This window comes from Clostridium lundense DSM 17049 (assembly GCF_000619945.1).
Lineage (GTDB): Bacteria > Bacillota > Clostridia > Clostridiales > Clostridiaceae > Clostridium_AO > Clostridium_AO lundense.
In genome coordinates this window covers 57,672-115,342 of sequence record NZ_JHVC01000001.1, presented here as the reverse complement: position 1 = coordinate 115,342, position 57,671 = coordinate 57,672, and the positions used below count along the sequence as shown (strand labels likewise).

52 protein-coding genes and 2 tRNA genes (2 of these 54 cut by a window edge) are annotated in these 57,671 nt (G+C 27.9%); 11 read left to right on the top strand and 43 right to left on the bottom strand.

Going from position 1 to position 57,671, the window contains the following annotated elements; all coding sequences use genetic code 11:
- The 8 genes from T514_RS0100600 to T514_RS0100565 form a co-directional block, all read right to left on the bottom strand.
- Window positions 1–433, bottom strand: partial view of an ABC transporter permease gene (locus tag T514_RS0100600; RefSeq protein ID WP_027622998.1) — the beginning only. It extends 740 nt beyond the left edge of the window; 433 of the gene's 1,173 nt are visible here — the first part of the coding sequence; it begins with the start codon at window positions 431–433; its stop codon lies off the left edge, out of view.
- Complete coding sequence (locus T514_RS0100595; RefSeq protein ID WP_027622997.1) at window positions 430–1,146, bottom strand: ABC transporter ATP-binding protein; 717 nt, start codon at window positions 1,144–1,146, stop codon at window positions 430–432. The genes T514_RS0100600 and T514_RS0100595 overlap by 4 nt, the downstream gene beginning before the upstream one ends.
- 335 nt (window positions 1,147–1,481) lie before the next feature.
- Window positions 1,482–2,783, bottom strand: coding sequence for an efflux RND transporter periplasmic adaptor subunit (locus T514_RS0100590; protein ID WP_027622996.1), 1,302 nt, complete (start codon window positions 2,781–2,783; stop codon window positions 1,482–1,484).
- A gap of 255 nt (window positions 2,784–3,038) precedes the next feature.
- Entirely contained in the window at window positions 3,039–3,779 is a 741-nt protein-coding gene (locus T514_RS0100585) for an FMN-binding protein (RefSeq protein WP_027622995.1), read from the bottom strand.
- A 174-nt stretch (window positions 3,780–3,953) separates the two neighbouring features.
- Window positions 3,954–4,826 carry a cysteine ABC transporter substrate-binding protein gene (locus tag T514_RS0100580; protein WP_027622994.1) on the bottom strand — a complete coding sequence of 291 codons (873 nt, stop codon included), beginning with the start codon at window positions 4,824–4,826 and terminating at the stop codon, window positions 3,954–3,956.
- 27 nt (window positions 4,827–4,853) lie between these two features.
- Window positions 4,854–5,603: an amino acid ABC transporter ATP-binding protein gene (locus T514_RS0100575; protein ID WP_027622993.1), complete on the bottom strand. Its 750-nt coding sequence runs from the start codon at window positions 5,601–5,603 to the stop codon at window positions 4,854–4,856.
- 11 nt (window positions 5,604–5,614) lie between these two features.
- Window positions 5,615–6,292, bottom strand: coding sequence for an amino acid ABC transporter permease (locus T514_RS0100570; RefSeq protein WP_027622992.1), 678 nt, complete (start codon window positions 6,290–6,292; stop codon window positions 5,615–5,617).
- The gene (locus T514_RS0100565; RefSeq protein ID WP_027622991.1) at window positions 6,273–6,938 is read right to left on the bottom strand and encodes an amino acid ABC transporter permease; all 666 of its coding nucleotides are present in this window, start codon (window positions 6,936–6,938) and stop codon (window positions 6,273–6,275) included. Before T514_RS0100565 ends, T514_RS0100570 begins: the two co-directional genes overlap by 20 nt.
- A gap of 369 nt (window positions 6,939–7,307) precedes the next feature.
- Between T514_RS0100565 and T514_RS25480 the strand changes: the two genes are divergently transcribed.
- Window positions 7,308–9,404: a sensor histidine kinase gene (locus T514_RS25480; RefSeq protein ID WP_027622990.1), complete on the top strand. Its 2,097-nt coding sequence runs from the start codon at window positions 7,308–7,310 to the stop codon at window positions 9,402–9,404.
- A 74-nt stretch (window positions 9,405–9,478) separates the two neighbouring features.
- Here the strand turns inward: T514_RS25480 and T514_RS0100555 are convergent, their stop codons facing one another.
- From T514_RS0100555 to T514_RS0100490, 14 genes are all read right to left on the bottom strand, one after another.
- The gene (locus T514_RS0100555; protein ID WP_027622989.1) at window positions 9,479–11,194 is read right to left on the bottom strand and encodes a methyl-accepting chemotaxis protein; all 1,716 of its coding nucleotides are present in this window, start codon (window positions 11,192–11,194) and stop codon (window positions 9,479–9,481) included.
- Window positions 11,195–11,248: 54 nt separating this feature from the next.
- Entirely contained in the window at window positions 11,249–12,568 is a 1,320-nt protein-coding gene (locus T514_RS0100550; RefSeq protein WP_027622988.1) for a putative bifunctional diguanylate cyclase/phosphodiesterase, read from the bottom strand.
- A gap of 366 nt (window positions 12,569–12,934) precedes the next feature.
- The gene (locus T514_RS0100545; protein ID WP_027622987.1) at window positions 12,935–14,650 is read right to left on the bottom strand and encodes a methyl-accepting chemotaxis protein; all 1,716 of its coding nucleotides are present in this window, start codon (window positions 14,648–14,650) and stop codon (window positions 12,935–12,937) included.
- A gap of 416 nt (window positions 14,651–15,066) precedes the next feature.
- Window positions 15,067–16,227, bottom strand: a complete 1,161-nt coding sequence (locus tag T514_RS0100540) for a glycosyltransferase family 4 protein (protein WP_027622986.1) — start codon at window positions 16,225–16,227, stop codon at window positions 15,067–15,069.
- A 131-nt stretch (window positions 16,228–16,358) separates the two neighbouring features.
- Complete coding sequence (locus tag T514_RS0100535) at window positions 16,359–16,760, bottom strand: hypothetical protein (protein ID WP_027622985.1); 402 nt, start codon at window positions 16,758–16,760, stop codon at window positions 16,359–16,361.
- An 89-nt stretch (window positions 16,761–16,849) separates the two neighbouring features.
- Entirely contained in the window at window positions 16,850–17,560 is a 711-nt protein-coding gene (locus T514_RS0100530) for an endonuclease V (protein ID WP_027622984.1), read from the bottom strand.
- Window positions 17,561–17,761: 201 nt separating this feature from the next.
- On the bottom strand, window positions 17,762–17,968 hold the full coding sequence (locus T514_RS0100525; protein WP_027622983.1) for a hypothetical protein: 207 nt from the start codon (window positions 17,966–17,968) through the stop codon (window positions 17,762–17,764).
- A gap of 180 nt (window positions 17,969–18,148) precedes the next feature.
- Complete coding sequence (locus T514_RS0100520; RefSeq protein WP_027622982.1) at window positions 18,149–20,053, bottom strand: endonuclease MutS2; 1,905 nt, start codon at window positions 20,051–20,053, stop codon at window positions 18,149–18,151.
- Between the two features lie 372 nt (window positions 20,054–20,425).
- Window positions 20,426–21,199, bottom strand: coding sequence for an MBL fold metallo-hydrolase (locus tag T514_RS0100515; protein ID WP_027622981.1), 774 nt, complete (start codon window positions 21,197–21,199; stop codon window positions 20,426–20,428).
- A 78-nt stretch (window positions 21,200–21,277) separates the two neighbouring features.
- On the bottom strand, window positions 21,278–22,093 hold the full coding sequence (locus T514_RS0100510) for an alpha/beta fold hydrolase (RefSeq protein WP_027622980.1): 816 nt from the start codon (window positions 22,091–22,093) through the stop codon (window positions 21,278–21,280).
- A 32-nt stretch (window positions 22,094–22,125) separates the two neighbouring features.
- The gene (locus tag T514_RS0100505) at window positions 22,126–23,922 is read right to left on the bottom strand and encodes a methyl-accepting chemotaxis protein (protein ID WP_027622979.1); all 1,797 of its coding nucleotides are present in this window, start codon (window positions 23,920–23,922) and stop codon (window positions 22,126–22,128) included.
- Between the two features lie 196 nt (window positions 23,923–24,118).
- Window positions 24,119–25,021, bottom strand: coding sequence for a radical SAM protein (locus tag T514_RS0100500; protein ID WP_027622978.1), 903 nt, complete (start codon window positions 25,019–25,021; stop codon window positions 24,119–24,121).
- Between the two features lie 182 nt (window positions 25,022–25,203).
- Complete coding sequence (locus tag T514_RS0100495) at window positions 25,204–26,511, bottom strand: coproporphyrinogen-III oxidase family protein (RefSeq protein WP_027622977.1); 1,308 nt, start codon at window positions 26,509–26,511, stop codon at window positions 25,204–25,206.
- Window positions 26,512–26,514: 3 nt separating this feature from the next.
- Window positions 26,515–26,976, bottom strand: a complete 462-nt coding sequence (locus T514_RS0100490; RefSeq protein ID WP_027622976.1) for a helix-turn-helix transcriptional regulator — start codon at window positions 26,974–26,976, stop codon at window positions 26,515–26,517.
- 175 nt (window positions 26,977–27,151) lie between these two features.
- Here T514_RS0100490 and T514_RS0100485 point away from each other — a divergent pair, with 175 nt between their 5' ends.
- A complete protein-coding gene (locus T514_RS0100485; protein ID WP_156939765.1) occupies window positions 27,152–28,039 on the top strand; it encodes an AraC family transcriptional regulator in 888 nt (295 codons plus the stop codon).
- A 99-nt stretch (window positions 28,040–28,138) separates the two neighbouring features.
- Entirely contained in the window at window positions 28,139–28,867 is a 729-nt protein-coding gene (locus tag T514_RS0100480; RefSeq protein ID WP_027622974.1) for a class I SAM-dependent DNA methyltransferase, read from the top strand.
- A gap of 320 nt (window positions 28,868–29,187) precedes the next feature.
- On the opposite strand, the gene T514_RS0100475 is transcribed toward T514_RS0100480, so the two are convergent.
- The 8 genes from T514_RS0100475 to T514_RS0100440 form a co-directional block, all read right to left on the bottom strand.
- Window positions 29,188–29,379, bottom strand: coding sequence for a DUF4177 domain-containing protein (locus tag T514_RS0100475; RefSeq protein WP_027622973.1), 192 nt, complete (start codon window positions 29,377–29,379; stop codon window positions 29,188–29,190).
- 224 nt (window positions 29,380–29,603) lie between these two features.
- Window positions 29,604–29,679 (bottom strand) — tRNA-Lys (locus T514_RS0100470).
- Window positions 29,680–29,682: 3 nt separating this feature from the next.
- Window positions 29,683–29,757 (bottom strand) — tRNA-Gln (locus T514_RS0100465).
- A 275-nt stretch (window positions 29,758–30,032) separates the two neighbouring features.
- On the bottom strand, window positions 30,033–30,698 hold the full coding sequence (locus T514_RS0100460; RefSeq protein WP_027622972.1) for a FlxA-like family protein: 666 nt from the start codon (window positions 30,696–30,698) through the stop codon (window positions 30,033–30,035).
- A 258-nt stretch (window positions 30,699–30,956) separates the two neighbouring features.
- Window positions 30,957–32,957, bottom strand: a complete 2,001-nt coding sequence (locus T514_RS0100455; protein ID WP_027622971.1) for a methyl-accepting chemotaxis protein — start codon at window positions 32,955–32,957, stop codon at window positions 30,957–30,959.
- Window positions 32,958–33,151: 194 nt separating this feature from the next.
- Complete coding sequence (locus T514_RS0100450) at window positions 33,152–34,540, bottom strand: DUF4179 domain-containing protein (protein WP_027622970.1); 1,389 nt, start codon at window positions 34,538–34,540, stop codon at window positions 33,152–33,154.
- A 12-nt stretch (window positions 34,541–34,552) separates the two neighbouring features.
- Complete coding sequence (locus T514_RS0100445; RefSeq protein WP_051541660.1) at window positions 34,553–35,092, bottom strand: sigma-70 family RNA polymerase sigma factor; 540 nt, start codon at window positions 35,090–35,092, stop codon at window positions 34,553–34,555.
- A 314-nt stretch (window positions 35,093–35,406) separates the two neighbouring features.
- The gene (locus T514_RS0100440; protein ID WP_027622968.1) at window positions 35,407–36,321 is read right to left on the bottom strand and encodes a transposase; all 915 of its coding nucleotides are present in this window, start codon (window positions 36,319–36,321) and stop codon (window positions 35,407–35,409) included.
- Between the two features lie 281 nt (window positions 36,322–36,602).
- Between T514_RS0100440 and T514_RS0100435 the strand changes: the two genes are divergently transcribed.
- The 7 genes from T514_RS0100435 to T514_RS0100405 all read left to right on the top strand — a co-directional run bounded on the left by T514_RS0100435 (window position 36,603) and on the right by T514_RS0100405 (window position 42,837).
- Window positions 36,603–38,513 carry an FtsX-like permease family protein gene (locus T514_RS0100435; protein WP_027622967.1) on the top strand — a complete coding sequence of 637 codons (1,911 nt, stop codon included), beginning with the start codon at window positions 36,603–36,605 and terminating at the stop codon, window positions 38,511–38,513.
- Between the two features lie 20 nt (window positions 38,514–38,533).
- Window positions 38,534–39,283, top strand: a complete 750-nt coding sequence (locus T514_RS0100430; protein ID WP_027622966.1) for an ABC transporter ATP-binding protein — start codon at window positions 38,534–38,536, stop codon at window positions 39,281–39,283.
- A gap of 45 nt (window positions 39,284–39,328) precedes the next feature.
- The gene (locus tag T514_RS0100425; protein WP_027622965.1) at window positions 39,329–39,898 is read left to right on the top strand and encodes a TlpA family protein disulfide reductase; all 570 of its coding nucleotides are present in this window, start codon (window positions 39,329–39,331) and stop codon (window positions 39,896–39,898) included.
- A 10-nt stretch (window positions 39,899–39,908) separates the two neighbouring features.
- Window positions 39,909–40,043 (top strand): CD1871A family CXXC motif-containing protein, encoded by a 135-nt coding sequence (locus tag T514_RS27480; RefSeq protein WP_278246501.1) that lies wholly within the window; start codon window positions 39,909–39,911, stop codon window positions 40,041–40,043.
- A complete protein-coding gene (locus tag T514_RS0100415; protein ID WP_027622964.1) occupies window positions 40,036–40,869 on the top strand; it encodes a 4Fe-4S binding protein in 834 nt (277 codons plus the stop codon). The genes T514_RS27480 and T514_RS0100415 overlap by 8 nt, the downstream gene beginning before the upstream one ends.
- A 262-nt stretch (window positions 40,870–41,131) precedes the next feature.
- Complete coding sequence (locus T514_RS0100410; RefSeq protein WP_027622963.1) at window positions 41,132–41,806, top strand: response regulator transcription factor; 675 nt, start codon at window positions 41,132–41,134, stop codon at window positions 41,804–41,806.
- A complete protein-coding gene (locus T514_RS0100405) occupies window positions 41,803–42,837 on the top strand; it encodes a sensor histidine kinase (protein ID WP_027622962.1) in 1,035 nt (344 codons plus the stop codon). The genes T514_RS0100410 and T514_RS0100405 overlap by 4 nt, the downstream gene beginning before the upstream one ends.
- Window positions 42,838–43,139: 302 nt before the next feature.
- Here T514_RS0100405 and T514_RS0100400 read toward each other — a convergent pair whose 3' ends face one another.
- The gene (locus T514_RS0100400; protein WP_341350161.1) at window positions 43,140–43,916 is read right to left on the bottom strand and encodes an arginase family protein; all 777 of its coding nucleotides are present in this window, start codon (window positions 43,914–43,916) and stop codon (window positions 43,140–43,142) included.
- Between the two features lie 303 nt (window positions 43,917–44,219).
- A complete protein-coding gene (locus T514_RS0100395; RefSeq protein WP_027622960.1) occupies window positions 44,220–45,200 on the bottom strand; it encodes a diaminopimelate dehydrogenase in 981 nt (326 codons plus the stop codon).
- A gap of 149 nt (window positions 45,201–45,349) precedes the next feature.
- Here T514_RS0100395 and T514_RS25475 point away from each other — a divergent pair, with 149 nt between their 5' ends.
- Window positions 45,350–47,023 carry a tetratricopeptide repeat-containing diguanylate cyclase gene (locus T514_RS25475; RefSeq protein WP_027622959.1) on the top strand — a complete coding sequence of 558 codons (1,674 nt, stop codon included), beginning with the start codon at window positions 45,350–45,352 and terminating at the stop codon, window positions 47,021–47,023.
- Between the two features lie 124 nt (window positions 47,024–47,147).
- Here T514_RS25475 and T514_RS0100385 read toward each other — a convergent pair whose 3' ends face one another.
- The 11 genes from T514_RS0100385 to T514_RS0100335 form a co-directional block, all read right to left on the bottom strand.
- Window positions 47,148–47,747, bottom strand: coding sequence for a hypothetical protein (locus tag T514_RS0100385; RefSeq protein ID WP_027622958.1), 600 nt, complete (start codon window positions 47,745–47,747; stop codon window positions 47,148–47,150).
- Between the two features lie 60 nt (window positions 47,748–47,807).
- Entirely contained in the window at window positions 47,808–48,770 is a 963-nt protein-coding gene (locus tag T514_RS0100380) for an aromatic acid exporter family protein (protein WP_027622957.1), read from the bottom strand.
- 232 nt (window positions 48,771–49,002) lie between these two features.
- The gene (locus T514_RS0100375) at window positions 49,003–50,712 is read right to left on the bottom strand and encodes a methyl-accepting chemotaxis protein (protein ID WP_027622956.1); all 1,710 of its coding nucleotides are present in this window, start codon (window positions 50,710–50,712) and stop codon (window positions 49,003–49,005) included.
- Window positions 50,713–51,155: 443 nt separating this feature from the next.
- On the bottom strand, window positions 51,156–51,824 hold the full coding sequence (locus tag T514_RS27125; RefSeq protein WP_207640903.1) for an NHL repeat-containing protein: 669 nt from the start codon (window positions 51,822–51,824) through the stop codon (window positions 51,156–51,158).
- Between the two features lie 19 nt (window positions 51,825–51,843).
- Window positions 51,844–52,143, bottom strand: coding sequence for a Dabb family protein (locus T514_RS0100365; RefSeq protein WP_027622955.1), 300 nt, complete (start codon window positions 52,141–52,143; stop codon window positions 51,844–51,846).
- Between the two features lie 44 nt (window positions 52,144–52,187).
- Entirely contained in the window at window positions 52,188–52,724 is a 537-nt protein-coding gene (locus T514_RS0100360) for an HD domain-containing protein (protein WP_027622954.1), read from the bottom strand.
- A gap of 173 nt (window positions 52,725–52,897) precedes the next feature.
- A complete protein-coding gene (locus T514_RS23540; RefSeq protein WP_278246508.1) occupies window positions 52,898–53,527 on the bottom strand; it encodes a TraX family protein in 630 nt (209 codons plus the stop codon).
- 159 nt (window positions 53,528–53,686) lie between these two features.
- Window positions 53,687–55,576, bottom strand: coding sequence for an ABC transporter permease (locus tag T514_RS0100350; RefSeq protein WP_027622953.1), 1,890 nt, complete (start codon window positions 55,574–55,576; stop codon window positions 53,687–53,689).
- Entirely contained in the window at window positions 55,563–56,321 is a 759-nt protein-coding gene (locus T514_RS0100345) for an ABC transporter ATP-binding protein (protein WP_027622952.1), read from the bottom strand. The genes T514_RS0100350 and T514_RS0100345 overlap by 14 nt, the downstream gene beginning before the upstream one ends.
- A 187-nt stretch (window positions 56,322–56,508) precedes the next feature.
- The gene (locus T514_RS23535) at window positions 56,509–57,483 is read right to left on the bottom strand and encodes a sensor histidine kinase (protein ID WP_034867793.1); all 975 of its coding nucleotides are present in this window, start codon (window positions 57,481–57,483) and stop codon (window positions 56,509–56,511) included.
- 3 nt (window positions 57,484–57,486) lie between these two features.
- Window positions 57,487–57,671: the 3' end of a response regulator transcription factor gene (locus tag T514_RS0100335; protein ID WP_027622951.1), read on the bottom strand. The gene runs 502 nt beyond the window's last position; only the last 185 of its 687 coding nucleotides appear in the window; the start codon falls outside the window, past its right edge; it ends in the stop codon at window positions 57,487–57,489.

The following is a 57,671-nucleotide window of genomic DNA, read 5'->3' as shown; positions in this document are numbered from 1 at the left end:
CAACTTTAAATCTGTTTTCTATATCCCTATTATTTATAAATCTTCCGGAACTTATGCTCATTTTCCTAATTTCTAAATAGTTTGGAGTAGTTCCTTCCAAAGTTGTTGTGGATGACTTATCTCCTGCTTTAACATTTACATTTCCTCCAGATAATGAAGGTGAAATTTCCTTAATACCAGGTTTAGTTTTTAATTCATTTAACTCCTCATCTGAAATTGACTTAGTTTTATTTCCTGTAATACTTACGGTTATAAGATTTGTACCTAATTTTTCTATTTGAGCTGTTACTTGTGCTTTGGTACCCTCTCCTATTCCAACCAATACAATTACCGAGGATATACCTATAATTATACCTAACATAGTTAAAAAAGATCTCATCTTATTATTCCAAACAGAAGAAAGTGCCATTTTAAAGAGTTTCCTTAGCTTCATACCATCACCCCTTTATCCATAGAGCTGTCCGATAGAATTCTTCCATCCTTTATAGTAATGATACGATCCGCTTCAGCTGCTATATCCTTATCATGAGTAATCATAACTATTGTATTTCCTTCTTTGTTTAAATCCTTTAGCATATTCAAAACTTCTCTTCCTGTTTTACTGTCCAATGCACCAGTTGGTTCATCAGCTAAAATCATTTGTGGTTCTGTAGCCAAAGCCCTAGCTATAGCTACTCTCTGCTTTTGTCCTCCTGATAATTCAGTAGGTTTATGTTTTATATGAGTATCTAGTCCTACTTTTTTAAGAGACTCTAAAGCCTTTTCTCTAATTTTATCATTAGGAAGTCCCAAATAACATAGTGGTAATTCAACATTTTCTAATATATTTAACTTTGGAAGAAGATTATAATTTTGAAATATAAATCCTATCTTACTGTTTCTTATTTCTGCCAACTTAGCATCACTACACTTTGTGTTAACTCCATCTAATATATATTCTCCATTAGTAGCAGTATCAAGGCATCCAATAATATTCATAAGAGTAGACTTACCTGCCCCTGAGGGTCCAACAATAGCCACATATTCTCCACTTTTAATAGTTAAATTTACATCTTCCAAAGCTTTGTAATCACTATTTCCCATTTTATAAATTTTGCTTATATTTTTCATACTAATTACTTCTTTTCTATCTAAACAACGCTCCATATAATTTTCCTCCATGTAATTTTTAAAAGTTGTGAATAAAAAGTTATGTCAGGTTATTGTTATTTACTTTTCATTCTAACCCTTTGTCCGATGGCTACCATCCATAACACTCCCATCACACTTAAGCGAAAGCCATTCACACAAAATCAAAGATTTTGGTTTTCTGCTTTTCTTTAGGTAGGAGATATTAGAACTCTTGAGCTTCATTCTTATGCTATGCATAACGGCTGATACGCCCCTGGATAAGTTCTTCTAAAACTCAGATGGAGAGAGGTATTCCTCATAAGCAAACTCCACCTGAGTCTAAGAATCACTTGATAAAAAACCACAGTCCTTTATTTTTCGCTATTATTGGATCTTTGAGTTCTGCCTGATCCCATTCCTGCTCCAGCTCCATTCAATCCTCCGCCGAAGCTTCCTCCAAGGCCTCCACCAAAGTTACTTCTATTATTCATAGTATTTGTTGAACTAGCTTGTGGCAGCTGAACTAAAAGCTGTTCTCCTTCTGTAACTCCTTCTAATACTTCGATATAATTTTCATTTTCTAATCCAGTTTTAATTTGCACTAGTTTGCCACCACCTGATGTCATAAATCTAGAGGAGTTTCTACCGCTTCCTGATGCTTGTCCGTACGCTCCCTGTGCCCCTGATCCAGATTGTCTTCTATTTGTTCCTGCTTCTCCATTAGACTGTGAATTTTGGAATCCTACATTGCTTGAATTACTGTCACTAGCTTTAGAATTATCAGTGCCATTGCTTCCACTTGCTACCATTACATATTTATTTCCGTTTTTTTCGATTAACGCTTCTGCAGGTATTACCAATGCATTTGCTTTACTTTGAACTAAAATATTTACATTTGCATTCATACCAATTTTTATATTAGTAGGATCTTTTATGCCTACAGTTACATCATAGGTAGTTACATTGTTACTGCTATTACCTACCTGTGAAATATACTCTACTGTTCCTTCAAATACCTTATCTTTTATAGCATCAAACTTAATTTCAGCTTTTTGTCCTAGCTTTACCTTATCAATATCAAGCTCATCTACTGCTACCTTTATTTTCATTGAGGTAGTATCTGCTACTGTTAAGATAGCTTTGCCAGATTGAGCGGTATCACCATTAACATTATTTTTAGCTACTACAACTCCATCTATAGGAGAAGTTACTGTCATTTTATTTATTGCATCCATTGCATAATTCACTTCATTTTGAGCATCATCTATGGCTAAGTTTTGCATTGCAATATCGTCACTAGTTTTAGCTTTAGATAATTGAAGTTTTTGTTTTTCTAAGTTGCTTTCTGCCTTACTAAGATTTTGTGTAAGCTGATCACTATCTACAAAAAACAGTTTATCCCCTTTTTTAACTTTATCTCCTACATTTACATTTAAATCTTTTATAGTTCCATTATTATTTGTGATTATGTCTTTAGACACTGTTGCAAAAGCACTTCCTGTTCCTTGAACATTTACTTTCATATCCATATTCTTTGCGCTAACTTTCATATATGAAACAGCTGATGCAGTAACTTTGCTGCTTGCATATTTTCTATATCCATAGTATCCGCCCACTCCAATGCCAACAACCACTAAACATATAATTATTCCTTTGATTAGCTTACTTTTCATATTTTTACCTCCAATTAATATTATGAATAAAACTGTTTTTTCTTATTTCTTTTAAGATTAATCATATATTACATATTTTCCGTGACAGGACAGTTACAGGATTATGAACAAACTATTAATCCATTTTATCCGATGTTTACCACTTACCACAATTTCTAAATTACAAGTGTAAACTATATGCTAATGTATTTGTTAATAAGCACTTAAAAGCTTCAGTTGGACGTTTATTTCATCCATCTGAAGCTTTTAATTATCCTATTTTATACAAGCCTTTAAAAGTGCATCATTAACTGCTTCTTTAATACCATTTGAGCTTCTTGTAGCCCCTGAAACCCCATCTATATTTGTTGATTGATTTTGTATAATTTCTTCTGGTAATATTGATTCTACCCTATTAAAAAATCTAGGAGTTTCATTATTACTAATTATGCTTATATCTGTAATTTTATTGTCCTTAATTGTCACATTTACTTTTATGCCAGGTCTATATCCATTCCCATCTCCTTCATAAACCCCATCTTTATATTTACCTGTACTCTGAGTGTTATTATAATCAGATGTATATGCTCCCGAATTATTTTCTCTTACTATATTTTTATTTTCTCCTTGTATTTTTACAGTTAAAATATGAACTGCTAGTACAGCTACAAATAAAACTGTTAAAATTCTGTGATAATATATCCAACTCTTTTTCTTAAAATATTTTCTAAACATAAAATTCAGACCAAGAATTATACTTAGTGCCCAACTTATAGTTCCTAAATTAATAGTTCGTACAGATTCTGATGAAAAAACGCCATGAATAAGTCCTGTAAATATCAAAGTTATTCCTAATGTTTTATGGTAACCCCTCAACACCCAATTAGTAAGCTTTAACATTTCATTTTTGTTTGAAAAAACTTTTTGGTTTATCACTCTTAAAAAATATATAAGTAAAAGTATTACAACTATATAAGTGCTAATTCTTGCAAATCCAATATTTAAAAATTCCTCCATATGCTTATCTCCTCTTTTTATGCATTTAATATATGTCATGGCTACCAAAGATACACCTATGTTACCCTTTTTAGTTGTTCATAAGGTGACGATGTTGTAAACAAATTATTAATATCTCTATAACTTCATAGTAAAAAAGCCCTGCTATTTTGCTAGCAAGACTTAATTTAAAAATTATTTCAATTTTCCTCCTTCAACTACAAGATCATTTTCAAAGTTTTCTCCATACACATTTTTTAATGTTTCTTCATATGCTTTATGCATAAAATTTTCTTTTCCAAGAGTTTCAATTTCACTATTAATCCAGTTAAGTAACTCTTTATTACCCTTTGCTACAGCTGGTGCTATTGTATCTTGTCCTCCAACTGTAGGCATACCCACAACAAATTCAGGATTTGATTTTGCCCATGCAATTAACTCTGTATTATCATTAGCTATAGCTGCACCACGTTTATCTTTTAATGCCCCAAATATTTCTGTATATTGATCAAACTTTAATAATTCTATATCAGGATAATTTTTTGTAAAATAAGTTTCTGCTGTTGTTCCTTTTGCAACAATAACTTTTTTACCTTTTAATTGATCTATGGATGTAATTTTTTCATTTTTTGGTGATACTATTCCTAAAGAAAGCTTCATATAAGGATTTGCAAAGTCTACCTTTTCTTTTCTTTCATCTGTAACTGTAAAGTTTGCCATTATTATATCAACCTTTTTTGATTCTAAATATGCCACTCTACTTGCGGCATCAACTAATACAAATTGAACCTTTGATTCATCTCCCAAAAGATCCTTTGCAAATCTTTTAGCAATATAAACATCATACCCCTGATTCTTACCATTTGAATCTACATACCCAAAAGGAGGCTTGTCCGCAAATACACCTATTTTAATAACTCCTCTTTTTTTAATTTCTTCAATGGAATTACCTGTAGTAGATTTAGATACATTATTTTTACTTTCTCCTGAATTGCCACATCCTACTAACCCCACTAATAATAAACTTCCAACTACTAAAGTAGCCAATATCTTTTTTACACTCTTCATTATTTACCACCCTTTCTTATTAAAAACTCAATATTGAAATATATCTAGAAAGTGCTGAGCACGTTCTGTTTTTGGTTTTGTAAAAAACTCGTCTGGTTTGGATATCTCCTGTATGCTTCCTCCATCCATAAAAACTATTTTATCTCCAACAGCTTTTGCAAAAGCCATTTCATGAGTTACTATTACCATTGTCATACCTTGTTTTGCAAGCCCTAACATAACATCTAAAACCTCTCTTACCATTTCAGGATCAAGTGATGCTGTAACTTCATCAAATAAAATTATCTCTGGGTTCATACATAAGGCTCTTACAATAGCTATTCTCTGTTTCTGTCCTCCTGAAAGCTGCCTAGGGTAATCATCTTTACGGTTAAGCAATCCAACTCTATCTAATAACTGTTCAGCCTGCTTTAGCACTTCCTCTCTATCCCTTTTTTGTACTTTTATAGGCCCTAATAATATATTTTCAATAACCGTCATATGAGGAAAAAGTTCATAGTTCTGAAATACCATACCTATATGTTGACGTATTTCTTGCCAATTCACACTATTTCCCATAAGACTTTTATTGCGATATTTTATATCTCCCCCTTGAATTTTCTCAAGTCCATTAATGCATCTTAATAAAGTGCTTTTCCCACAGCCAGATGGTCCTAATATAACAACAACTTCTCCTTTGTTTATACTTAAATTAATGTTGTGTAATACTTGTTTTCCTTCATATTCTTTATATAAATCATTTATTTCAAGTACTGTAGATTTGTTTTCCTTATTTATAATAATCACTCCTAACTATTCCATTTAGTCTCTAATCTTTTAGAAATCATTGATAGTGGATAGCATACTATAAAATATAGTATAAATATAAAACCATATACCCAAAATGGTGCAGTTGACACTTTAAAAAGTGAAAGTTCTATAATCTGCTGTCCCACTTTTATCACATCTATAACTCCTATTAAAACTACAAGAGAAGTTGTTTTTACCATTCTTGTGGCTAAATTAATGGCACCAGGTAACATTCTCCTTATAGCTTGTGGTATAAGAATATATATATATAGCTGCCAAAAACTAAGCCCAATTGCCTTTCCAGATTCTATTTGATGCTTTGGCAATGATTCCAGAGCACCTCTTACAATATCACCAATCTCTGCAGCTCCCCAAAGACTAAATACTATAATAGAAACCAGTTCCCCACTAATTTCTCTATTTAACAAAGGTGTAACTCCAAAATATACAATGTAAAGCCATACTAAAATTGGTATTATTCTAAAAGCTTCTAAATATAAACGAAAAATAAGTCCTATAAATTTTGATTTCAATGTTCTTAAAAGACCTACTATTACTCCTAGTAAAGATCCTATAGCAATAGAAACAAATGCAATCTCTGATGTTACCATTAAACCTTTAAATAATCTTTGCATATTTGTTCCTTCAAAGAGTACATTAATTCCCAAACTCTGCATATCGTACCCTCCTCTCTAACCAGGACAAAAATATTGATATCGGCAAAAGTATAATTAGGTAAGCAACTACTAACATAGACAATGATTCAAATGTTTTATAATACATACCTATTAAATCTTTTGCTACATTCATAAGATCTATTAATGCTATAGCTCCAACTATAGAAGTCTCCTTTAGCAAGAATATACAATTTGCTCCTAAGGATGGTAAACTTACTGAAAAAGCTTGTGGTATTATTACATATCTGGCGAGTTGAACTTTTGAAAGCCCAATGCTAAGACCAGATTCTATTTGTGATTTGTTTACAGCTTCTATTCCACTCCTAAATGCTTCAGCCATATAACTACCACCTAAAAAAGATAATCCAATTATAGCACAAGTGCTTTCACTCATTTTTATACCTAATTTAGTAAAACCATAATATAAAAAATATAGTTGTATTAATAAAGGTGTGTTACGTGAAAGTTCTATATACCCTTGTGTAATAGTTTTAATGATTTTTATCTTAAAATACATCACTACACTACATAATAGCCCAATTAATAGTGAAAGTAATATACTTATGAAAGCAAGTTTTAATGTCAGCCATGTTGCCTTTTCATACAATGGTAGGCTTTTTATTATAAACTGCCAATCCATATTCATGTACTATCCCTCCCATTCTTTATGTAATCAATATCCTTAATTTTATATATAAATGTCCATTTAACAGTTACTTAACTATTCATATAGGATTAGTATGTTTTAATATAATAATTATACCTATATGTTTACTAGGCTTTATGTATCATGTCATAAATTATATACACTGTATCTGCTAATGTCAATACTTTTAAAAACTTTTTTATGCAATCCTATATGATTAGTAGGAATTTATTAATATAGTATTTATCTATATTTTTATATGTTTCTATAAAAGATTACTTTATTTTACCATAGGTTTGCAGGATTTTTTTGTAATTTTGTAGAATATATTACAAAACCACATTACTACATTTGCGAGGTGTTTTTAAAGTGTATTATAATATAAAAATCAAAAACATATTTGAAGAAAGTAATTTAAGAAGTATGCTAAATAGATGTAATATTGCTCATTCTATTATTTTTATACTTGCTTTAATGTTATTAATTTATATATCAGGAGCAAATTATGTACTTTTTCATGTAATTGTGGAAAACCTTAGTACAGTTGTTTGCTTAAGTTTAGTCCTTATTATCATAAATACACATAAAATGTCTAATAACAACTACTTTATTTATTTAGGTATTGGATATAGTTTTATATCCCTTTTTAATTTTCTTCACGGTATTGCTTATACGGGTATTTTAAATATTTTAAAAAATCCTATAAATTTGTCATCACAATTAAATATCTGCTATAGACTTATGGAGGGTTTCTCCTTTATTGTATCTTTTATTTTTTTATGCAAGGATGTTAAGCATAGTGTAGTATTTCATTGCTATGCATTTATTTCTTCATTATTATTGTATTTAATTTTTTTCACATCCTATTTTCCAACATGCTTTATATATAATTTAGGATTAACTAAATTTGCCATAAGTTGTGAGTATATAATACTTTTACTTATGCTCACTGCTATTTTAACTTTTATTAAAAATATAAAATATTTTAGTAAATCAATAGTATTTTATATGGGTTCATATTTAATATTAACAATCCTACTAAGATGTATTTCTATTGCAGATTCTAATACTTTTAACGATTTTAGTGTTATGTCACATATTTTAAAACTTATATCATACTTCTTTTTATATAAAGCTTTAGTAGAAAATGTGTTACAAAACCCCTTAAAAATTTTATATAATGATTTATCCAATAAAAATAAAGAACTTAATGAAAAAACCTCTGAATTAGAAAAAACTGTTGCTAAGTTAAATGAATACAATATAAATCTAGAAAAAACAAAAGAAGAACTGGAAATAAGTAAAAATACTTATAAAAAACTTGTGGAATTTTTACCAGATGCCATATTTGTTAGTCGTAATTCTAAATTCACATATGTAAATACTGCTGCAATTAAATTACTTAAAGCAAAAAATGAAAAAGACTTACTAGGTAAATGTCCTTTTGACTTTACACATGAAGATTATTTACATATAGTAAGAACAGAGTTAGAAAACAAAAAAGACGATATTAATTCACAATATAACCTTACAGAATATAAACTGATTACCCTTGATGGAGAAATTATTGATGTGGAATTAAAAAGTACCCCTATAGGATTAAAAGAAGAAGACACTGAAATAACAGTAATATATGATATTCGGGAAAGAAAAAAAGCTGAAAAAACTGCTAAATTATTAAATGAAGCTCAGGAAAATGAAAGACTTAAAACAGAATTTTTTGCCAATTTATCTCATGAACTTAGAACTCCAATAAACGTAATTTATAGTGCACTTCAGGTAATAGAAATAAATAATGGACAAAATTTCGCGAAAAAATACAATGGAATAATAAAGCAGAACTGTTACAGACTTTTAAGATTAATTAATAATATAATTGACTCTACTAAAATAGATGCAGGATTTTTGAAGCTAAATTTAACCTATAAAAATATAGTTCCTGTAGTTGAAGATATAACTTTATCCATTTCTTCTTATGTTGAATCAAAAGGAATGAATTTAATATTTGATACAGATGTAGAAGAACTATATTTAGATTTTGATCCAGATGTTATTGAACGAATACTTCTAAATCTTCTATCTAATGCCGTTAAATTTACTCGAGAAAATGGTACCATAACCGTTAACATTTATCATAACAATAAAAATATAATTCTTTGTGTAAAAGATGATGGAATAGGAATTCCAAAGGATCAACAACTATTTATTTTTGATAGATTTAAGCAAGTTGATAAATCCTTTTCAAGAAATAAAGAAGGTAGTGGAATAGGGTTGTCTTTAGTAAAATCTTTAGTAGAACTTCATAAAGGGACTATAACTTTAAACAGTATGGAAGGTGCTGGAAGTGAATTCATTATACAATTACCTATTTTTCAAACATTAAAATATTCTAATCAAACTAAACAAACTATAGATAGTAACATAGTTCAAAAAATAAATATTGAATTTTCAGATATATATTCTTAATTTTGAGACATAATAAAAGTTCAGGAAGAATCTTAGATTCACCTGAACTTTTTTATTTAATATAATTTATATTTTTAAGATACTTTAAATTTCTGAACTAACCCGTTAAGTTTTTGTGAAAGTTCTGCCTGATTTTGTACCGTAATTGCAACACTTTCCATAGCTTCAGTTGACTCATTAATACTTTCTTTTACTCCACTTAAACTTTCTGATGACCTTTGAGCCATTTCTGCCATACCTTGCACAGCTTCACTAACTTCATTTATTGTTGCTGTAATTTCTTCTGTCATAGAGGCTAATTCTTCAGACATATCATTGAAGAAATTTCCGTCTTCTCCATATTGTTCTGCTACCTTAACAAAAGTTTCAAACTGGTTAGATACTTTATCATTCATAAATTTTAATAATTCATTACTATTTCCACATATATTATTAAATGCTTCTTGAACTTCATCTATAGTTGTTTTAACATTTTCAGCTGCTAGGGAAGATTGTTCTGCAAGTTTTCTTACTTCTTCTGCAACTACTGCAAAGCCTTTTCCTTGTTCCCCTGCTCTTGCTGCCTCTATGGCTGCATTAAGAGCCAACAGATTTGTTTGTTCTGCTATATTAGATATTATATTTGCCATATCCTTGATTTCATGTACAACTTTACCCTTTTCAATGTCCCTTAGTAAATTGTTTTCTATATGATTATAAACTTCCTTTGTATTTTCAATTGTTTCCTTAGCATTTTTTTGCATATCGTCTGCTCTTCTTCTTATTTCTACGGCATTGCTGCTTCCATCAACTGCCTTACCTGCTAATACTGAAATACTTGAATCTATTTCTTGTACTGAAGCAGATACTTCTTCAGCGGTTGCACTTGTTTCTTGGGCCCCTGAATTAATTTCTGTTGTAGAATTATTTATATTTTCAAACTTTGATGTTATTTCTTCCACAGTTGCTGATAATTCCTCGCTTGCAGCACTCATATCCTGTGAATTATCCATAACATCTTTTATAAGAGAGCTTACATTATCTTGTGCCCTATTCAAAGCTTTGGCTGTTTGTCCAAATTCATCATTTGAGTTCATTACTAAAGGTTCTGAAAAATTATATTCTGATAATCTATCTGATAGATCCTTTATCTTCTTTAATGGTACTGTTATAGATCTTATTATTAAAATTGAACATACTATTAATAATATAAATGAAAAAATAATTATACCATTAGTTACTCTAAGTGAATTATTAAAGGTAACCTTATTAGTATCTACAGCTTCCTTCGCCCAGCTTTTGTTTAGTTCCACCAATTTCTCTAATGTAGCTCTAGTATTATCTCGTAAATTTGCAAGTGAGATAAATTTTCCTTTAGCTTCAACAGTTTTATTCTGTAGTATTAAATTTATATATTCTTTCCTAGCCTCTTCATATTGTTTTAGCTTTACTTTAAACTCATCCAAAAGTTTTTTATCTTCTTCCTTGGTCATACATTTTTCATATAGTTCAATATTCTTATTATACTCTGCTGTTAAATTATCAATTTCACTTTTTAATTCATTTATCTTTTCCTTATTGTCATCATTCATCATTAACTGTATATCTAAATAAGTTTTAAACATTCCTTTATCTATTTCATTTATTGTACTTATTCCTAATATATTGTCATAATATAATTCCTCAGCAGCTTTATTAATTTTACTTATGTTTACTATACCCATTATGCCAATGGTAATCATTAAACATCCAACTGTTAAAAAACTTAATATCAATTTCAAAGATATCTTTAAATTATTGAAAAATTTCATACTCATTCTCCCACTATTTTTTATTTTTAAATATTAATATTATCTATTATTTACTTAATTTAATGGAAGTGGAACAAAAATCCCACCTAAATCAAACTTCTCTTTATATAATTCTTCACATGGAAATGGCTTTGAAAAGATAAATCCTTGAATTTTATTACAATTAACGCTTTGTAAAAATTCTAATTGCTCTACCCTTTCTACCCCTTCAGCAACCACATCAATTCCAAGTTCTTTTGCTAATTGAATGATATTTTTTAGTACAATTGCTTCTTTATATGAGTTAGGGATTTTTTCTATAAAAAATTTATCTATCTTAAAACCACTTATAGGAAAATTACATAGATAGTTTAATGCTGAGTACTTTGTACCAAAATCATCAATTATTACACCAAATCCCCTACTTTTTAGTTCCTTAAGAACATTTAAAGTTTTTTCTGTTGATTCTAGCATAGATCTTTCTATTATCTCAAGGTTAATGTTTTTGGCCTCAACTTCTGTTTTATCTAAAGTTTCGTCTATAAATTCTAAAAATGTGTCGTCTAACAATTGACATTCAGATACATTTATAGATACACTTATATCTCTTTTAGCTAATTTTTTTATATTCTTTATTTCATTACATACTTCTTTAAAAATAAATTTTCCAACATCTATAATTATTCCACTAGATTCTAGTATATCTATAAAATCTAATGGCATTATAATTCCATCCTTTGGATGGTTCCATCTTAAAAGTGCTTCAAAACTACATATACTTTTATTAGATATGTCCACTATTGATTGATAATATATTTTAAATTCACCATTATTTATAGCATTTAATATCTCTTTTTCGTATTGACATTTTTTAATATGCTTTTGAACCATTTTATGGTTCAAAAATCTGTATGTATTTTTATATTTTTTCTTAACTCCATCTAAAACAATTTCTATATATTTAAAAATAGTATGTACTTCTTTAGAATCTTCTGGATAATGGACTATTCCTATATTTAAAAAAACTTTCAATTCTTTATCTTTAATTTTGATTGGCTCATTAAAATCTTTTATTATTGTTTCCACTATACCTATTATTTTTTGTTTACAGCTTTCATTTAATATAACTAATAAGGTACTCCCTCCAAATCTATACATATTGCCATTCTCTTCAATTCTATACTTTATCTTTTCAATAACTTTTTTTAATATCCTATCGCCATATTCATATCCTAACAAATAATTATAGTGTTTTAAAATGGAAATATGTATAGGAATTATAGAACATTCATTGTGTTCACATAAGTTTTTACAGAATACATCTTTAAATTTCTCTAAAGAGTAGTCTATATTATAAAGATCAGACGACATTTCATTATCATGTATAATTTCCATTAAACTCCTCCTAATCATTTTAGAAATTTAAAAATTATATTTTTACAGTTAACTTATGTTATTCAATTTTTTCCCTTTATTAACAGGCCAAATATTTTATTTAATAATTATACCTTAATATAGAAAAAAGTCAATTTTTGTGATTTTATTGGGTTTTATTGCATTGCATTTACATTTTTTTCATTCTTTTTACATATATTTATACTAAATATTAAAATATTAATTAATATTTAGCAGTATTTGTAATCTAAAATATATAAATTATTTTCTTTTATTAGGATTTATATTATTCAATAATAAAAACCCTCGCTTATAAAAAACAAGAGTTTTATTATTGAATAAATTCCATATTATAAATTTAAATCATTAAGATACTTTAAATCTTTGAACTAGTTCATTAAGCTTTTGTGCAAGATCTGCTTGGTTTTGTGCTGTAGTTGCAACACTTTCCATAGCTTCAGTTGATTCATTAATACTTTCCTTTATCTCGCTTAAATTGCCTGATGAACCTTGAGCCATTTCTGCCATGTTTTGTACCGCTTCACTAACCTGATTTATTGTTGCTGTAATTTGTTGTGTCATAGAAGCTAATTCTTCAGACATATTATTAAAGAAATTTCCATCCTCCCCATATTGCTGTGCTACCTTAGAGAAAACTTCAAACTGAGTAGATACTTTATCATTCATAAATTTTAATAGTTCATTACTATTTCCACATATATTATTAAATGCTTCTTGGACTTCATCTATAGTAGTTTTAACATTTTCTGCTGCTAGGGAAGATTGTTCCGCAAGTGTCCTCACTTCTTCTGCAACTACTGCAAAACCTTTTCCGTGTTCACCTGCTCTTGCCGCTTCTATTGCCGCATTAAGGGCTAACAAGTTTGTTTGTTCTGCTATACTAGATATTATATTTGCCATATCCTTAATTTCATGCACAACTTTACCTTTTTCAATATCTCTTAGTATATTCTCTTCTATATGATTATAAATTCCTTTTGTATTTTCAATTGTTTCCTTAGCATCCTTTTGTATATCATCTGCTCTTTCTCTTATTTTTACAGCATTACTACTTCCATTAACAGCTTTATTTGCTAATACTGAAATACTTGAATCTATTTCTTGTACTGAAGCTGAGACTTCTTCAGCTGTTGCACTTGTTTCTTGCATTCCTGAATTAATTTCTATTGTAGAATTATTTATATTTTCAAATTTTGATGTCATTTCTTCCACAGTAGCAGATAATTCTTCACTTGATGCACTCATGTCCTGAGAACTATCCATAACATCTTTTATAAGAGAACTTACGTTATCTTGTGCCCTATTTAAAGCCATAGCTGTTTGTCCAAATTCATCATTTGACTTTACAACTAGTGGTTCTGAAAAATCGTATTCCGATAGTCTATCTGAAAAATCCTGTATTTTCTTTAATGGTATTGTTATAGATCTTATTATTAAAATTGAACATAATATCAATAATATAAACGAGAAGATAATTATACCAATAATAATTGCAAGTGACTTATTAAAAGTATTTTTATTATCCGCTACAGCATCCTTTGCCCAGCTTTTATTTAATTCTACCATCTTCTCTAATGTAGCTCTCATATTATTTCGTGAATTTGTAAATTCAATAAGTTTTGTCTTAGCTTCAAAAGTTTTATTTTCTGCTACCAAATTTATATATTGTTCCCTAATTTCTTCACATTGTGTTAATCTTACCTCAAGCTCATCTAAAAGCTCCTTATCCTCTTTTTTTGTAATAGATCCTTTGTATACTTCAATGTTCTTTTTATATTCTGATGATAGTTTACCAATTTCATTTTTTAATTCATTTATCTTGCTACTATTATCATTATTTATCATCAACTGTATATCTAAATAGATTTTAAATAGATCTTTATCTATGTCATTTATTTCAGTTATTCCTACTATATTGTCATAATATAAATCCTCAGCTTTTTCATTAATTTTGTTCATATTTAATACTCCCATTATTCCTATGGCAATCATTAAACATCCAACTATTAAAAAGCTTAATATTAACTTTGAAGATATCTTCAAATTATTAAAAAATTTCATTTCTCTTCCCCCATCTTTTTATTTTTTCTTTCACTTTTAAGTTTTCATAGTATAAAAAAAGTACTAATTATTATGTATTGTAATTAATACTCCTGAAAAATTTAAAGCTGTTTTTAATAATTAATTAATTCTTTTAATTTTATCTAATATTATAAAAAAAACAACATTTTACATATAATTATTATACCAAATGATAGAAAAAAGTCAAATTTATGAGATATTTGTATTTTATATTGCATTTTTGTATGATATTATACAAAACATTAAAACTATATGCTGATATATTGTCATTTTCCCTTCAAAATGTATGCAAAATATCAATATAGTGTAGTATAATTGTTGGAAATCCTTTAAATAAGCACACACATAAAAATAACTCTCGTTTATAAAAAACGAGAGTTTTAATTATTTTATATTTAAGATATAACTCTAGCAAAATACATTTCAGTCTGTTTTACTGAAGAATAATATAATCTGTTAACTCTTTCTGCATATATATCCTTTGAATAGTTGAAAATACTCTTAACTGCATTTTGTTTAAACTTTTTATTTTCTTTTAATACATTATCTAAAGCATCTAAATAGTCTTCCCTATTATCATACCTAAACCCATTAAAATTATTTTTAATTAATTCTTCATTTGAATCGTCTTTTCTACATATAACAGGAATGCCACTTGCTAAAGCTTCTAAATATGTGAGTCCTTGAGTTTCACTAACAGATGCAGTCAAAAACACATCACTTATTTTATAATATTTTACAACCTGTTCTGGTGGAATCATTCCAGTAAATATAACTTTTTTCTCCAATGAACAATTTTGAACTTGTTTCTTTAAATTATCTAAATATGGTCCTCCACCAACTATTAGTAGTTTCTTTCCTTCATTATTCAAACTAAAGTTTTCTATAATTTCTTGTATATTTTTCTCCTTGCCTATTCTACCTAAATACAATAGTACTTGTTCATCTTCCTTAATTCCTAACTCTTCTCTTAATGTCTTTATTTCATTTCTTGTAAGTTTTAAATCGAATCTTTGTAAATCTATCCCTGTTGGTATTACACTTATAGGTTGTTTTACTCCATAACTTTTTAAAGCATTTTCTACTTTTATTGTAGGTGCTATTATTTTATCCACATGTCTAACCACTAACTTTGACGCTAATCCCGCTGCCTTTTTACTTATGACAGTTTCCTTTATAACATATCCAACATAATCTTCATACATAGTGTGATAGGTATGAAAATGAGGTATTTTTAATAATTTACTAATTTTATTTGCATAATGCATAGTTATAAATTCTGTATGAGAATGTATAACATCTGGTTCCCAAGAGATCAATTCTTGTAAAAATCTGCTTTTAAATGATAAACTTCCTCTAACCCCTGGATACAACCTCAAATCAAAAGATTTCAAATAATAAATATCTTCATTAACATATTCCTCACCACTTGGTGATAAGGTTAATATCTTAACATCATTTCCTCTTTTTTTAAGTTCTCTATATAAAATCCTTATTGATGTAACTACACCATTTACTGATGGTAGATAGGTATCACTTGTTAATAAAATTTTCATATCGCTTTCCATCCCCTAAACTTAATTGATTGATCTTATTATCTATCATAAAAATTATGAAAAGCTTATTAATATATTAAAATTTTATTAAGTTCACTTAAATTAAACCTTAATTTTTAAATCATTGTAACTTATTTTAAATCTGGTTTTAGTTCTATATGAAGCAATTTTGGAATACCTGGCAGGTAAAATCCAATCTTCTCATCATATTTTATCATTTCATTATCTAAACTTACTGTCCAATTTGCATCCTTTAAAATCCGTTTTATTTCAGTTAAGCAATAACACCATCTTAATACTTCTTCTATTTCTCTTTCATAATCATCTTCATAATATCCTATTTTTGTTGCACCTTGAAATACAGTAGGAAATTCTAAACTTTCGTACTCATAAATACAAAAATCTTCACCTTTCCAATCCATTTCCTCATTGCTATTAATAGAGTATTTATTTATAACTTCATCTACCATTTCTTTCTCTTTTTCTGATAAACAATAGTCTCTCTCTGCTGAATAATAAATACTTATAGACATTTTTTAACGCCTCCATATAACTATATGTTATAAAATTAAATCTACCATCTGCTACTTTCTATTTCTACCGTAATACCCATTCTTACAATTTATTTCCACCTTAATTTTTCTCTTACAATATGGGTTTCTAAATCTGCTAATCTTGTTGGTATTGGGATTCTGCTTTCCTTATTTATTAAATTTAATACTATTTTTGTAGTTGTTTCTAAGTCTATATAATTTCCACATGAAATAAATATTGGTTTTGCATTTTCTCTACTTCTTAATGCTCTTCCATAAACTTCATCATCTATTATTATATCTGTATATGCTCCTACCTGATCTTTAGGCATTTGAAAATCTGCTCCTTTAATTTTAAGGTAGCTTTTTGCCACACCTATTGTTGGTTTATTTAAGAAAAATGAAGCATGTGTTGCACTTCCCATATGATTATAGTGTAAATAACCATTGCCATCAAATATAAAAATATCTGGCTCTATCGCTAGCTTTTCCACAGCTTTAATGATTAAAGGTAATTCTCTAAAAGCCAAGTATCCAGGTATATATGGCTCATTTATTTTTCCATAACTATATACCTTTTCTAATACTTCTTTAGTTTTATAATCAATAACTACTATGCAGCATGTAGCATATTCCTCTTTATCTTTTATCCAATAAGCAAGATCAACACCTGCGCAAGTTTGTATATTATCTACATTAAAATTATTCTGCAGTATAATTCTTTTTGTTAAATCCTTTTGAATTTTTAAAAATTCATCTTCTGTGTTTACATTAAAATCATGAACTAATTGTACTTTCATTATTACTTCTTCCCATCCTTCATTTTTTTGTTAAGCCATTATTACGTACTTTAAATTATAATCATTCTAAACGTATTTCTTAATTTTTCCCATATGTGCTAATACATTTCCAAGGTCTACTATTTTCATATTCGTCTATTATAGTTCTACCTTTATCTATTCATTCCATTATATTGCTTTTACGAAACATTAAATTATAACCTAATCATTTGCTATCTGTCCATTATTTATCATTTCAAATGCCACTTCAATTTGAGGATATATGCTAAATGGTTCCAAATGTGTTATATCTCTACTTCTGAAATGATTTATGTTATTTTCTTCACCTGACATACACCTAACATATTCAATCACCCTTTTATCTTTTGTTACAATTACTCCATATTCATTTTCTTTATCATCTTCCATGAAAGCAACTAATGCAGTTTCCTGTAAATTATATTCCTTTTCTAATAATATTTTTCTTAAATCACTCCAACATTCATCATTTCTAAGACAGTTTGTTAATTCTAAAATTTCTTATTTATATAACTCATTCATTATGAAATCCCCCTGGTCATTTAATACTGCAATTATATATTTATTCTTTTATTGCCTATTTCTAATTTCTTTTTGAATTTTTTTCAAGGCTTTTTTAGACCCTCTTTTTATATCCCTTTCCAATTTTCTCTCACTAAAACTTACAAATAAACTGTTTAAATCATATCCCTCAGGATACAGGTCTTCTGCCTTAATTTCTAATTTAATTCTTTTTTCATTAACTTCTATAAATTCTCCTTTATATAGTACTATTATATTATTAAAATTGTCTTTTTCCTTATAAACAATTCCTGATTCTTTATAATCCATAAGAAGCACTTTGTCTCCTACTTTAAATTCATAACATTTTTCATCTCTTGCATTCTCATCCTCAACTTTCTTAACTTTAATCTTACTTTCTCTTACCAAGTTAAAATTATAGTCTTTGTTTTCTATATAATTCTTAGCTTTTTCCAAAATAGAATCTTTAATGCCCATTTTCTTAGATATCCAAAGTGCATTACTTTCTCCTGACTTTCCTATAATCAACTTATATAATGGCTCTAATGTTTCACTTTTAAACTGCATTGCTGCATTTTGAAAGTCTTTATGTGCTTCAGAAAAATTCTTTATTTCTCCATAATGAGTAGTAGCTACAGTTATACATCCCTTATGATAAAACTCCTCTAATATGGCTATGGCAAGTCCTGCCCCTTCATTAGGCTCTGTTCCACTTCCTATTTCATCACATAATATTAGTGTAGATTTGTTACTACTGTTAATTATATCTGCTAAATTTTTTACATGAGAGGAAAAAGTACTTAAAGAATTTTCTATGCTTTGATTGTCACCAATATCAACAAATATATTCTCAAATACTGATATTTCAGTTTCTTCTTTTGCTGGAATGTGTAATCCTGATTGTACTGCCAAAGTTAAAATACCAACAGTTTTTAATACTACAGTTTTTCCTCCTGCATTAGGCCCTGTTATTATTAAAGTTCTATAATCTCTTCCTATATTAAAATCTAGAGGAATTACCTCTCCCTTTAATAATGGATGCTTTCCTTTTACAATATTTATATATCCATAATCATTAATTTTAGGTTTTATTCCATCTATAGCTTCACTATATTTTGCTTTAGCAAAAATCATATCATATTCCCCTATTACCTCTATATCCATTTTAATTTTTCTTAAATTATCAAATATAAAACTTGTTAAATAGGATAATATTTTATATTCTTCTACAGCTTCTTCTGATTTTAATTCTATCAATTCTGTAGTGTACCTAGATATAGTGCTTGGTTCAATAAATACTGTGGAGCCTTTAGATGAAACTTCTACAATTGTTCCTGAAACAAGATTCTTGTATGCTGCTTTTATAGGTATAGTCCATCTATCATTTCTTTTGCTTATAAAAAACTCTTGAATATAGGTTTTATTGCTATTATTTTTTAGAAATTTATCTAGCTTTTCTTTTATTTTACCTTCTGTACTTTCTATAAGTCTTCTTATCTTTTTTAATTCTTTGCTGGCATTTGAATCTACCAAGCTCCCTCTTATAGACAATTCAATTTCTTCTTCTATAAACTTAAACTCTGTAATTGAATTTGCATATGCACTTAAAGTAGGAGCATAAAATTCTTTTCCATTCATAAATTCTTTAATTTTTCTACATCCTCTTAAAAAATTGCATATAATAGTTAAATCTTCTGGATCCAATACTATTCCTTTTTCAACATTTTCCATAATATGATCTACATTAAATACTCCTTCTAGTGGAATATGACCAGAAAGTTCTAATAAAGTTTTTCCTTCACTAGTTTCACTAAGCCTTTTTTCCACAACATCTAAATTCTCACTTGGTTTTAGTTTATCTATTAATTTCTTTCCAAGTCCACTTACGCAATAGGATTTTACTATTTCTTTTAAATCATCATATTGTAATTTATCAAAAGTATTTATATTCATTTCCTTCTCTCCCTACATAGAATTTTTTCTTCTATGAAGATCAAAGTTCACTTTAATACAACAAAAAAAGCTGCGGATACATCCACAGCTTAAAATACGTACCTTAATAAAAGATAGTAAAACTATCCTCTTTACAACATATACAAGTACTTTGTGGCTTTGTATCTTCATAGATTCTTAAATAAATCCACAACAAATAAAGGTACATATTTACCCCTTTTAAAAGATTTATTTAAGTATAAAATTTAACCTATTTTGAAAATACCCCGCTCATAAAGCACTCCTTTTTTTAAAATTTAATATATTCATTTTTTAACATTATATTACACATACCTATATATTGTCAACTGTATACCATCATATACCGCTATTTTACAAATGAATATTAAAATCTTCAAATTTAAAAACCCCACTGCCCTGTCTTAATAAGTTATTTTTTTCTATAGAATTAAACGCCTCTTTTACTTTCTGAACCATATTAATTGATACATTTAAATCATTATGTGCTGGTAATATGTTTTTTATATTGTTTAACTGGCTAATTTTATCCACAGAATGTTTAAATTGTATAGGATCAGTACTTGGGTAAAATGCATAAAGAGTTCCTATGTATATTAAATCTCCTGTATACAAATAGCCTTTTTCTTCTTCCCAAAGACATATATGCCCTGGTGAATGCCCAGGCGTATGTATTACTCTTATTTCCCTTGACCCTATATCAATAATATCATTATCAATTAGTTCTTTCGTTGGATTACCAGTATAAATATTATATTTATTAATATCAAATTCTTTAGGAGCTTCTTTAATAAATGGCTGACAAATCACATTTTTTCTTATAACATCTATTGGCATAGGAATTCCATTTCTAAGCCATTTTGCATCTTCCTGGTGAACAGAAATATCGCTAAATAAATTATGTCCTCCAATATGATCCCAGTGTACATGGGTAGTAACAACTTTTATGGGTAAGTCTGTTAATAAATCCACTTCTTTTTTTATATTTCCTATTCCCAATCCTGTATCTATTAATAAGGCGCATTCTTTCCCTATTAGCAAATATGAATGAACTTTTTCCCAGTGTCCATATTCACTTATTGCATAAGTAACATCATCAATTTTCTCAATTGTAAACCAATCACTCAATTGTCTCCCCTCCTATAATTATTATTGTGAAACTTAAATAAAGCAGAAACCATTTCAGGTCCCTGCTCTATTTTACATCTAATCTATAAATTCCATTAAATCTTTGTTGAATACTTCTGGTTCTTCCATAAATAAAATATGTCCGCATTTAGGGTAATCTATTGCTTTTCCTTTAGGGATTACTGCTTCCATATATTTAGTTGCTTCTGAAGTACAGAAAACACTTTCTTCTCCTCGAGCTATTAAACATGGTACCGTTATTTTTTTCAATTCTTCCCTGTAGTCTTGATTTGACATAGAAACCCAACAATCCACTACTATATGAGGAGTATTTTTTCTAACTTGTTCAAACACCCAATCCATATCTTCTTTTATTCTACAACCAGAACTAGCAAATAGTGATGGTACAAAACTTTCAATAACCTTTGGCCAATCTCCTGCTACATTGGCAATATGATTTAAATTATTTGCATGAGTAAAGTTACCAAACAACCCCTTATTTTCCCACTGAGAATCAGCTATTACTTTTGGTGTCATATCTATAAAACATATATTACTTAAATTTTTACACCCAAACTGCCTTACATATTCTAAAATTATAGTAGTTCCCATGGACCAGCCTGCTACAGTTACATCTTTTAGTTCTAAATGATCAATTAAGTTTTTTAAATCTTTAGCAAGTCTTTCCATGGTTAATCCATTTTCAGGACGTTCTGAATCACCATGACCTCTTAAGTCATAAGTAATTACTTTATACCTTTTGGATAACTCTGGAACTTGTTTTTTAAAAAATCCACGATTGCATGTCCACCCATGAGTAAAAACTATAGGCTTTCCTTCCCCTTGAACTTCATAATAAATTTTTGTATTGTCATCTGTTAAAAAATAAGCCATAAAGAAACACCCTTTCTAGTTATATAATTAATTTAATTATTAATATTAAATTGATTTACCTGTTCTTTTAAAGTTTTAGCTACCTTTTCTAAATTGTTAGACATAGATGAAAGTTCCTGCATAGTTGACGCTTGTTCTTCTACGCTTGCACTTGCTTCTTCAGAAGCTCTAGAAGCCTCCTCAGATACTTTTGATATATTTTCCATAGAAACAAAAACCAAATTCTTTTCTTTGTCTATTTGTAGTATACTTTCACCTAATTTATTAACTAATTTAATCATTTTTTCTACTGAATTATTTATAGTTTCAAAAGAACTATTTGCTATATCAGAGGCTTCTTTTGTTTGATTCACTATTACTTCTGCCTTCTTTACATTCATTTCAGTTTTTTCTATTTCTAATTGCATTTCTTCAATGATTTTTTTAACATTTTGAGTAGCACTATCTGTCTGTTCAGCTAATTTCTTTATTTGATCTGCTACAACAGAAAATCCTTTTCCTGCTTCTCCAGCTCTAGCAGCTTCTATACTTGCATTTAATGCTAATAAATTGGTTTCATTTGCTATACTATTTATTGTGGCAACTATATCACCTATAAATGTTGATTTATTTGATAATTCATTTACATTTTTAGCAATTTCATTAGATACTTGTATATTACCTTTGAACTTATCTGTTAAATTATTTAATGCATGAATTCCATTTTTGCTAGCTTCTCCAGTTTCTTTCACATGTGTTTTTACTATATTAGAATTTTCAGTAGTGCTATTAATCTCATCTCCTAATCTAGATAGTTCGTCTACAGCATTTTGTGATTCTGATGCTTGTACTGATGCACCTTGTGCTAACTGGACAACTGTTGAAGAAACTTGTTCTATTGAGCTAGCTGTTTCTTCAGCAGAAGTAGCTAGTGTATTAGAATAATTAAAGGTTTCTTCAGCTTTATCAGATATATTTTGTATAAAGGATTTAAAATTTTCTTTCATAGTATATATATCTCTACCTATATTTCCAATTTCATCAGATGTAATTCTTGCTATATCCACATTTAAATTTTTTTCTGAAATATAATTTATTGCAACTTCTATTTGTTTAATATTCTTTTTTATATTAGACACAAATATGTAAGTAAATACGCTTAATACATATGTCATAATAAATACAGCTGCAAAATAATAAGTAAAAGCATTTGCCTTATTAAGTAGCCCTGTAGATATGGAATAAGATACATAAAAATAAGTAAAGCTCATCAATATTAAGATAGCATAAATTGTTCCAAATATTTTATTTCCTAAAGAAAATTTAATATAATTAGATTCGTCAATTACATAATCATTTAATTTTTTCTCTATAAATATATCTACAAGAAGTTTTTCAGAATTTAAATAGTTAGTTAAAAAACCTGTAAAAGATAAACATAATCCTATTACAGCTGCAGTAAAATATTGATGCATAGTTATTGGCATAAATATTTGAGCAACAAGCATTATACTAGGGACACCTAAGAACCATCTAAAAAACATAGTTATTCCTTCTCTTAAAGGAAATTTTAATAAGTTCTTTTTAATACTACATACCTCATCATAACTTAAGTCATTATCTCCATATAATAACTTCAAATTATCATATAGAGTTGTTTTCCTTACCAGTACTCCAACAAAAATATTGAATATAATTGCTAATATAAGTGCTAAGCTACCATAAACAAATCTTTCTCTCCAAAAATCACCAATCAAGAATGTTCCTATGATTGCTAATGGCATAACTACCGCATAAGTTACTAATTCTAAATTAAGTGTTAATTGCCAAAATAATTTTTTTCCCTTCATAATAACACTCACCTTTCCTAATTAGTGCTATATTTTAATATTAAAGTAATATAATGTAATATATTCTATAAATATATCGTGTATATTTTTGTAAACTTTATATATTAATTATACAAACATAAACAAAAATAGCATTACTAGAAATAAAATCCACATAATGCTATAAAATATACTCTCCAAATTATAAATAAATTTCTTATACATATTTTAAATAGGTTTTAAGCATTTGAAATATAGCCTTTACATTTCCATCAAACAGCATGGAAAACTCTACAGCGAAAAGATATCCACATTCATTACATAACCCTTCTATTTCTACACACCTTCCACATATATATCTTTTATTATTTTCTGAGACTATACATTGACAACAAGGTCTTTCCCAGTTATTTTTAAGATATTCATCTAAAGCGCAGGGTAGATTAAAAATAGGCGTATCTTCTTTCATCATGTTTTTTATAGTATGTATAGTTTCTCTTTTTTCATCAGAAGTTAGTGAAAGGTATTCTGTTCCTTCATAAGGCGTGTGAAAATTAAAAGATATAGAATTTATATTAGGATTTTCCTTTGCTAAGCTGCAAACTTCGGGGATGGTCTTATAATTAAGCTTGTTTATAGCCATGTATATACATATGTTAGAGTTATTGGCTTTAGAGACATTATTCATTATAGTGTCAAAAGTATCTCCTCTTATAGAGTTATGTGCTTGTCTATCTCCATCAATACTTAAAAATATAACATCTGCCTCTTTTATGTCTAAATCTATAGTCCCATTGGTAACAATGTTAACTATATAAAATCCTATTTCTCTGGCCTTTTTAATTAAGTCCCTTATATTTTTGCCACTATGTTCCCAAAGCAAAGTTTCTCCTCCACAGAAAAATAAGATTCTTATACCTTTATTATAAAAATTATTCATTTCTTCCACTATGTTCTCATAAGGATTCATGACTTTACTTATGTTATTTACTGCACAATGTTTGCAATGAAGATTACAATAATCTGTTAAAATTATGGTTCCTAATATAGGCTTCTTTTCCTTAAATATAATTGTTTTTATTCCAAATAAAGCAAGCTTTAAAAAATCTCTCTTTTTCATGATCAATCCCCCAATTTGAATTTTTTATCCGATGACTACCCGCTCTAATACTTCTCTCTTGAAAGATGGAGTAAAGAACAGCTACATCCCTGGATAACGAGTTCTAAGGAGTAAAACTCCTTAGAATTCTGTTAATAAGCTTCAGTAAAAGTAAAAACTTCTTCTGAATCCAAGAACTCTGTTTATAATTCTAACCTTTTTATCCATGGATTTTTCATAGACTCTCCCCATAAATAATTCAAGTAATATATAGAATACTGTTTTTCCACATAATGATATGCAAATCTTCCTAGCTCTGTTAGGATTATTTCATTTTCCCTTTTCTCACACATTCTAAGTATTTTAAGCATGTTAAATAAAAGTTTAAATTCCTTTTCCATATCCTTATTAAACAGCTGATAAAATTTATCTTTGTCTATTATCCCATCATAGCATCTCCAGAATATCCAAAATATCATCTTTTCCCTGTCAGTCATGATATTTACAATATTTATTGGAAGTTTTTTTGAATCTATTTCATAACCGTCCCCGTGTAAATCTCTGGTTAAAACCTTTATATACTCATCTACATCAAAAGTATTTAGATAAAAATATTTAGAAAAAAGAGAACTAGCTCCCGCTCCTATTCCTATAAAACTTTCCCTAGTAACAGAAGTATATCTGTTATTTTCCTTCTTGCCATAAGTCCATACAGAACTTCTTTTATACCCATATTCCTTAGATACATCATCAATTAATTTAAGTATTTTTCTCTCTTTGAATTCACTAAATCTACTTAGCTTTTTTTCCTTTATAATTTTATTCATAGGTGTCATAGGAAATATTATAAGTGGATATATAGAAAGCTGATGGATATTGTACGAGTAAACCTTTCTTAAATCATGCTCAATTTGCTGAATAGTTTGTTCTGGTATATTAGTCATAATGTCCACATCTACACATTTAAAATTAAATTTTATTATTTTCTCTAAAGCTTCTTGTGCATCTTTAGCTGCGTATCTCCTGCCTAAAAATTTTAATTTTTCATCATTAAAGGTTTGTACACCTAAACTTATAAGGTTTACACCTGCAAGCTTTATCTTATTCAAAAGTTCTTCTGTTACCTCTGTAGGATATACTTCTATTCCAACATCTCCGTCAAAGCAAAACTCTTCTCTTATAAAATCTAGTATTTCCTTTATTTCATCTATTAAAAGAGTAGGTGTTCCTCCTCCTATGTACACAGATGAAATATTTTTATTCTTTAGATATTCTTTATATATATTTATTTCTTCTAAAAGAGCATTTTTATATTTTTCAGCCTTATCCTTTTCATAAACAACTTTATTATATGGGCAATAGGGGCAAATACTTCTACAAAATGGTATATGTATATATAGACCTGTGTCCTTATCTATTTTGTTAAAATCTATCATATTATTTTCATAGGAAGTAAATATAAATTTATTCTTCTTTTTAAGTATATATTGCCTAAATATATCTGTAATCATACTTTATTTACCCCCTTGTTCATATAATTCTTCTAGTCTTTTCTCTATATAATTTATGTCGAAAGAAGAACTTATTCTTCTATCTTTATCATCTAAAATTCTATAGTGGTTTGTTATTATATTTTGCTGTATAGTGTAAATCCCTTTACTCTTAATCTTTCTCCACCACACCTTTCCCCCTAAAGTATTTTTATAGTTATCCTCATAGTTATTAAAAGCAATAGAAAGTATTATATCTTCAGTGTCCCCTCCAAAAGTCATTTGAAGTATTTCTGAATCTTTAAAAATAGTACTTACCGTCACTGCACCAGTCCATCCAAGGCTTGATCTTCCTTTTTCTATTTGAACTAATGTCTTTTTGGATATGCCTATTATCTCTGCCATTCTATCTTGGGTAAAATCTTTTTCATTCCTTATGAGCTTTAATTTTTCATCTATTTTTTCTATAAACTGTTTCTTATCCAAAACAATCCTCTCCCCATTACACTTATAGTGTAATTTTACACCATAAGTGTAATGAGGTAAATACTTAAAATATAATTTTACACTAAATTTTCTTCTAAACTTATAATTTTTAAATAATAGCAAAATAAATGAAAAATCCATTCTTTTAATTTGATAAAATAGATTTGGAGGTGAAATGATGCACAATAATGCTGACAAAATATTGTCTATCATTAATTACATAGAGGAACACCTAACTGAAAAAATTGATTTAGATGAAATAGCTAATGTAGTACATTATTCAAAATATCATCTACACCGTATGTTTACAAACATAGTTGGATTTACAGTTCATAATTATATACAAAGACGTAAGTTAACAGAAGCAGCTAAATTACTTGTGCTTTCTAATCGCTCAATAATTGATATTGCTTTGCTTTCAGGATATAAGAGCCAGCGTTCCTTTACAACTGCTTTTAAAATGCTATATAAAAAATCACCCAACGCTTTTAGAGAATGTGGGGAATTTTATCCTTTACAATTAAAATTTGTGTTACAAAATTTTGAGACAACCCTCTTCCCTGCTCGAATGATGGAAATTAAAATTGTCAGTCATGATGAAATTTATTTAGTAGGTTACATGACAGATACCAAAAAAGGCTTTGGAAAGATTGATGAGTGTTGGACTAAATTACATAAAATAAAAAATTCTATTCCAAATAAAATTAATGGAGATTTTCTTATTGGAATTAATGATTATTCTGATGACTTTTCTTATGAATCTGAGAGGCCAAGACCTGTGCATTATGCTGCAGCAGAAATAAGTAATTTTAATAATATATCTAAAGATATGATAACTAAAGTTATTCCCATGAATAAATATGTTGTATTTACTTATAGAGGGAAAATTCAGGATCATATATATCCAGTTATGAAATATATTTATAAGGTTTGGTTTTCTCAATCTACAAGTCAATTAAACGACTATGCTAGATATGATTTAGTCAGATATGGAGAAATAGCAGATGATAATGGACTAAGTATTATAGAAGTTTGGATACCTATTTTATCAAGTAATTCCTAGTTCTTTTTTAAACCTTCATATTCTAAACTTGTTATTAAATTTCGCCATTGAACATAAATATTTGCAAATCACAAAAATTTAAGGAGGAAACAAATTAATATGTATAAGGATTTTGATACAATTTCACAATATTATGATTTAATGTATGTAAAAAGCGATGACTATTCAAATGAGGTAAATAAAATCATAAAGATTTTTAATACTTATAAAAAAACAAGTGGTAATAAATTATTAGATATTGCTTGTGGAACAGGGGGACATATAGAATATTTGCAAAATTTTTTCCATATAACCGGTATAGATTTAAGCAAATCAATGCTGAAAATTGCCAAAGAAAAGTTCCCAAATATACCTTTAATAGAAGGAGATATGTTCAATTTTAATTTATCTGAGCAATTTGATATTATTTTAAATCTTTATGGTTCTATTGGCTTTGCCCATGACTATAATCAATTATTAGATGGTCTTTTGTGTGTTAATAAACATTTAAAAAATGGTGGAGTTTTTATTCTTACCCCTTGGTCAACAACAGAAACCTTTCAGGAAGGATTATTTTGTGAAAACAAAACAAAAGGATCTATACAATTTTCTAGAATGGAATCAATAAGCCTTTCCGGAGATGGAAAAATCACTGTAGATATGCATCATTTAATTGGTGAAAACAATAAAATTAAATATAATCATAATACTATGCATCTATCACTATTTAGTGAAAAACAATATAGGCAAGCTATTGAAACAGCTGGGCTAACCTTATTAAAAAGACTAGACGAAACAGAATTTTGCATGGGAGCATTTGTATGTACAAAGCTACAAAACAACTCCTAATCCATTATTTATATTAAACACGGACTTCTTAAAAAATACAATATAGAAATATATTATCATATTCTATTTTTAAAATTGTTTCCACCAGGTATCTTACACTCTTTAATAAATAAAAGTATTACTAAATAATAACCTTAGTAATACTTTTATTATTAACTATTAGATTTTATCACTTCTCAAAGTGCATTATTTAGTATAGCTTTTGTCAGAATTTTCACACTTAAATAGTTGTCTTTACTAATTCAACAATCATGTTGAATTCTGTTTATCCGATGTCTCCACTATCTAATACTCCCTCTGAAGACAAGAATTCTGTTTATCTATAGTTGTCTTTTAAATATCATTAAATTGGTATCTAATTTTTCTGGTGTTACATAGGTGGATGGCTTTTCTAAAGTTCCTGCAAGTTCCCATCCTTGTTCACCATATTTGTTTAATTGTTCTTCTACTGTTAATTCACTATCTGAGCTTAAAAAATGATCTACTGAAAACGCCTTATACTCCCATTTCATATAAATCTATTCACCTCCTTTAATGCATAAAATTAAACTGACAAAAACCATAAAATTTAGTGTATGCATATTTAGGAATTTCATTAATCTTATTATCTACTAAAATAATTGTATTATTTGTTGCTATACTTAATTTTTAAATATAAAAAAGCAAACTAATTTTAGTTTGCTTTATGCTTAACTTATCTTCTTATTAAATTTTAATTTCCACAACCATAGTTTAATGGTGGCTCACCGGGGAATCGAACCCCGGACACCATGATTAAAAGTCATGTGCTCTACCGACTGAGCTAGTGAACCATATGGCTGGGATGGCAGGATTCGAACCTACGAATGCAGCAGTCAAAGTGCTGTGTCTTACCGCTTGACGACATCCCAATATAATTTTTAAATCTCAACCCATAAGCTTTAAATACATTCCTTCGCTTACGTAAATTGGAGACTTGTTTTCAACTGACGAATTTTATTTTACTAAGTCCAAGCTATTTTGTCAAGCTTTTTCCATAAAAAAGTTTATATTAATTTAATTTTTTTCTTAGAGTTATTTGCACCTATCTAGCTCTATAATTCCCTATAATTTATAAAATACACTACCTTTTTTATCAAGGCAGTGCATTTATAAAGATCATAAATAAGAACATAAATATTTGATACTAAGCTAAAACATTTATATTTTTGCGTCTTTCTTTATTAACTTCATTTTCATCCTTATTCTTTTCAGTATCCTTAATTTCTTCTCCTTTATTTACAGCATTTCTAACCTCTGCATTTTCCTTAGCCATCTTCTTCTCTAACTTGCTAACTCTTGTTTCAATTTCACTAGCTCTTCCTTCTTTTCTATCTGCACTTGGGACATTGGAGGATAATGCTCTAGCTCTATCTTGTGCTGCTTCCATTTTTAATATTTTAGATTCTCCATCTAATTTAACTTTTATTCCACGTGCTGTCTTCATTTTAGAATAAGTTAACCCTGATTTAACTAGGTTGTCCAAATCACCTGAAAATTTAACGCTATCTTCAGTAGCTTTAGGTGCTTTTGAATTTCCTTTAGTATTTTTTCCTCCTTCGCTATCTTCATCTTTATTCATTTTTTCCATTTGTTTTTGCTGTATTTGTTGATCCAGCATTCTTATTTGCTCTTCCAAGGGCTTTGTAAGTTCCGCTTTCTGTTGCTCCGATATCTTTCTTTCTTTAATTTTGCTAATTTGTTCTTGCACATTCGCCTTTTGCTTTTCTAATAACTTTATCTGGTTGTCTATATTTTTAGTTCTAAATGCAGAGTTATTAGTGTTTCTTGATGATATTGATGATATATTCATTTCTTCTCCCTCCATTTTAAAATATTCTTTAGACAATATATTTTACCAAATTTATCATCTAATTAATATTATCGATAATTTATGTAAATCATTTACTCTAATAATAAATTACATACAATTTTTGTAGTATTTTCTGAATAGATTATAGAAATTTAGGGACAGTTAACAACTTTTAGCTCTTTCTTATAAAATTAAAGTCAGGGACAGTTAACAATTTTTAAACCATTTGTTAACTGCCCCTGATTTACTAAATTAGTTTTATATTTTAAATTTGTTCATTTGTTCTAACATATCTCTTGTCATTTCATTTAAACCCTGTGCTGTATTAGCTACTTCTTCTGAAGATGCATTCATTTGTTCAGCTGATGCTGATATTTCTTCTGAAGACGCTGATATTTCCTGTGATATGGATGCTATAGATTCTGATTTATCTAAAATCTCATTTTTATTTTCTTCTATAATATGAGCTGAATCATTTATATTTTTTATTTTTGGTATCATACTTGTAACTGATTCTGATATCTCCTTAAATGAATTCATAGCTTCATCTGCCGTAGATTTCTGCCCATTTAATTTCTGATTTACTTCTTTTGAACTCTTTACCATATCTTTTGTATCTTCTAAAACTCCATTTATTATATTATATATATCTTCTGATGAACTTTTACTCATTTCAGCAAGTTTTCTTATCTCATCTGCAACTACCGCAAATCCTCTACCTGATTCTCCTGCACGAGCTGCTTCTATAGCCGCATTTAGTGCTAATAGATTAGTTTTCTCAGATATATCATTTATAAGATTTGTTATTTCATTTATTTTTTCTACATTTGCCTCCATTGTTGATATCTTAGACTCAAATATATCAAATTCTTCGACAATACTTTCCATGGAATTTAATAATTGTTCCATATCTTTGTTACTATTATTTGCTTTTCTATCTATATCTCTAGACATACCATCTATTTCTGCTATATTACTTACAGTAGAATTTATTTTTTCACTAAAGTCATTAAGCATTGCTACTATTTCTGTTAAAGCTTGTGCTTGACTTGTAGCCCCACTTGCTACCTCTTGTATGGCTAAAGATATATTTTCAGTAGAAGATGTAAATTCCTCTGATATAGCTGCTAAATTGTTTGCTTTATCATCAATTTCCAAAGAACTGTTCTTTAAATTTCTAATCATATTTCCTATAGAAAGTACAGTTTTTAATAAAGCATTTGCCATATCTCCCAATTCATCTTTTCTAGCTGCTACTTTTTTGTCTATTTCATTTGTTAAATCTCCTGTAGAAACTGAACTTAAATTATCTCTCATGATTACTAATTGTTTTGATATTTGTTTTGCTATGAATACTATAATCATAAATGCTATGCATATACCTATGATTGATATTATAACTATGCTTCTTGTAAGATCTCCTACTTCTTTTAAAACCTCAGCTTTAGGTGCATATATTGCTACAGACCATCCTATACTCTTCATAGGAGAATAACTTATATATTTATTTTCACCTTTATACTTATACTCAGAGGTACCTTCTTTTCCCTGAATCATTGCTTCTTCTATTTGGGCTAACTCTTTTAAATTTGCATCCGATTTTGACATTTCTATAGTATTTTCTCTATTAATAACAGATTCTTCATCTTTATGTGCTATTACATAACCTTCTGAATCTATTATATAGGCTCCACCATTTTCTCCTATTTTTATAGTATTTGAAACGTTACTTATATCATTTCCCTCTCTTACAGCAGTAAGTGCTCCTGTAACAGTATTACCGTCTTTAATTGGGACTATATAAACTATAACTACCTTACCATTCACTTTACTTACTGTAGGCTCAGATACAGTACTCTTTCCTTCCATTGCTTTTTTAAAATAGTTCCTATCTTTTATGTCTACTGTGCTTCCATCAGTTTGAATTGACTTACCTTTCCTATCTACTATTCCCATCTTTATATGTTTATGTAATTTAATTTCTTCCTGTAATATATCCTGCTTTTTATCTAGAGTTATCTTATTGTCCTTTATAATAGGATTGTTAGCCAAAGTCTCCAATGCATATAAATTAGAATCAAGTCCTTGCTCTATACTCTTTACAGCCTGTTTACTTACTTCTAACATAAGATTTGAAGCTTTCTTTTCAATTATTTTTTTAGACATAACATATGTAATAGAAGAAATAGCTACACAAATCACTAAAAAAAGCGATAAAAAATATAATAGAAGTTTTCCTTTCATACTTTTAAGATTCATAATTTTCCCTCCTAACAAAATATTATAGTTCGCACTCTATTTTTCGTCATTTTTTTCATAAACCTTTACACCTCAGGCAATTTTTATCAGAATATGACGATAAATGTGTAAAAACATTAAATTATAGATTAAAATTAAGAAATTAAGGGACGGTTAACAAGTTTTACACTACTTGTTAACCGTCCCTTAATTTTCTATTTGTTCAACTGAACAGTAATAGCATTATCATAATATATTATGCTATCATTTAAAACCTTAAGATTTTTATCCAATAATGGTTCATTATATATTAATACTGATTCACTATGTTTATTGTTAGTTATGCTCTTATCGATATCCCTTACATATAAATTATTAAAATCATCTACTAGATAAAATGGTAAATAATCATTTATTGGATACTGGGACTTATAATAAACATAAGTTTTTCCATTCCTCTCTTCTACTTTTGTTATGATTAAATATTTATTAGGAGCAATAGGTACCTTTGTTTCTCCTTTTAATTTCAAAGGAATTTTAGGGAATTTATCACTATTTTTCATTGCACATGGTATTACAGTTATATGCTTTGTATTTTTATCAATTTTCTCATATCCATGTATATATCTATTCATATTAGTAGATGAACCCTTATTTCCTGGTAAAAACCCCATAGTTTCTCCCCCCGTTGGCTTCAATGTTTCTCCCTTATCATTTACTAAAATAAATTGCATAATATCATTATCCATTACCCCTTGTATATACAATCTAATAGGAGTTATTATTATCTTTTCTAATCTTGTATTAGAAATAGTTCCTCCAAAGTTTTTATTAATTTCAATTTCCTTTACATTACCTTTAGCCTTTTCACTTGCTATAGGTAGATTAAAACTCCATTTACCTAATATTTTTTTATCTTCTCCTCCTAATTTATCTATATTAAGAGACAAATTATATTTATCTGGTATCTTTGCAGGATCTATTTTATGGTCATCAATAACTTCTTCAAGTTTCTTAAGTTTTTTATCAGTTTCAAAGCTATCACTGGCAACCTTAAATGTAACCGCTCCAGAATACTCTGTATTTCCTTCCTTAAACTCTCCATATTCATTGCTAAAAGATGCAATACTTTTATTTTTATTCAACGATAAAATGCCTGTTTTTTCTCCTACCGTTATTAATCCATCACTGCAAATTCTTGGTGCTTCCTTTAAAGGTTTATCGCTTTCCACTGTATATAGTACTAATAATTCATAACCATCATATATGGCACTATCAATTGTTACCTTTACTCCATTACTTTCTTTACATACTCCAAATTTATCTGCAATTTTCTCATATCCATCTCCTATATTAAAATACTTTAAAGCAGGTCCTAGTATTGGAATATTTTTAGCATAGCTTGGCATCGTAATTGAAAATAAAGTAACTGCACCTATTGCTATCATTGCAACTGCAATACTCTTTTTAAATTTGTTTTTCTTTGTTTTTTGTGGAAGATTGTTTAAAGTATCATTTATTTTTTTACCTAAAGATTCTGGAAGAGTCCATATATCTTCTTTTGCCTTGTCTTTAATTTTTTTATCAACTAAATTATAATCCATAATAAACCTCCTCTATAATTTTTCAATGTCTAATATTTCAGCTAATCTTTCTCTTGCTCTAAATAATCTTGATCTAACAGTTCCTTTAGGAATTTCTAAAATTTTTGCTATTTGTTCCTGTGGTAAATCCTCATAGTAAAAAAGTATTGTTACAACTCTTAATTCCTCATTTAAAGATTCAATTGCCTTTTGAAGGTCTATATTTTCGTAACTATCATAATATCCTCCATGTTCTTTAACCTCTTCCATAAAAACAATCTTTTTATTAGATCTTATAATTTCATTGCACTGATTTATAAGTATTTTAATTATCCAAGTTTTAAAGAGAGCATCATTTCTAAGCTTTTCTATGTTTTCATAGGCTTTAATTATTGTATTTTGTATAGCATCCTCTATATCTGCCTCATTGTTTAACATAGCCTTTGCTACTCTATATAAATTTAACTTATTTTCATTAATTAATGATATAAAAGCTTCCCTATCTCCTTCCTTTGCCAAAGAAACTCGTTTCTTTAATGTAACTGCATAATTTGTTAACGTTGCATCTCTCAAGTTTTTACCTCCTATTTCATTTTACTTAGCTAAGTCTTACACTTATTAGATGGATCAGAATGGTAAAATGTTCACGTTCACGGGACGGTTAATTTTTTCTTATCTATTAAACACTTTAAATTCATACTATAAAATGCAAGTTTTAAACACTTATTTTACTATTTTATCATTTTATATAATTGAATAATAATAGTTAAGCTTGTACCCTGTAATTATAAACATGCAAATAAGACCCCTTATTAGAATGAAAAATGAAGGAGTTTACTTTTAATAAACTTAGATTTTAAATTATTATAGAAGTATGATGTGCCAATCTATGCTGGTTGTTGAGAAATAAATTTGTCTATTATATTTTTATATTTCCCTCCTGTAGAAATGATCTCAACTCCAATGGAACAAAGTTTTGATACTCTTGATTGAGTGATATTTCCTAATACTTTGCATATATCACTACATTTATAGTTACAAAGGCTTCTCATTAGAAGTGCAGCTAACGCTCTAATAATCCTAGCGTTTTTATTATTTTTTACATAAAGCATCATTTCATTTATCCCTGTTTCTTTTGCCACAAACTTTGATATTTGTTCTGGTTTGAAATTTCTTACTACTATTTTTCTCTCACTTCTGTATTCTGTTTTTTCTTTCTCAAACTCTAATTCTTTTTTTATTCTTTCATTGTCACATATATATACAAATTTAATGTAGTTTTCCCTTGCCTTCCTTACATTTTGACTAAACATTTGCATTATAAATGCTTCATCTAAAAGACCTGTATTGTCTTTTTCAATACCAAGATATGCTCTTAAACTTGAGTATTTGTACTTTTCAGGACAATTCTCATATCCCCTTATGCTTAGTGCATTATTATGAACATAGGCAGATAAGGTAATCAGATATCTATCTGAATTTACCATTTTACTCTTGAATCTATCCTGAAACAAATGTCCTTTCCTGTTATGAATACAATTAAATGTTACAGCATATTTAAAATTTAACCCATGCATTATTTTTGAGATATCTGCTCCATTACAATCTATTATAAAATGACCATGATTAGTCATTAAACAATATGCATATACTTTAAACTTAAATATTTTCTGATATTCTCTCATCTGATGTAGATATTTAATTTTATCATCATGTCTCTTAAATAGGGGAACTTCAGTTATGCTCTTCACCATTACATGATATATTGCATTATCTGCTTTTTTCCTTTCACATCTAGGCAAATAAACACCTCATTTCTCTTTATTATTTACATCATTGACCTGAAATAAGTTTGTTATTCAACACATACTTAATAAGCTAATAATTATTAACCGTCCCCTCAATCCAACTCAATCAACCCAACTTTAATTAACCTTTAATTTTAAATAGTACTTAACCGTCCCTCCAAACTCCAAACTTACAACAATGTAAGGTTAAAATTTAAATTGTAAGTTATAACGATGTTTTTTTTATGATATATTTCGTAAAATATCCATAGAACGTTAATTAAGGAGGACGACAAATGTTATTAGGATTAGCCAAAAAAAATATAAAAGGAAACTTTAATAATTACTTTATTTATTTTGTTTCGATAGTATTCAATGTAACAATATATTTTGCTTTTCAAAATATATCATCTAATGAGCAAATTAAAGGGTTATTAGAGCAAGATGAAAGATTACTTGTAATGTTTAAAGGCTCAGCTATAATAATCGCTATGTTTGCTGCCATATTCATATTGTATTCTAGCTCTTTCTTTATAAAGAAAAGAAAAAAAGAATTAGGACTTTACTCTCTATTAGGGCTAAAAAAGAAACAAGTAGGTTCATTACTTTTTTATGAAAATATGATCATTGGAAGTACTGCTCTTATAACAGGAATATTTATTGGCGGATTGCTTTCTAAATTATTTATGATGATTCTAATTAAGTTTATAGGCATGAAGGTGTTAATAAAATTTTCTGTGAGCATGGATGCTGTGGTGCATACAGTTATAACTTTTGGAATATTATTTTTAATAGTTTCTATAAATGCATACACCATAATTTATAGATTTAAACTTATAGATTTATTTAAAGCTGACAGCACAAGTGAAAATAAATCCAAGAAAAGTACTAAACCATCTATAGTTTTAGCATTACTTTCTATAATTTTCTTCGTAATAGAAGGAATCGCCGCTATGACTATAAAAGATTCACCTACATTCCTAAGGAATGTACCTATTGCACTTGTAACTTCAATAATCGGAACTTTTATTTTCTTTAGTTCATTTTTAGTGTTTATAGTAAGTGCTCTAAAAAGAAACAAAAAGCTATATTACAAAGGAGATAATTTAATAAGTATATCTCACTTTTTATACAGAATAAAATCTAATGCAAAAACATTATCAATAATAGCTATTACAAATGCTGTTGCTTTAACTTCCATAAGTATAACTTATAGCATGGATTATAATATGAAACAAATTTACAAACTAGCTTATCCATTTTCCTATTCATATATATCAACAGGTAAATCTTTAGATAAGCAAGTTGAAGATATAATAAAAAAATATCCTCAAAACAAACTTATAAACTCAGCTGAATCTGAAGTTATAAAAGTATCTGGTAAAGTAGAAAACTTTTCTGATTTAAAATTTAATGATGCTTATTTAATATCAGAAAGTAAATATAAAGACAATTTAAGAACAAAAGGATTAAATACTAACTTTAAAATTTCTTCTTCATCACAAGCAATACTATTACATTATGGGCCAAAGGATCTAGATAAAATTAAAGGTAAAACCGTAAATATATCTAGTAAAGATAAAAATTTAAATGATTCCTTTAAAATAATAGATAGGAAATTAGAAGAACCTTTAAATTCTCTTGATATGGGTCCAATTCTATTAGTTAAAGATGATGTATATGAAAAATATTATAATAAAAATAATGTGGTTATCCTTAAAGCATATTCAATACAAAATGCCTTGGATAGTACTTCCCTAACAAAGGATCTTATAAAAATAATGCCTGATAATGCTAAATTTCATTATATACAAGACATGAAGCAAATATTAATTATGTCTTCAATGATGTTGTTTATAGGTATTCTAGTAGGATTAGTTTTCTTAACCTCTACAGGAAGTATATTATACTTTAAACAACTTACAGAAGCTAATGATGATAAAGGAAGATATGATGTATTAAAAAAGATAGGTATATCTAAAAAAGAAACAAATAAATCTATAAAGAAACAATTAATAGCAATTTTTATGTTGCCAATAATTATAGGACTTCTTCATAACCTATTAGCACTAGCACTATTGGGTACAATAATAGATCTTAGTATTAAAGTGCCAATTATCATAAGCACTGTATCTTATATATTAATTTATTCTATTTATTACTTAATGACAGTAAAAACTTATACTAAAATAGTTACAGAAAATTAATTTTATGGAGGATGAATATTATGAGTATTGTTGTTGAAACTAAGAATCTAAAAAAAATATATGGTTCAAAAGGAAATATATACACTGCACTTGATGATATAAACTTACAAATTAATGAAGGTGAATTTGTTGGAATAATGGGTCCTTCTGGTGCTGGCAAAAGCACCCTTTTAAATGTAATATCTACTATTGATAAACCTACCTCTGGGAATATATCCATAGGTGGTGAAAATATATTAAATTTAAATGAAAATTCCCTTTCTTCTTTTAGACGAAATAAGCTTGGATTTATATTTCAGGACTTTAACCTTTTAGATACTTTAACTTTAAAGGAAAATATAATGCTTCCTCTAACACTTTCTAAGATAAAAGTTACCTTAATAGAAAGAAGAGTAACTGAAGTAGCTGAAGCACTTGGAATATCTAACATATTAGAAAAATATCCATCTGAAGTTTCAGGGGGACAAAAACAAAGAACAGCTGCTGCTAGAGCTATAATAACAAATCCAACACTTGTACTAGCAGATGAACCTACAGGTGCTTTAGACTCAAATTCTTCTAAAGATCTTCTACAGTGTCTTACAGATTTAAACGAAAATATTAATGCTACTATAATGATGGTTACTCACGATGCTTTTGCTGCTAGTTATTGTAAAAGAATATTATTTATAAAAGATGGGAGATTATTTACAGAGCTTGTAAAAGGAAATTCATCTCGTAAAGAATTTTTCCAAAAAATATTAGATGTACTAGCAACTATAGGTAACTAATTTAAATCTTATGTTAATATATTTTAAAATAAAGGAGTTTTTAAAATGAAAAAATTAGTAATTTCATGTTTATTAGTAATTATGACTTTATCTTTAACTGCTTGTGGTTCAAAAAATAACAGTACTTCAAATTCAACAAAGCAAGAAACTCAATTACAGGATGCAAAAGGTTCTTTTGGAGATTTAAAAACTATGCCTCAATTTAAGGTTAATGATGTAAATGATAAAGTAGTAACTAATGATATATTTAAGGATAAAAAACTTACTATGATAAATATATGGGGAACATTTTGTAAGCCTTGTATAGATGAAATGCCCGAACTTCAAGAATTATATAAAGAGTATGAAAAAAAAGGTGTCAATATAATAGGTGTAGTTGCTGATGGTGATACAAATGAAGTTAAAGCATTTGAAATATTAAAAAAATCAAAAGTAGATTTTACAAACTTAATACCAAATGAAAAATTTCAAAAAGACTTTGTTAGTAAAACTAATGCGGTACCTGTTACAGTATTTTTAAATAGCAAGGGAGAAATTTTAGAAACAGTAGTAGGTGCGCGCCAAAAAGAAGCTTACAAAAAATTAATAGATAACTATTTAAATATGGTAAAGTAGGTATAACCTTATGAAAACTAAAATAAGAATGTTTTTATTTACAATTGGCATATCATTTATAGGTTTCGGAATGTATAGAGGAGAAGTAAATACTGTGCTTACAAAAGCAATTAATATTTGTTTGGAGTGTATAGGAATTGGATAGTCTAAAGAGAAAATTAGTTCAAATAATAACACTTATAAGTACCAATGGATATTTTAAAGGTTTTTTAGAAGGACATATTTATAGAGGTAAAACAAAAAGTATATGTGTTCCAGGACTTAACTGTTACTCCTGTCCTGGGGCCTTTGGCTCCTGCCCCATTGGTTCACTACAAGCAGTTATAGGAGATTTAAAATATAAGTTTTCTTTTTATGTGGTAGGATTTTTAACTCTTATTGGAGTAACTTTGGGACGATTTGTATGTGGATGGCTATGTCCATTCGGTTTGATACAAGAATTATTGCATAAGATACCTTCCCCTAAATTTAAATTAAGTAAAAAACTTAACGGATTAAAATATTTAAAATATATAATACTTTTAGTATTTGTAATTTTACTTCCTATGTTTTGGGTAAATGATATAGGTATGGGAGATCCAACTTTCTGTAAATATATATGTCCTGCTGGTACTCTTGAAGGAGGCATTCCTCTTACTTTATTAGATACTTCTTTAAGATCTGCTATAGGATTTTTATTTATGTGGAAAACAGCAATACTTATAATTACAATTATTTTATCCATAATTATATTTAGACCCTTTTGTAGATTTATTTGTCCTTTAGGTGCTATATATAGTTTATTTAATCGAATAAGTGTGTATAAATTAGAAGTAAACAAAGACGTTTGTACAAGCTGTGGTGCTTGTTCTAAAAGGTGTAAGCTAGATATAGAAGTTTATAAAAATCCTAATAGCTTTGAGTGCATACGTTGCGGAGAATGTAAAAGTGTATGTCCTAATAAGGCTATAAAGACAGTTTTTAAGGCCTAGTATGTTATAAAAAAAAATAAGGGACAGTTAACATAAGTTCTCCATCTTTACCCTTCATCATTTCATGTTAACTGTCCCTGTTTCATGTTTCACATTAATCGTCCCTGAGTAAAAACAATTAAATTGATGATTAAATTAATGTAATATGATAAAAATATGTTAACTGTCCCCAAGTACCAAGCAAAGCAATAACATTTGTAATACTATGTTAGTCAGGATATAATATAGAAAAGCAAAATTAATTTAGGAAAAGGTGTTAATTATGTTTAAAATAATGATAGTAGAAGATGATCCAAAAATAAGAGAAATAATATTAGAAAATTTAAAAAAGTGGAATTTTCAAGGGCTATATGTAGAGGACTTTGATGAAGTGTTTAGTGATTTTGTAAAATATCAGCCTGATCTGGTTCTTATGGATATAAATCTTCCATCTTTTGATGGCTTTTATTGGTGTAATAAAATAAGAGAAGTCTCTAAAGTTCCTATAATATTTGTATCTTCAAGGGATACTAATATGGATATCATAATGTCTGTAAATATGGGTGGAGACGATTTTATACAAAAGCCTTTTTCTCTAGATGTTCTTATGGCTAAGATAAACGCACTTTTAAGAAGAACTTATTCCTATTCTAATGTAGAATCCAATGTTATTGAAAATAATGGCGTTGTACTTAACTTAAAGGATTGTAACCTAATGTATAATGAACATAAGATAGAACTTACAAAAAATGAATTTAAAATTATTTATATACTTATGAAAGAAAATGGTGAAGTAGTAAGTAGAGATAAAATTATGAGATTGCTTTGGAAAGATGAAAGCTTTGTAGACGACAATACTTTGACTGTTAATATAAATAGATTAAGAAAGAAGCTATCAGAAATAGGACTTAATGATTTTATTCAAACTAAGAAAGGTCAGGGATATATAATACTATGAACTTAAAAGAATATTTTCTTGATAAAAGGTATTTCATTATTTTCTATATAGTTTTAATGATGTTTATTTCAGCTATAGTATATTTAGATGGAACTATTCAGGTAAATATTTATAATATCATATACATAAATATAGTTGGCGCTACTCTGACTACTACATATCTTTTAGGAGAGTATTTTTTTAATAAAAAGTATTATAATGCAATAAAATATATATTAGAAAATAGAGACGAAGACATTGTTTATTCCTTACCCGAACCTAAAGGCCTTAGGCAACTTTTAAATAATAAAATGTTGATACATGTATATAAAAATGAAGAAGTAAAAATTAAAAAGCTTTATGAAGAAAAAAGAAATAACTCAGAATTTATTACCTCCTGGGTTCATGAAATTAAAACTCCAATAGCTGTAACTAGATTAGTTTTAGAAAACAGTTTTGGTAAACCTAAAGAAGAAATTTTAAACAGCATTGAAGAAGAAATTGATAAAATAGATAATTATGTTGAACAAGCATTATATTATTCTAAGATAGATGACTTTTCAAAAGATTATTTTATAAGCGAACATAACTTAGAAAAAATAGTGAAAACGCATATAACAAAACATGCTAAATTATTTATTAATAAAAGAATAAAGATAGAAATAAATGATGTAGATTTTATTGTGTCTACAGATAAAAAATGGTTAGGCTTCATAATTGATCAGATATTAAGTAATTCATTAAAATATACTAGTGAAAGCGGAATAATAAAGATTAGTGGAGAAAAACTTAATAAAGAAAAAATTCTTATAATAGAAGATAATGGTATAGGTATAAAAGAAGAAGATATAGAGAGAGTTTTTCATAGAGGATTTACAGGACATAATGGTAGAGAAATGTATAAATCTACAGGTATGGGATTATATTTAGCAAAGGAACTATCAAAAAAGCTTGGTCATTATATAAGCATAGAATCTTCATATGGTGAATACACCAAGGTTAAAATACATTTTCCAAAGCTTACAGATTACTTTAATATAGCGAAAATGTAGTTCTAAAATTTAGATCAGTTAAAAATCCTTTTACACATTTGAGAATTGTCGGCGAATTTTGTAACCAAGTTTTAGGGACAGTTAACAACTTTTTAACGCTTGTTAACTGTCCCTAATTATTTTAGCTAAAGGTCATAATATTATTAACCGTCCCCTAAACTAAATAGCTAAATAAACAAATAAAACTACCTAAACTAAATAAAAACTAAAAAATTCAAGAATTATATTCTTCTCCTATAAAAGCTTCTATTTTAAAAACACTAATCTCAGTGATATAATCTCCCTTAAAATTTCTATAATTACTAACTTATTTTTTTCTCCAAATTATTAATTGTATTTAAGATTGTTAAATTAGCTCTATTATTCTTTCGTACTGCTTCCAAACTTTCAGAATAAAGATTCAACACAGGGTTATATGGATATTCTCCACAAACATCTATACCACAAATACGTTTATTTTTGGCAATATGTTTAATCAAATTTAGTAACTGTATAAGCTTCATATTTCCTTGATCCCAATTTGTTACTGCTTCTGATTTTCCAAGAACGTCTTTATCAATACTAATATAGACATTATAAGTAGTAATTTCTGATTTTATGTATTCTTTTACGCCTGCTTGTCCAATTTGTTCTTTTGATAATATTAAGACTTTCTTATTCAAGTGTGACGGTATAGATTCTAACAAATCCTTCCTAGTGCCTATGATAATAACCTTTTTAAGCATTGGCAATCTCTCTAAAGATTTCAATACCCAAGATCCGCAGGTTACTAAAGATTCACAAGGAGCATCCTTCATATCTGTATGATGGTCAAATAGAATTAAAGTGAAGGGAGCTTGAACATCCTTCATAAGTAGATATGTAACATAATGGTAATTGCCGCTTCCTATAAATGTTATTCCTCTGTCTTTTCGTTTTTTAAGTCTCTTAGCAATAGATGCTAAGGCTTTTGCTTCGCAATATCTATTTGTATTTCTGATATCCGAAAGCTTAATCCACTCATAACGAGCCTCCTTAAAATATGTTTGCATTTGATACACTTGATCAAAATCCAATACATTTACTGAAACTTCCATAATTGATTCGCCTCCATATCAATACTTATTATTCTTCAACATATGAAGTTTCAAAGCCTTTTGATAAAGGTACTACATCAATATTCATATATAATTATACATTTAAGTAAATTATATTGCAAAGTATGGACTAAAATTTGGAAACCCGGGGACGGTTAACAAATGTTGGCATAATAATCAGGGACAGTTAACAACTTTTAATAATACTTGTTAACTGTCCCTGATTATTTTAGCTAAGGTTCATAATAATTATTAACCTTCTCCAATTTTAACTCTAAATTCTACTTAACTGCTAACTGAAAAAATTTAAAGTAATTCTTTTCTTAATTCTTCAGGTGATTTAGGTGATAAATATCCAAAAGGAACATCAAAAACTGTAACTGCTCCTTTTCTTCCTTCTTGTGAAAATTTATATATTGCTCTAGCATACGCTACTAATACACTAGAAGTAAATTCAGGGTTACTATCTAAATTAAGGCTAAACTCTATTCTCTGCTTATTTTCCTCACTAGTGTTTCCTGTACGTATAACGAATCCACCATGAGGCATGTTGCAATGATCCTTTTTAAATTCTTCTTCTGATATGAAATTAACTTTTGTATTGTAATCTGCAAAATAATTTGGCATGTTTTTTATAGTTTCCTCTATTTTCTCTAAATCTGCACCTTCACAAGGAACTACATAACATAATCTTTCATGTTTTTCTCTTGTTGTAAACTGTGGATTTTCTCCTGTTCTTACCTTTTCTAAAGCTTCCTGTACTGGAATTGTGTACTGAACAGCTTTTTTTACTCCTTCTACTCTTCTTATAGCATCAGAGTGTCCTTGGCTTACTCCCTTACCCCAGAAAGTATAATCAACTCCATTTGGTAATACCGCTTGACCTAAAAGACGATTTAATGAAAACAAACCTGGATCCCATCCTGATGATATAAGACTTACAGTTCCTGCTTCCTTTGAAACTTTATCCATATGTTCAAAGTGTTCAGGTATTCTTGCATGTGTATCAAAGCTATCTACAGTATTAAACTGTGATGCCAACATAGGTCCCTGCTCTATTAAATCTGTAGCAGAACCTCCACATAGAATCATAACATCAATTATTCCCTTGTATAATTCTAATTTTGATATGTGAATTAATTTAGAATTATGGCTATCCACCTGATTAACATCTCTTCTTGTAAAAATGGCTTCAAGTTCCATATCAGGATTATGTTTTATAGCCTTTTCTACTCCTCTGCCAAGGTTACCATACCCTACGATTCCAATCTTTATCTTTTTGTTCATATAATTCACCTCTTAAGTAATAATCTGTTTAGAATATGTTACCACAAAATCTAAAAATTGCGAAGTAATTTTTTTTTATAATATGTCTTCATTTTACAATAAACTGATATAATTAAAATATAATTATATTTTAATGGAGGGATAAATATTTGAATAATAACTCAAATAATAAAATATTTGAAACTATCTCAAAATTTGACTGCTGCAAAAATACACCAAAACAAATTAACCGCTTAAATAATATTTCTCAAAGATTACAAAGAGTAGATCCTTTGAATTCTCTCCAGCTATCAAAAAAGGCTTACAAGATCGCCTTAAAAAAAGATTATAAAAAAGAAGAAGCTATAAGCTTAATTACAATGGGTAAAAGCAACTTAATTCTTGGAAACTTCCAAATTGCTATAAATAATTTTTTAAAGTCCTTAGAAATAAGTAAAAAATTAAATATTATAGACTGTGAAATAGAAGCAATTTCTGATTTAGGAAATGTTAACTTTATACAACAACATTATAATAAAGCTTTGGAATATTACATAGAAGCACTTAGACTTTCTCGAAATAGCAACTATAAACATAAAGAAGCAGATATTCTTAATAATATTGGAGAAATTCATAAGGAATTAAAAGATTATAATACAGCCTTAGATTATTACCTAAAAAGCAAAGAAATATATGAAGGAATAGATGAAGAATTATTCTTATCAACTACTTTGCTGAATATAGGACATATTTACTGTCTTTTAGGACAATATGATATTGCCAAGAAATATCTCTCTTCCAGCATAAATATATGCAAACAAAATAACGATAAACTTGGTTTATGTGAGGCTTTGCATGTAATGGCTAAGTTCTACATAGGTTTAAATAATAAGAAACAATGTTCAAAATATTTACATGAATCCTTAAAAATTTCTCAAACTATAGGTGATAAAATTAGTGAAATTAAAATACTAATTGATTTGTGTAAATTTTATCTATACATTAATAAAAATGAAGAAGCTTTAAATTATATAAAAAGGGCATTTAAATTATCAGAGGAAACAAATTCAACTGCTCTAATTTCAACAACAGCCTCCTTTATTGCAAAAATATATGAAAAGAATAAGAATTATAGAAAAGCATTATGTTTTTATAAAAAATATTATGAAGCAGAAAAAATAATTCACCAAAATGAATTAGCACAAAAATTAGAAAGTATACTAACTCAATATAAAATAGAAAAATCTAACCAAGAAAAGGAATTATATCGTCTTAAAAATATCGACCTAAAAGAAAAGACAGATAAACTTGAAAAATTGAATGAAAAACTATTAAAACTTTCAGCAATAGATTCTCTTACAGGAATTTCAAACAGAAGACATTTTGAGTCATATCTTAGACTACAGTGGAGAAAGTGTAAAATTAATTCTTTGCCTATGTCTTTATTAATAATAGATATAGATTATTTTAAAAAATATAATGATAAATATGGACACTTAGCTGGAGATGAAATAATAGCAAAAGTAGCAAAAGAATTAGATAATTCTCTTAAGAAGCCTGATTATTTTCTTGCTCGCTACGGTGGGGATGAATTTATAGCTATACTTCCTAATACCACTGAGGATACTGCATTAAACATTGCTGAAGAAATGAAAAGAAGAGTAGAAAACTTAGATATCCTTCATAGATATTCTGAAATAAAAGAATGTATAACTATAACTGTTGGTGTTAGTTCATTGATACCTAATAATGAATCAACAGCTAAAAATCTAATACTTAATGCAGATAAAGCATTATATTCTGCTAAAAATCAAGGCAGAAATAGAGTACATTTATTTGAGTAATTTAATTATAGTTATTAATTAAGGATAATTTTTCTACATTAACACTAGAAAACGTTCTATAGTATAGTGTTTAGGAAAAAATTATCCTTTCAAATTTGCAGCTTACTTATTTATTATTGTAAAATTACTTAACCTTCACACATTCTAAATTAATAAAATAAGTATCTTTATATAATCCTCCACTAAAATCTACATAATATCTACATACTGTTATAGATTCATTATTTTCTTTATCTACTAATTTAGACAACTCGAATATATAAACTTCTTTATTTAATATTTCCTTTGGAAATTTTTTATATGGTGTTTCAATATGCTCATATGGAACTTTTGCTACATTTACATAAGACAGTATGTCTTCTTTCTTTTTCACTTTTCCGTGAACTATCTTTTCCGCTTGTTCTTTTGTTATTTTTGCCTTTTTATTCTCGTTTAATTTTTCATCTTCATTTTTAACCTCTTTTGTATGTGCATCCTTATCCTTGGGCTGTGATGTTTTCCTATTCCTATCTTCCTCTGTTTGTAAAACCTCTTTATCTTTAGATGATTCAACTCCTGTTATAGTAGGTTTCTCTATTTTTTCATCATTATTTTTTCTATTTTCAGCTATCATAGCTTTATTACTATTATATGAAGCAAAAATTATTCCAAAAACTGTTCCAAATAATAATAAAATTATTAATGAAACCATAATAGTTTTTTTACTTTTTCCATCTCTATTCATATTGTAAACTCAACCCCTTCCCTGGATAATTATACAATAAATATAATATGCTTACAACGATTATTGAGCATTAACTTCCTTTATAAACTCATTTTTTAATTTTAAAAATCTTTCTATATCGTTTAAAAATTCAAAAAGGGAAGCTCTGATTTCAAATTCTTCTCTTGTCACAGGAAGGGGCATTTTTCTAAAATTGTCTCTTAAATGATTTAAATCATTAAGTAAACTTTCTGCTGTATTTTTTTCATATACTAAATTAGCAACTTTCTCAGTAAATTGAGCCATCATCATTTTTTGCTCATAGGCAGAAAAACCACCTTTAAAATGTTCTCTCATTCCCTTTATTGCTTCTAACTGCTGTTTTCTCATTTCCATATATCTTACATAATAACTATCTTCTAAAAAAAAATTATTATTTAAACTTATATAAGCAAGCTTTCTAGCCCCACGTATTCTTCCTTCTAAAACTTCCAATAATTCATCTTCATCAAGAGATACATGTCCATTTCTAAAGGAATCTGCCATCTTAATTAAAATATCACTTATGTTTTGCTCAATAAAAGCTTGCTCCTCTTTTATTTTTTCTTCTATGTTCGGCATATAAAGATTTAAAATCACAGCTACACAAACTCCTATGAGCATAAGCCCTACTTCATTTTTCATCCAAAATAAACTTGTTGATTTTTCAACTAATATGTGTGATACCAATACAGAGCTTACTACAATTCCTTCTTCTAAATTGAGTCTTACAGACAAAGGTATAAAGATTAATAAAAAAACTCCAAAAATTGATTCCATAAATCCGAATGTTGTAAATAAAATAGCTGCAATACATAGTGCTAATATACTTGCCCCTATTCTTTTGAATGCAATTTTAATAGACTTTTTCCTAGTCTTTTGAACACTAAGTATTGTGATAATGCCAGCAACTGCTGAATATTCTAGCCCTAACTCCTTTGCTATAATTATAGCAAGTGTTGCTCCTATTGCTGTTTTTAATGTTCTAAATCCTATAAATTTCATAGTATCACCCCCTATTTATTATCATATGTAAATGTGTAGTTAGATTCTACTATATAATAATTTTGTGAGGTTTACAATATAAAAGTAATAGGGGACGGTTAACAACTATTTGCTAAAATAGCTAAGGGACAGTTAACAATTGTTTTTAATAAACCGCTTGTCCAAAAGCTTAAATGTTGTTAACTGTCCCCTATTTTTATTTTACTATTTTTATTCCGCCATTTTATATTTTTTAGATTTTAAATTTAGATATTACATGTAACAATCCTTCTACATTTTCTCTTGAAATTTCTGTTTGTTTTATTACATGACTTGACTTTTCATTCACCACCATAGTGCTTTCAGCAATATTTGTAGTATTATTAGCTCCTTCTGTAGTAGATGTTGTTATTTCTTCTACAGCCTTAGTTAAATTTTCAATAGCTATTTTAACTTGATTACACGTACTACTAAAATCCTCCATTGTCTTATTAAAACCTTCAGCATCCATTTTATATTCTTCACCTGTTTTAACCATGTTTAAATAATCTTTAGTAACCTTGGTATTTACGAAATCTAATATTTCCAATGCTCCACTTGATAAGTTTTCAACAGAGGCTAACACCAATTCTGCAACCTTCTTAATTTCACTTACTGTAACATTAGATTGCTCAGCTAAATTTCTTATTTCATCAGCAACAACTGTAAATCCTTTGCCTGCCTCACCAGCTCTTGCAGCTTCTATTGAAGCATTTAATGCTAAAAGATTTGTTTGATCAGAAATATTTAATATAGTTTCTGAAAATATATTTATTTTTTCTACTACTTTACAATCTTCCAAAGCTTTCTCTAATCTTTCCTTAGTACTTGCATATATATCATCTGCATCTTTTTTAGCATTTAAAGCCTTCTGTCTTAAGGCTAAAGCTCTATTACTAACTTCTATTGAGGAATTAACTCCTTCTTTGGCTTTGCCTGCAATTAATTCTACAGATTCATTAATTTCACAAACTGTTGCATTCATTTCTTCTGATGATGCTGCTGTCTCTTCCATTCCTGCTGATAATTGTTCAGTTGTAGCATGAACCTCTTCTATCTGATTGTTTAGTTGTCCCATGTTATCAGCTATACCTTCAACATTCTCAACGGTAATTTTTGTTCTATTATTAACATCTACCATAATATCTCTTAAATTTGATATAAACTCATTAAAGGCATCTGCCAATTCTTTAAACTCATCTTTAGAATTAATTTCTACTTTTTTAGTTAAATCGCCACCACTAGTTGCAAGTGTATTTAATTCATTCTTCAATAAATTGATAGGTTTTAAAATACTTGTTATTATAGCAAATGCTATAATAATTATAAAAATTAATGCTATTATGTTTACTCCTACAAATATCTTTTTTCCTATAGAAGCTGCAGCATCTCCCTTATCACTTAAATCCTTACTAAAATCTTCATTATATATAACTAATTTTTTAAGGTCATCACTAGCTTTATTATATAATTTCTCTCCTTCTCCCCCCATAATTTTCATAGCTTCTTCTGTTTTTAATGAACTACTTAATTCCATAACAGTTTTGTGTAAATTAAAGTAATTAATCAATGAATTTTGAACTTGGTCAATTAAATTTTTATCTTCTTCATCTAAGGAAACCTTCTTATACTCACTAATTCGGTCAAATATTTGACTTTTTAAATCTTCCATGACTTTTTCCTTATCATTCATTTTATCTTTAGACCTAGAGATAATGTGTTCATATTCCATTATTCTAAAATCACTAGCTAAAGTATCAAGTCTAGATGAATGTTCTATACCTGGAATTACTTCATAGGCTATATTAGTAGAATATTTATTTACTTGTCCTATCATAATACTTGCATATACTCCTACTCCTACTAATATAGTAATAAAAAATATTACTAATGCTATTAACTTATTTTTTACACTGGTCCTCATAAATTTCTCCTCCAATATCTATTACTTTATTTATTACTATTAAATTTTATTTGGAAATTAAATTCACAAATAAACTTCTTCTTCAAATAAATTTTCCATTACTGATACATTTTTTGATTAATTTTATCAATTTTCTTTAATATTCCACACGATATATACTATCATATATATTTTGTTTTATCAAAAAATAAAATCATAAACTTTTTATGAACTTTTTCCAAATTATAAGATTAATATTATATAAACAATTAACAACTTTTTTAACATAAAGCTTATCTACAAGCTAAAGACTTCTCAACCGTCCCTTGATTATCTTCATTTTATAATCTACTTATAATCTGCTAATTTAGGAACAAAAAAAGCAGGGACGGTTACCAACTGTTTTAACATAATGCTTATTTAAAAGCTTAATAGTTGTTAACTGTCCCCTATTTTTCTATTTTTTAATCTAAAACATAAATTCCCGATTGCAACCTAACAATTTCTTTTCCATCAATCTGAAAATACTCCCAGGTAGGTTCATGAAATTTAAGATATTCTCTTACCTCATTTGTATTTAAATCTACTATGCAAATTCTATAGTTTCCCATATCACATACATATAAATTATCATCATATACTATTGCAAACTCTGGATAGTTAAAAACTCCATCTACTATTTTACCAATTGATACTTCTTCCTGAAAAGTATTTAAGGAAAATTTCTTTATGGTACTTAAAGTAGGATATACACACCAAAGAAAGTCTTTCTCATATGCTAGACTATATATACTTTCATAGTTTCCCATAGATTCATTAATCCAAACTAAATTGCCATTTTCATCGAACTTATGAATATATGAGTTCATATACTCCGTAACAATAATTGAACTATCTTCAAGGCTTACACAGCTTGGTCCCACAGAGTCATCCTTAAAATATTCAAGTACCTTCTTATAATGTACGCCATATTTACCCTTAGAATAAGTGTCCTTATCTATCTCAGTAACATTATCATTATGAAATGAATATCTAAAATATCCTATTTCTTTTCCTCTGTCACCCATCTCATAATATAAAAAACTATTGTCTTGAGGAACTATTGACCACCCTTGTTCTGAAATTAATTTCATTGTAAACTCCTCCAAAAAATTATACGTTATAATCCGTAACCACTCTGCTCTGCACTATTTCTTTTATAAACTTTCCCACCTTAACATGCTCTGGATGACTTTGATATATATTTAGTTCTTCTTCATTTTCAAATTCAGAATAAAGTACTAAATCATAGGCAGCTGGGGTTTTATTAATATTTATCCCTACTTCAATAGCCTTAAGTTCAGGTATTATTCCACTTAATCCTTCTAAATCTCTCTTAGCCTTTTCACAATGTTGTAGTTTTTCCTCTTCACTAAAATCCCTTAACTTCCACATTACAATATGTTTTATCATACATATCCCCTCCATAATTATTATTTACTCTATAATTAAATAAATTATTCTCCAAAAACTTTGTAAACCAAGCTTTTAAATTCATTGTATTCATCATACTTTTGTAAACTGCTTAAGCTGTCTACCATACCTTTATAATACCATCCTTGCTCCTTTTTATCTTTTTCATTAAATTTTTCCCAAAGTTTATCTCCAAGTACTTTCTCATCCCTATACATTGACTTTATATTAGAAAGTTTATCTGCTAATGCTACTATTTTTATATCCTCATCCTTTTCTTCTCTTAAATGTTCAATAGTATGTTTTTTTCTTTCCTTCCATGACTTAGACTTATCTTCACTTTCCGCCTTAACAATATCTGCTACCCTTTCATTAAACATATCCTTAATGGTTTCATAACTTATATACACATCTTCAATAGTATCATGAAGTATAGCTGCACATATTAAGTCCTCATCATATTTCATAGAAGATACAGTAATAGCAACTTCCATGGGATGTAAAATATATGGTATATTTGTTCCCTTTCTTTTTCCTTTCTCATGCACTATATTAGCAAAAGCAATTGCTTTATTTATCATTTTTATGCTCCTTCCTTTTCACTGACTATAACTAAAATATTTCTATATATTTTTTATAATTCCTCTTACCTAAAAAGATTTTTAAAATTTATAGCAACTAAAAAAGCACATGATTTAACCTACAAAATTGTAGAAATTAAAATCATGTGCTCTAATTGAAATCCAAGAATCACTTAATTAAATAAGTATCCTATAATAGCTAATAACCACAAGTGTAATGGATAGAATACATAAAATAAATACTTAGAAAATTTATTATTTAATCCTCTTTCCCCATTATATAAAAACATAAATGGTATTACTAATATAAATAAAAAGTCTGAATTAAACATTAACATTCCTATAGTTTCATTTAAAGTTGGGTAAGGAGTATAGCTTATCCCAAACATAGCTATAGATAAAACTAAATAAGCTAAAATAGATTTTTTCATCTTTCCCCTAAATACATAAGTTATTACTATAAAAGGTATTACAGATAGTCCACCTTCTGTAAAAATTCCAAGAGGTATAAGCACCATTCCTAATAATATAAAAACAATCTTTTGTATCCCCTGTTTCTTCTTACTTAACTCAAACATATTTAATATAGTAAGCCCAAGGGCTAAAGTTAAGAATATGTTATTTCCAACCTGGATACCTTTTAAACCTAATAACTTATTTCCTAATTCCATAAAAATTGCCCATCCAATTAATCTAACATTATATTTAAATTTATTTTTAGTATGAAACAATCCTTCTACTACAAGAAAAGCAAAAATAGGTGATACAACTCTTGATAATGGATGGAACCATAGTGGAAATATCCTTGGAAATTAGGAATATAGGTGATCCATTAACATTAATATTAGTGCAAAAACTTTAATTTGAAATGCATTTAATTTCTTCATATGATCTTTCCTCTCTTTAATTAAACAAACCATTGTTAAATTTGAATAAATATTACCCTTAAAAATACTTAAATATTAAATAACCTTTTTCAATATAGCTTTTTTATATTTTAAACTTACCATAATATATCCTAAAGTTTGAATAACAAGAAAAACTAAGGAACACACTACTGCAACAGTGAAATATGAATTTATTTTACTACCAAAAGGCCATCCCCCAGCAAAAAGAAAAGCTATAGCCAATAAAAATGGAGTAAACATAAGAATAAAAATTTCTGTAGTTATAACCTTTGAAAGTTCCTTTTTAGAAAGTCCAATCTTTATAATACCTTTAAATTTCACACTTTCCTTTTCAATTTCTGTGAAAAGTTTAAAGTAAATCATACTGCATGCTGCTATTACAAAAATTATACTTATAAAAAATCCTACATAAAACATAAGATTTTTAGAGTTTTTTTCTGTTACGAAAAGTTCTTCAGCACTAAAAAATCCAAACTTATATTCATTATCACCTTTTATCTTTGACCTTAAGTTTTCCGTAACTTCTCCTTCTTCTTTCCAATTATCAATATTAAATCCATAAACTTTTATGGTATCAAAGCCTTTTACCATTTCATCATCTAGTACATTTATTTTACCAAAATAACCTTCTGGCGTTATGTTTTCCACATTCACTCCCACTACCTTTGGAGTAATTCCCTGTTCCTCTAAAACAGCTTTTACATCATCATTTATATCGCTACTTGCCATAGTTTTGGGTGAACCACTTACTATATAAATTTCATTATTCTTTAATGAAATTGGGTTGCCATGAACAGCTTTTACCACATCATTATATTCACTTTGGGACATTACAACCGCATTTCCATAAGTTTGTCCTTTATACCTTACTGTAAATGTGTACTCTTTGTAACCATCTTTATCCTTTATACTATTCCTAATTAAATTTATATGCTGTTTTTCATAATTATTATTGCTAAGTGAAGCATAAGTATAACTATAAGGATAGCTAGCTTTTGTTACTCTCTCTACATCTGTATTTGCAGCATAAAGCATAACAATTGCATAAAAAGCCCCTGTAAATAAAATTGTAACAAGATACATAGTCTTTACATTAGAACGAAGCTTCCCCTTAAGGTCAGCAATTATAATCATATTTGTTCTCTTAAAATATAATCTTTCCTTTTTTACAGCCTCTATTATTAAAATTGGTAACTGTGTGTATAAAATATATAGTACAACTAAAATAACTACAAACATTAACATAACACCTACACTAGAATCTACAAAATCTTTTATTAAAGCAATCTTATTATAAAAATTAAATATAAATCCTAATGCTATAATGATTAATAATCCAATTGTCATAAGTAAAAGTGAAAATACCATGTCTTTTTCATCTGTTTTATCCGACTTCAACATATTTATAACCTTATTTTTACGGATAAAAATAGGAGAAATAAGTGAAATAATAAAAAACAATATAAAAAACATTACAAAGGTTAAAAGTATAGCTTTAATTGGCATATACATTGCAAATCCTTCAAGCATCATTATTTTTTTGCCAATCATTAAAAATAAAGGTGAAAGTACAATTCCAAATATGATTGCTGTTATTATTGCTGCAATACCAATGATCATATTTTCCTTGAATATCATTCTATTTAATTGCTTTTTTGATGTTCCCATTATTATAAAAAGTCCTAAGGTTTTTTCACGAGATTTCATAAAAGCTCTTATTGAATAAGAAATAAACATAAATGAAAAAATATAAACCATAATACTTCCTGCCATCATTGCCATTGAAAGAGTAGAACCATTTTGTATAACACTTAAATCAGGGTGAAACATTGAAACTGAAAAACAAAAGAATATAAATATTGAAAATACACTACTTAAAAAATAAGCAAAATATGTCCATTTATCCCTTAATACATTGTTTAGTGCAAGTCTATTTAATGTCACTTCTGCCACCCCCTAGAAAGCTTAACATATCAATAATCTTTCCATAAAACTCACTTTGATTATCTCCTGAATGAATTTCATTATATAATTTTCCGTCCTTAATAAAAATTACTCTATTACAAAAGCTTGCAACATAAGCATCATGAGTAACCATTAAAATAGTAGTATTAAGTTTTTTATTAATTGAAACAAAAAGCTCCATTACATCCTTAACTGCCTTAGAATCAAGATTACCTGTTGGCTCATCTGCAAGTAACAAAGAAGGTTCATGGATTATACTTCTAGCAATTGCTACTCTTTGAGCCTGACCACCAGATATTTCAAAAGTACGTTTTTTTAATAATTCTTCAATACCCAACAAATTAGATGAGGTTTTTAATCTATCTTTCATAACCCTTTTGGAAACACTATCAAGGGTAAGAGGCAAAATAATATTTTCTTCTACTGTTAAAGTATTTACCAAATTAAAATCCTGAAAAACAAATCCTAACTCCTGTCTTCTAAACTTTGCAAGATTGTCATCATTTAACTCATGAGGTTTTTTATTGTTTATTATAATTTCCCCTCCTGTAGGAGAATCAATTGTAGATACACAATTTAAAAGAGTAGTCTTTCCGCTGCCAGATGGACCCATTATAGCAACAAATTCTCCCTTTTCTAATCCAAAACTTATACCATTTAATGCAGTATAGTTTATTTTTCCACTATAAATTTTCTCAAGATTTTTTACTTCTAATATACTCATATCAATTCTCCTTTGTTTCTTTTGATATGTTAATACTACCTTGAAATGCCAATTTCAACAATTCATTAACATTTCACTTTCATTACATTTTTGTAATGAAGTAATTTTTAAAATTCTTCCCTTTAAGAAAAAAACTTATCCCTTCGCATGACAGCTATTACATAAAAAGAAAAAAGCCTTAAAAATATCAAGGCTTAAAATATATATAAAATGCAGTTTCCTCCCCTGGTTCTGATTTAACATTAATTTTATGATCTAATATATCCAATATCTTTTTAACAATATATAATCCTACTCCAGTAGATTCACCAAAGATTCTTCCATTATCACCAGTAAAAAATAAATCAAAAATTCTATTTATATCACTTTTTTTAATGCCTATACCTTTATTTCTAATTTCAAGCACAACCATATCTTCTTCTACAAATCCATTAATATAAACAGTTTTATTTTTTTCGCTATATTTTATTGCATTATTTATAATTTGATAAATGGCATATTTTATCCATTTCTTATCTGTATTAATGCTTAAATCCTGTGGTATTGATAGCTTTGGAAATACTGATTGAGCAATAAAAAATTCCTTTAACTCGTTTATAACTTCTAAAACAACAGCCTTTAAATTTACCTTTTCTATTTTCATATCATTTGCAAAATCATCTATACGTAAAAATGTTAGTATTTGAGAAAGATTATAATCTATTCTTCTAGTTTCTAGTACCACCTTTTGAAAGTCATCATTATCATAATTATTTTGTGCAAGCAAATTTATAACTGACACAGGAGTTTTCATTTGATGAACCCAATTATTTAACATTACTTTATATTCCTTTTGAGAATTTTTCATAGAATTCATATCTTTATTATGAAGCTTCATATATTCCTGCATAGTTTTAAAAAAAGCTTCTTCTAAAGGAGAATGTGGATCTATAGTTAACATATCTTCTATACCCTCTGGTTTTTCTGAAAGCTTTTCATAAATTTGTTTGTTTAAAATATATTTGTATACCAAAAAACACATAAGAAAAAATAGGCTTAAAAAAACAAAATATGCCATATTTTCTTCAAAACCACCTAGTTTGTTATAAAAAAATACTAAAGCAGTAAAATTAATTATATATAAAATAATGATTCCTAAATTGTCTTTTAAAAATAGTTTCATCTTTTACACCTGTAATAAGCGATATCCCATTCCTCGTACCGCTTCAATTTCTACTTTAGCATCTATCTCAGCAAACTTTTTACGAAGTCTTGCTACATTTACATTCAATGTGTTTTCTTCTACAAAGCTTTCATCATCCCAAAGTTTAGAAAGCAAACTTTCACGGCTTAGAACTTTTGGTGAATGTT

What these genes read in the sequence shown, in the direction of transcription:
- T514_RS0100555 (WP_027622989.1), bottom strand. Translation starts at nt 11,194, where the DNA reads ATGAAATTTTTCAATAATTTAAAGATATCTTTGAAATTGATATTAAGT.
- T514_RS0100485 (WP_156939765.1), top strand. Translation starts at nt 27,152, where the DNA reads ATGATGCACAATAATGCTGACAAAATATTGTCTATCATTAATTACATA.
- T514_RS0100460 (WP_027622972.1), bottom strand. Translation starts at nt 30,698, where the DNA reads ATGAATATATCATCAATATCATCAAGAAACACTAATAACTCTGCATTT.
- T514_RS0100480 (WP_027622974.1), top strand. Translation starts at nt 28,139, where the DNA reads ATGTATAAGGATTTTGATACAATTTCACAATATTATGATTTAATGTAT.
- T514_RS27480 (WP_278246501.1), top strand. Translation starts at nt 39,909, where the DNA reads ATGAAAACTAAAATAAGAATGTTTTTATTTACAATTGGCATATCATTT.
- T514_RS0100505 (WP_027622979.1), bottom strand. Translation starts at nt 23,922, where the DNA reads ATGAAGGGAAAAAAATTATTTTGGCAATTAACACTTAATTTAGAATTA.
- T514_RS0100530 (WP_027622984.1), bottom strand. Translation starts at nt 17,560, where the DNA reads ATGAAAGTACAATTAGTTCATGATTTTAATGTAAACACAGAAGATGAA.
- T514_RS0100410 (WP_027622963.1), top strand. Translation starts at nt 41,132, where the DNA reads ATGTTTAAAATAATGATAGTAGAAGATGATCCAAAAATAAGAGAAATA.
- T514_RS0100385 (WP_027622958.1), bottom strand. Translation starts at nt 47,747, where the DNA reads ATGAATAGAGATGGAAAAAGTAAAAAAACTATTATGGTTTCATTAATA.
- T514_RS0100550 (WP_027622988.1), bottom strand. Translation starts at nt 12,568, where the DNA reads ATGGAAATTATACATGATAATGAAATGTCGTCTGATCTTTATAATATA.
- T514_RS0100510 (WP_027622980.1), bottom strand. Translation starts at nt 22,093, where the DNA reads ATGGCTTATTTTTTAACAGATGACAATACAAAAATTTATTATGAAGTT.
- T514_RS0100565 (WP_027622991.1), bottom strand. Translation starts at nt 6,938, where the DNA reads ATGAATATGGATTGGCAGTTTATAATAAAAAGCCTACCATTGTATGAA.
- T514_RS0100405 (WP_027622962.1), top strand. Translation starts at nt 41,803, where the DNA reads ATGAACTTAAAAGAATATTTTCTTGATAAAAGGTATTTCATTATTTTC.
- T514_RS0100365 (WP_027622955.1), bottom strand. Translation starts at nt 52,143, where the DNA reads ATGATAAAACATATTGTAATGTGGAAGTTAAGGGATTTTAGTGAAGAG.
- T514_RS0100580 (WP_027622994.1), bottom strand. Translation starts at nt 4,826, where the DNA reads ATGAAGAGTGTAAAAAAGATATTGGCTACTTTAGTAGTTGGAAGTTTA.
- T514_RS0100500 (WP_027622978.1), bottom strand. Translation starts at nt 25,021, where the DNA reads ATGAAAAAGAGAGATTTTTTAAAGCTTGCTTTATTTGGAATAAAAACA.
- T514_RS0100360 (WP_027622954.1), bottom strand. Translation starts at nt 52,724, where the DNA reads ATGATAAATAAAGCAATTGCTTTTGCTAATATAGTGCATGAGAAAGGA.
- T514_RS0100375 (WP_027622956.1), bottom strand. Translation starts at nt 50,712, where the DNA reads ATGAGGACCAGTGTAAAAAATAAGTTAATAGCATTAGTAATATTTTTT.
- T514_RS0100345 (WP_027622952.1), bottom strand. Translation starts at nt 56,321, where the DNA reads ATGAGTATATTAGAAGTAAAAAATCTTGAGAAAATTTATAGTGGAAAA.
- T514_RS0100535 (WP_027622985.1), bottom strand. Translation starts at nt 16,760, where the DNA reads ATGTCTATAAGTATTTATTATTCAGCAGAGAGAGACTATTGTTTATCA.
- T514_RS0100585 (WP_027622995.1), bottom strand. Translation starts at nt 3,779, where the DNA reads ATGGAGGAATTTTTAAATATTGGATTTGCAAGAATTAGCACTTATATA.
- T514_RS0100595 (WP_027622997.1), bottom strand. Translation starts at nt 1,146, where the DNA reads ATGGAGCGTTGTTTAGATAGAAAAGAAGTAATTAGTATGAAAAATATA.
- T514_RS0100570 (WP_027622992.1), bottom strand. Translation starts at nt 6,292, where the DNA reads ATGCAGAGTTTGGGAATTAATGTACTCTTTGAAGGAACAAATATGCAA.
- T514_RS27125 (WP_207640903.1), bottom strand. Translation starts at nt 51,824, where the DNA reads ATGAAATTAATTTCAGAACAAGGGTGGTCAATAGTTCCTCAAGACAAT.
- T514_RS0100395 (WP_027622960.1), bottom strand. Translation starts at nt 45,200, where the DNA reads ATGAACAAAAAGATAAAGATTGGAATCGTAGGGTATGGTAACCTTGGC.
- T514_RS0100475 (WP_027622973.1), bottom strand. Translation starts at nt 29,379, where the DNA reads ATGAAATGGGAGTATAAGGCGTTTTCAGTAGATCATTTTTTAAGCTCA.
- T514_RS0100380 (WP_027622957.1), bottom strand. Translation starts at nt 48,770, where the DNA reads ATGAAATTTATAGGATTTAGAACATTAAAAACAGCAATAGGAGCAACA.
- T514_RS0100590 (WP_027622996.1), bottom strand. Translation starts at nt 2,783, where the DNA reads ATGAAAAGTAAGCTAATCAAAGGAATAATTATATGTTTAGTGGTTGTT.
- T514_RS0100540 (WP_027622986.1), bottom strand. Translation starts at nt 16,227, where the DNA reads ATGAAAATTTTATTAACAAGTGATACCTATCTACCATCAGTAAATGGT.
- T514_RS0100520 (WP_027622982.1), bottom strand. Translation starts at nt 20,053, where the DNA reads ATGAATATAAATACTTTTGATAAATTACAATATGATGATTTAAAAGAA.
- T514_RS0100435 (WP_027622967.1), top strand. Translation starts at nt 36,603, where the DNA reads ATGTTATTAGGATTAGCCAAAAAAAATATAAAAGGAAACTTTAATAAT.
- T514_RS0100450 (WP_027622970.1), bottom strand. Translation starts at nt 34,540, where the DNA reads ATGGATTATAATTTAGTTGATAAAAAAATTAAAGACAAGGCAAAAGAA.
- T514_RS0100455 (WP_027622971.1), bottom strand. Translation starts at nt 32,957, where the DNA reads ATGAATCTTAAAAGTATGAAAGGAAAACTTCTATTATATTTTTTATCG.
- T514_RS0100495 (WP_027622977.1), bottom strand. Translation starts at nt 26,511, where the DNA reads ATGATTACAGATATATTTAGGCAATATATACTTAAAAAGAAGAATAAA.
- T514_RS0100425 (WP_027622965.1), top strand. Translation starts at nt 39,329, where the DNA reads ATGAAAAAATTAGTAATTTCATGTTTATTAGTAATTATGACTTTATCT.
- T514_RS0100525 (WP_027622983.1), bottom strand. Translation starts at nt 17,968, where the DNA reads ATGGAAGATGATAAAGAAAATGAATATGGAGTAATTGTAACAAAAGAT.
- T514_RS23535 (WP_034867793.1), bottom strand. Translation starts at nt 57,483, where the DNA reads ATGAAACTATTTTTAAAAGACAATTTAGGAATCATTATTTTATATATA.
- T514_RS0100545 (WP_027622987.1), bottom strand. Translation starts at nt 14,650, where the DNA reads ATGAAATTTTTTAATAATTTGAAGATATCTTCAAAGTTAATATTAAGC.
- T514_RS0100430 (WP_027622966.1), top strand. Translation starts at nt 38,534, where the DNA reads ATGAGTATTGTTGTTGAAACTAAGAATCTAAAAAAAATATATGGTTCA.